The sequence below is a fragment of the Streptomyces yokosukanensis genome (genome assembly GCF_001514035.1).
In the GTDB taxonomy this organism is placed as follows: Bacteria; Actinomycetota; Actinomycetes; order Streptomycetales; family Streptomycetaceae; genus Streptomyces; species Streptomyces yokosukanensis.
The window spans coordinates 301,850-358,471 of record NZ_KQ948212.1; the positions used below are offsets into that span (position 1 = coordinate 301,850).

51 protein-coding genes are annotated in these 56,622 nt (G+C 72.0%); 25 read left to right on the top strand and 26 right to left on the bottom strand.

The genetic code is table 11. From position 1 onward, the window contains the following. Positions 1 to 473: 473 nt before the first annotated feature. The 3 genes from AQI95_RS19155 to AQI95_RS19165 form a co-directional block, all read right to left on the bottom strand. Positions 474 to 1,322 (bottom strand): patatin-like phospholipase family protein, encoded by an 849-nt coding sequence (locus tag AQI95_RS19155; protein ID WP_067124584.1) that lies wholly within the window; start codon positions 1,320 to 1,322, stop codon positions 474 to 476. Positions 1,323 to 1,368: 46 nt separating this feature from the next. Further along, a complete protein-coding gene (locus AQI95_RS19160) occupies positions 1,369 to 2,517 on the bottom strand; it encodes a magnesium and cobalt transport protein CorA (RefSeq protein WP_067124587.1) in 1,149 nt (382 codons plus the stop codon). Positions 2,518 to 2,644: 127 nt separating this feature from the next. Then, positions 2,645 to 2,929: a glutaredoxin domain-containing protein gene (locus AQI95_RS19165; protein ID WP_341849469.1), complete on the bottom strand. Its 285-nt coding sequence runs from the start codon at positions 2,927 to 2,929 to the stop codon at positions 2,645 to 2,647. A 67-nt stretch (positions 2,930 to 2,996) separates the two neighbouring features. Between AQI95_RS19165 and AQI95_RS19170 the strand changes: the two genes are divergently transcribed. Then, on the top strand, positions 2,997 to 3,863 hold the full coding sequence (locus AQI95_RS19170) for a LysR family transcriptional regulator (protein ID WP_067124590.1): 867 nt from the start codon (positions 2,997 to 2,999) through the stop codon (positions 3,861 to 3,863). A 92-nt stretch (positions 3,864 to 3,955) separates the two neighbouring features. Continuing rightward, positions 3,956 to 4,138: a 4-oxalocrotonate tautomerase DmpI gene (gene dmpI, locus AQI95_RS19175; protein ID WP_023545801.1), complete on the top strand. Its 183-nt coding sequence runs from the start codon at positions 3,956 to 3,958 to the stop codon at positions 4,136 to 4,138. 109 nt (positions 4,139 to 4,247) lie between these two features. Here dmpI and AQI95_RS19180 read toward each other — a convergent pair whose 3' ends face one another. The 3 genes from AQI95_RS19180 to AQI95_RS19190 form a co-directional block, all read right to left on the bottom strand. After that, on the bottom strand, positions 4,248 to 5,039 hold the full coding sequence (locus tag AQI95_RS19180; protein ID WP_067124593.1) for a S1 family peptidase: 792 nt from the start codon (positions 5,037 to 5,039) through the stop codon (positions 4,248 to 4,250). 206 nt (positions 5,040 to 5,245) lie between these two features. Beyond that, entirely contained in the window at positions 5,246 to 8,077 is a 2,832-nt protein-coding gene (locus AQI95_RS19185) for an ATP-binding protein (protein ID WP_067124596.1), read from the bottom strand. A gap of 151 nt (positions 8,078 to 8,228) precedes the next feature. Continuing rightward, on the bottom strand, positions 8,229 to 9,059 hold the full coding sequence (locus tag AQI95_RS19190; RefSeq protein WP_067124599.1) for a helix-turn-helix transcriptional regulator: 831 nt from the start codon (positions 9,057 to 9,059) through the stop codon (positions 8,229 to 8,231). Between the two features lie 114 nt (positions 9,060 to 9,173). Between AQI95_RS19190 and AQI95_RS19195 the strand changes: the two genes are divergently transcribed. Further along, positions 9,174 to 10,847 carry an AMP-binding protein gene (locus AQI95_RS19195; RefSeq protein WP_067124602.1) on the top strand — a complete coding sequence of 558 codons (1,674 nt, stop codon included), beginning with the start codon at positions 9,174 to 9,176 and terminating at the stop codon, positions 10,845 to 10,847. Further along, complete coding sequence (locus AQI95_RS19200; RefSeq protein ID WP_067124606.1) at positions 10,844 to 12,472, top strand: AMP-binding protein; 1,629 nt, start codon at positions 10,844 to 10,846, stop codon at positions 12,470 to 12,472. The genes AQI95_RS19195 and AQI95_RS19200 overlap by 4 nt, the downstream gene beginning before the upstream one ends. 89 nt (positions 12,473 to 12,561) lie before the next feature. Here AQI95_RS19200 and AQI95_RS19205 read toward each other — a convergent pair whose 3' ends face one another. Then, positions 12,562 to 13,461, bottom strand: a complete 900-nt coding sequence (locus tag AQI95_RS19205; protein WP_425264886.1) for a hypothetical protein — start codon at positions 13,459 to 13,461, stop codon at positions 12,562 to 12,564. A gap of 196 nt (positions 13,462 to 13,657) precedes the next feature. Between AQI95_RS19205 and gcl the strand changes: the two genes are divergently transcribed. Continuing rightward, positions 13,658 to 15,445, top strand: coding sequence for a glyoxylate carboligase (gene gcl, locus AQI95_RS19210; protein ID WP_107121688.1), 1,788 nt, complete (start codon positions 13,658 to 13,660; stop codon positions 15,443 to 15,445). Between the two features lie 114 nt (positions 15,446 to 15,559). On the opposite strand, the gene AQI95_RS19215 is transcribed toward gcl, so the two are convergent. The 4 genes from AQI95_RS19215 to AQI95_RS19230 all read right to left on the bottom strand — a co-directional run bounded on the left by AQI95_RS19215 (position 15,560) and on the right by AQI95_RS19230 (position 19,636). Then, entirely contained in the window at positions 15,560 to 15,793 is a 234-nt protein-coding gene (locus AQI95_RS19215) for a hypothetical protein (protein WP_023545789.1), read from the bottom strand. Between the two features lie 407 nt (positions 15,794 to 16,200). Further along, entirely contained in the window at positions 16,201 to 17,664 is a 1,464-nt protein-coding gene (locus AQI95_RS19220; RefSeq protein ID WP_067124611.1) for a catalase, read from the bottom strand. A gap of 199 nt (positions 17,665 to 17,863) precedes the next feature. Beyond that, positions 17,864 to 18,754 carry a 2-hydroxy-3-oxopropionate reductase gene (locus AQI95_RS19225; protein ID WP_067124614.1) on the bottom strand — a complete coding sequence of 297 codons (891 nt, stop codon included), beginning with the start codon at positions 18,752 to 18,754 and terminating at the stop codon, positions 17,864 to 17,866. A gap of 42 nt (positions 18,755 to 18,796) precedes the next feature. Beyond that, a complete protein-coding gene (locus AQI95_RS19230; protein WP_067124617.1) occupies positions 18,797 to 19,636 on the bottom strand; it encodes a TIM barrel protein in 840 nt (279 codons plus the stop codon). 148 nt (positions 19,637 to 19,784) lie between these two features. Here AQI95_RS19230 and AQI95_RS19235 point away from each other — a divergent pair, with 148 nt between their 5' ends. The 8 genes from AQI95_RS19235 (at position 19,785) to AQI95_RS19270 (ending at position 27,188) form a co-directional block, all read left to right on the top strand. Further along, positions 19,785 to 20,048, top strand: coding sequence for a YkoF family thiamine-binding protein (locus tag AQI95_RS19235; protein ID WP_079071329.1), 264 nt, complete (start codon positions 19,785 to 19,787; stop codon positions 20,046 to 20,048). Next, a complete protein-coding gene (locus AQI95_RS19240; RefSeq protein WP_067124623.1) occupies positions 20,045 to 20,407 on the top strand; it encodes a helix-turn-helix domain-containing protein in 363 nt (120 codons plus the stop codon). The genes AQI95_RS19235 and AQI95_RS19240 overlap by 4 nt, the downstream gene beginning before the upstream one ends. 152 nt (positions 20,408 to 20,559) lie before the next feature. Beyond that, a complete protein-coding gene (gene uraD / locus AQI95_RS19245) occupies positions 20,560 to 21,072 on the top strand; it encodes a 2-oxo-4-hydroxy-4-carboxy-5-ureidoimidazoline decarboxylase (RefSeq protein ID WP_067124626.1) in 513 nt (170 codons plus the stop codon). Between the two features lie 4 nt (positions 21,073 to 21,076). Beyond that, positions 21,077 to 21,469: a hydroxyisourate hydrolase gene (gene uraH / locus AQI95_RS19250; protein WP_067124629.1), complete on the top strand. Its 393-nt coding sequence runs from the start codon at positions 21,077 to 21,079 to the stop codon at positions 21,467 to 21,469. Positions 21,470 to 21,475: 6 nt separating this feature from the next. After that, positions 21,476 to 22,399 carry a factor-independent urate hydroxylase gene (gene pucL / locus AQI95_RS19255; RefSeq protein WP_067124631.1) on the top strand — a complete coding sequence of 308 codons (924 nt, stop codon included), beginning with the start codon at positions 21,476 to 21,478 and terminating at the stop codon, positions 22,397 to 22,399. 64 nt (positions 22,400 to 22,463) lie between these two features. Continuing rightward, positions 22,464 to 23,876 carry a nucleobase:cation symporter-2 family protein gene (locus AQI95_RS19260; protein ID WP_067124634.1) on the top strand — a complete coding sequence of 471 codons (1,413 nt, stop codon included), beginning with the start codon at positions 22,464 to 22,466 and terminating at the stop codon, positions 23,874 to 23,876. 70 nt (positions 23,877 to 23,946) lie between these two features. Next, positions 23,947 to 25,332, top strand: a complete 1,386-nt coding sequence (locus AQI95_RS19265; protein ID WP_067124636.1) for an 8-oxoguanine deaminase — start codon at positions 23,947 to 23,949, stop codon at positions 25,330 to 25,332. A gap of 488 nt (positions 25,333 to 25,820) precedes the next feature. Further along, positions 25,821 to 27,188 carry a nucleobase:cation symporter-2 family protein gene (locus AQI95_RS19270; protein ID WP_067124638.1) on the top strand — a complete coding sequence of 456 codons (1,368 nt, stop codon included), beginning with the start codon at positions 25,821 to 25,823 and terminating at the stop codon, positions 27,186 to 27,188. An 81-nt stretch (positions 27,189 to 27,269) separates the two neighbouring features. On the opposite strand, the gene AQI95_RS19275 is transcribed toward AQI95_RS19270, so the two are convergent. Then, positions 27,270 to 28,073: a helix-turn-helix domain-containing protein gene (locus AQI95_RS19275; RefSeq protein WP_067124641.1), complete on the bottom strand. Its 804-nt coding sequence runs from the start codon at positions 28,071 to 28,073 to the stop codon at positions 27,270 to 27,272. A 95-nt stretch (positions 28,074 to 28,168) separates the two neighbouring features. Here AQI95_RS19275 and AQI95_RS19280 point away from each other — a divergent pair, with 95 nt between their 5' ends. Beyond that, a complete protein-coding gene (locus AQI95_RS19280) occupies positions 28,169 to 29,023 on the top strand; it encodes an NAD(P)H-binding protein (protein WP_067125058.1) in 855 nt (284 codons plus the stop codon). An 11-nt stretch (positions 29,024 to 29,034) separates the two neighbouring features. Here AQI95_RS19280 and AQI95_RS19285 read toward each other — a convergent pair whose 3' ends face one another. The 6 genes from AQI95_RS19285 to AQI95_RS19310 form a co-directional block, all read right to left on the bottom strand. Next, positions 29,035 to 29,457, bottom strand: coding sequence for an acyl-CoA thioesterase (locus tag AQI95_RS19285; protein ID WP_067124643.1), 423 nt, complete (start codon positions 29,455 to 29,457; stop codon positions 29,035 to 29,037). Between the two features lie 52 nt (positions 29,458 to 29,509). Further along, positions 29,510 to 30,133 (bottom strand): hypothetical protein, encoded by a 624-nt coding sequence (locus AQI95_RS19290; RefSeq protein WP_067124646.1) that lies wholly within the window; start codon positions 30,131 to 30,133, stop codon positions 29,510 to 29,512. A 107-nt stretch (positions 30,134 to 30,240) separates the two neighbouring features. Beyond that, positions 30,241 to 30,840: a histidine phosphatase family protein gene (locus AQI95_RS19295; protein ID WP_067124649.1), complete on the bottom strand. Its 600-nt coding sequence runs from the start codon at positions 30,838 to 30,840 to the stop codon at positions 30,241 to 30,243. Positions 30,841 to 30,874: 34 nt separating this feature from the next. Next, a complete protein-coding gene (locus tag AQI95_RS19300) occupies positions 30,875 to 32,035 on the bottom strand; it encodes a serine hydrolase domain-containing protein (protein WP_067124651.1) in 1,161 nt (386 codons plus the stop codon). Positions 32,036 to 32,143: 108 nt separating this feature from the next. Next, positions 32,144 to 33,955: a trypsin-like serine protease gene (locus AQI95_RS19305; RefSeq protein ID WP_244188786.1), complete on the bottom strand. Its 1,812-nt coding sequence runs from the start codon at positions 33,953 to 33,955 to the stop codon at positions 32,144 to 32,146. A 168-nt stretch (positions 33,956 to 34,123) separates the two neighbouring features. Then, complete coding sequence (locus AQI95_RS19310) at positions 34,124 to 35,332, bottom strand: pyridoxal phosphate-dependent aminotransferase (RefSeq protein ID WP_067124654.1); 1,209 nt, start codon at positions 35,330 to 35,332, stop codon at positions 34,124 to 34,126. Positions 35,333 to 35,413: 81 nt separating this feature from the next. Here AQI95_RS19310 and AQI95_RS19315 point away from each other — a divergent pair, with 81 nt between their 5' ends. Next, positions 35,414 to 36,040: a winged helix-turn-helix transcriptional regulator gene (locus tag AQI95_RS19315; protein WP_067124657.1), complete on the top strand. Its 627-nt coding sequence runs from the start codon at positions 35,414 to 35,416 to the stop codon at positions 36,038 to 36,040. A gap of 58 nt (positions 36,041 to 36,098) precedes the next feature. Here AQI95_RS19315 and AQI95_RS19320 read toward each other — a convergent pair whose 3' ends face one another. Genes AQI95_RS19320 through AQI95_RS19330 form a run of 3 tightly spaced genes read right to left on the bottom strand, consistent with a single transcriptional unit; the run spans position 36,099 to position 39,712 of the window. Then, complete coding sequence (locus AQI95_RS19320; RefSeq protein ID WP_067125063.1) at positions 36,099 to 36,899, bottom strand: hypothetical protein; 801 nt, start codon at positions 36,897 to 36,899, stop codon at positions 36,099 to 36,101. Further along, complete coding sequence (locus tag AQI95_RS19325) at positions 36,899 to 38,161, bottom strand: VWA domain-containing protein (protein WP_067124659.1); 1,263 nt, start codon at positions 38,159 to 38,161, stop codon at positions 36,899 to 36,901. Before AQI95_RS19325 ends, AQI95_RS19320 begins: the two co-directional genes overlap by 1 nt. Before the next feature lie 9 nt (positions 38,162 to 38,170). After that, positions 38,171 to 39,712, bottom strand: a complete 1,542-nt coding sequence (locus AQI95_RS19330; protein WP_067124662.1) for an IucA/IucC family protein — start codon at positions 39,710 to 39,712, stop codon at positions 38,171 to 38,173. 93 nt (positions 39,713 to 39,805) lie between these two features. Between AQI95_RS19330 and AQI95_RS19335 the strand changes: the two genes are divergently transcribed. Then, complete coding sequence (locus tag AQI95_RS19335; RefSeq protein ID WP_067124665.1) at positions 39,806 to 41,296, top strand: IucA/IucC family protein; 1,491 nt, start codon at positions 39,806 to 39,808, stop codon at positions 41,294 to 41,296. 40 nt (positions 41,297 to 41,336) lie between these two features. Here the strand turns inward: AQI95_RS19335 and AQI95_RS19340 are convergent, their stop codons facing one another. Continuing rightward, positions 41,337 to 42,095, bottom strand: coding sequence for a CAP domain-containing protein (locus tag AQI95_RS19340; RefSeq protein WP_067124668.1), 759 nt, complete (start codon positions 42,093 to 42,095; stop codon positions 41,337 to 41,339). A gap of 682 nt (positions 42,096 to 42,777) precedes the next feature. Between AQI95_RS19340 and AQI95_RS19345 the strand changes: the two genes are divergently transcribed. Genes AQI95_RS19345 through AQI95_RS19355 form a run of 3 tightly spaced genes read left to right on the top strand, consistent with a single transcriptional unit; the run spans position 42,778 to position 46,470 of the window. Next, positions 42,778 to 43,854 carry an extracellular solute-binding protein gene (locus tag AQI95_RS19345; protein ID WP_159056541.1) on the top strand — a complete coding sequence of 359 codons (1,077 nt, stop codon included), beginning with the start codon at positions 42,778 to 42,780 and terminating at the stop codon, positions 43,852 to 43,854. Beyond that, entirely contained in the window at positions 43,851 to 45,392 is a 1,542-nt protein-coding gene (locus tag AQI95_RS19350) for an ABC transporter permease (protein WP_067124673.1), read from the top strand. The genes AQI95_RS19345 and AQI95_RS19350 overlap by 4 nt, the downstream gene beginning before the upstream one ends. Position 45,393: 1 nt before the next feature. Beyond that, positions 45,394 to 46,470, top strand: coding sequence for an ABC transporter ATP-binding protein (locus tag AQI95_RS19355; RefSeq protein ID WP_067124676.1), 1,077 nt, complete (start codon positions 45,394 to 45,396; stop codon positions 46,468 to 46,470). Positions 46,471 to 46,536: 66 nt separating this feature from the next. Here the strand turns inward: AQI95_RS19355 and AQI95_RS19360 are convergent, their stop codons facing one another. Then, positions 46,537 to 47,091, bottom strand: coding sequence for a DoxX family protein (locus tag AQI95_RS19360; protein ID WP_079071332.1), 555 nt, complete (start codon positions 47,089 to 47,091; stop codon positions 46,537 to 46,539). Positions 47,092 to 47,381: 290 nt separating this feature from the next. Here AQI95_RS19360 and AQI95_RS19365 point away from each other — a divergent pair, with 290 nt between their 5' ends. After that, positions 47,382 to 48,296, top strand: coding sequence for a HipA family kinase (locus tag AQI95_RS19365; RefSeq protein ID WP_067124679.1), 915 nt, complete (start codon positions 47,382 to 47,384; stop codon positions 48,294 to 48,296). A 98-nt stretch (positions 48,297 to 48,394) separates the two neighbouring features. Here the strand turns inward: AQI95_RS19365 and aceB are convergent, their stop codons facing one another. After that, a complete protein-coding gene (aceB, locus tag AQI95_RS19370) occupies positions 48,395 to 50,020 on the bottom strand; it encodes a malate synthase A (protein ID WP_067124682.1) in 1,626 nt (541 codons plus the stop codon). A 184-nt stretch (positions 50,021 to 50,204) separates the two neighbouring features. Next, a complete protein-coding gene (locus AQI95_RS19375; RefSeq protein WP_067124685.1) occupies positions 50,205 to 50,807 on the bottom strand; it encodes a nucleotidyltransferase family protein in 603 nt (200 codons plus the stop codon). A 130-nt stretch (positions 50,808 to 50,937) separates the two neighbouring features. Between AQI95_RS19375 and AQI95_RS19380 the strand changes: the two genes are divergently transcribed. Beyond that, a complete protein-coding gene (locus tag AQI95_RS19380; protein WP_079071333.1) occupies positions 50,938 to 51,252 on the top strand; it encodes a DUF5955 family protein in 315 nt (104 codons plus the stop codon). An 89-nt stretch (positions 51,253 to 51,341) separates the two neighbouring features. Here the strand turns inward: AQI95_RS19380 and AQI95_RS19385 are convergent, their stop codons facing one another. Then, positions 51,342 to 52,136: an IclR family transcriptional regulator gene (locus AQI95_RS19385; RefSeq protein ID WP_067124691.1), complete on the bottom strand. Its 795-nt coding sequence runs from the start codon at positions 52,134 to 52,136 to the stop codon at positions 51,342 to 51,344. Between the two features lie 273 nt (positions 52,137 to 52,409). Between AQI95_RS19385 and allB the strand changes: the two genes are divergently transcribed. The 4 genes from allB to AQI95_RS19405 all read left to right on the top strand — a co-directional run bounded on the left by allB (position 52,410) and on the right by AQI95_RS19405 (position 56,557). After that, a complete protein-coding gene (gene allB, locus AQI95_RS19390) occupies positions 52,410 to 53,747 on the top strand; it encodes an allantoinase AllB (protein WP_067124694.1) in 1,338 nt (445 codons plus the stop codon). 53 nt (positions 53,748 to 53,800) lie between these two features. Further along, positions 53,801 to 54,916, top strand: a complete 1,116-nt coding sequence (gene alc / locus AQI95_RS19395) for an allantoicase (RefSeq protein ID WP_067124697.1) — start codon at positions 53,801 to 53,803, stop codon at positions 54,914 to 54,916. Between the two features lie 124 nt (positions 54,917 to 55,040). Then, a complete protein-coding gene (locus AQI95_RS19400) occupies positions 55,041 to 55,856 on the top strand; it encodes an AIM24 family protein (RefSeq protein ID WP_079071334.1) in 816 nt (271 codons plus the stop codon). 74 nt (positions 55,857 to 55,930) lie between these two features. Further along, a complete protein-coding gene (locus tag AQI95_RS19405) occupies positions 55,931 to 56,557 on the top strand; it encodes a dihydrofolate reductase family protein (RefSeq protein ID WP_067124699.1) in 627 nt (208 codons plus the stop codon). The last annotated feature ends 65 nt before the right edge of the window (positions 56,558 to 56,622 follow it).

Consider the following 56,622-nt stretch of genomic DNA (forward strand, 5'->3'; position numbering starts at 1 on the left):
CGGATCTTGCCGGAGACGCGGGGCTTGGCACGCCCATCTGCGGCGTTGTCGTCACTCACCGACGCTCCCCCACGCTCGACCGCGCTCGCGCGGGGGACCCCCACCGTCGACTCCCTCCTCCGCCTTGCAGCTGCGCGCACCAAGCCCCTCTCACGTGAGCCGACGAGGCACCGCTGCTTTCCTCCGGCCTGATCCGCCGGACAGGCCCTTGGGCCTGTCCGATGGGTCCTGCCGGGCACGCGGGGTCTGGCACGCACTCCTCCAGAGGGGGTGCCCCCAGCCGTGTTGGCGTCGGTCGCCGACGCTCCCCCACGCTCGACCGCGCTCGCGCGGGGGGGACCCCCACCGTCGACTCCCTCCTCCGCCTTGCGCTCGCACGCACCAGACCCCGCTCAGCCGCGCCGAGAAGGCACCGCCCCGACACCCGGCCGGACCCGTCGGACAGCCCCTCGGGCCGGTCGCGGCGGAGTCGGTCAGGGTGTGCGGCGGGTCCACGGGAGGGCCAGCGTCCGGGCCTGGGCGCGGCCCGCCTCGGCGGACGGGGCGCGGGTGGCCGGGTTCAGGGGGTTGTCGCCGATGGCCGTCGCCGAGGCCTCGTCCGGGGCGATGAGGACGACTTCCGCGCCCTGGGCGCGCAGCTCCTCCACGGCTCGCTCCAGCGGCTGCTCGCTGGCGAAGGGCTCGGTGATGCCCAGCGGCACGATCACCAGCACCCGGTCCGCACCGGCGGCGAGGTCGACGTTGGCGATGGAGCGCACCCCGCCGTCGACGTAGCGGCGGTCGCCGATCGTCACCGGCGGCCATACGCCCGGCACGGCGCAGCTCGCCGCGACGGCGTCCACCAGGGGGACGCCCGAGGCGCGTTCGAAGACGACCGGTTCGCCGCTCCCGGCGTCCACCGCGACGACCTTCAGCGCGCGCTCCGGCCAGCCGTGCGCCGGCAGCCGCGACTCGATCACCGCGCGCCGGGCCTCCTCGGACACGGTCCGCGACCCGAGCGCGACCCGGCCGACCTCGCGGCGCAGCTGCGGCACGGAGGCGGCGGAGCCCAGGGCGGCGCCGATCTCCGCCGCGAACTTCTCCAGATCCATCTCGGCCATGATCTCGGCGGACTGCAGCGCGGGATCCACCTGCCGGGCGTACAGCTCCTCCAGGCCCAGCCCGCTGCCCAGTTGGGCCGCCACGGTGGCCCCGGCCGAGGTCCCCACGAGCAGATCGGCCCCGCTGACGTCCTGCCCGGCGTCCGCGAGCCCCGCCAGCAGCCCGGTCATCCACGCGATCCCGCCCACACCGCCGCCGCCCAGTACCAACGCCTCGGTCATCTCTGCTCCTTGAGGTTCCTCGAACGCACCGGTCGTCACCGGTGCCCTACAGCCAGTCCCGCTTCTTGAACACGAGGTACAGCGTCAGACAGACCACGCCCATCAGCCCGATCGCGAACGGGTAGCCGAACAACCAGTGCAGTTCCGGCATGTTGTCGAAGTTCATGCCGTAGATCGTGCCGACCAGGGTGGGCGCGAAGAGGATGGCCGCCCATGAAGAGATCTTCTTGACCTCCTCGTTCTGCTCGAAGCCCGCCTCCGCCAGCGCCCGCATCTCCGCGTTCTGCTGCTGGGTGACCAGGGTCGCGTTGACCGTGAGGATCTCCGTGAGGGCCTGACGGAAGACGTCCACGCGTTCGCTGATGTGGGTGACGTGGTCGGCGACGTCCCGCAGATAGCGCTGGAGTTCCTCGTCGGTCTCGTACTTGGCGAAGCCGGCCATCAGCGCGTGCAGCATGCCGACGAGCGGGCGGGTGGCGCGCTGGAACTCCACCATCTCCCGGGAGAGTTCGTAGATCCGGCGGGACACCTCGGGGTCGCCGCGGAACACCTCGGTCTCGATCTCGTCGACGTCGATCTGCACACCCGAGACCACCGGGGCGTAGCCGTCGACGACCGCGTCGAGGATCGCGTACAGCACCGCCTCGGGACCGAGTCCGAGCAGTTCGGGGGAGTCCTCCATGCGATGGCGGACCGCCGACAGGTCCGGTGCCGCGCCGTGGCGGACCGTGATGACGAAGTCCGGGCCGACGAACACATGCAGCTCGCCGAAGTCGACCTCCTCCGAGGCGTCCAGATAGCGGGCGGCGCGCAGCACCACGAACAGGGTGGCGCCGTAGCGCTCCAGTTTCGGCCGCTGGTGCGCCTCCATCGCGTCCTCCACCGCGAGCGGGTGCAGATCGAATTCGGCGGCCAGCGAGTGCAGATCGGCCCCGGTGGGCCGGGCGAGGCCGATCCAGGCCATGCCCGAGGGCTGCTTGCGCAGCTCGCGGAAGGTCTCGGCCAGCGTGGCTGGGGAGGAGACGCGGACGCCGTCGCGGTACAGCGCCGCCTGGACGATGCTCGCCGGCTCGGCACCGTCCGCCGCGGCGGAGGTGGGCGCGGGGCTCTCGGCGAGGGGTGGCTGGGGCGGGGTGGGGGCGCGGCGCCAGACGGACCTGCGTCCGCCGTTCCTGCCGCTCTCTCGCTCGGACATCGGCCGCCTCTCCGTCGAGCCTTGCGTCTGCGTGATCACTCAGCGGGGATAGGAGGAAAGGATATCCGCGTACCCGCCGCGGCCGGGCTCCACCGCAGTGCAGGATCGGGTGGGAGTCGCGGCCCCGTCAGGTCCGCGACAGCAGGTGGGGGGCGTGCGCCTCGATCGTCTCCCTCAGCTGCCGCAGCGACGGATCGACCAGCGCCCGGCCGGCCACCGTCACGGTCGGCACGGTCTCCTTCCCGTCCGCGACGGAACGGACGAACGCGGCCGCCTCCGGGTCCCGCCAGATGTCGACCCGGGTGTGGCGCAGGCGGGTGAACGCCAGCTTCACGCGCAGCTTCATGCAGTACGGGCACATGGGCCGCCAGTGGACCACCACGCCCTCGTGATCCTCGCTCAGCGCGCTCACCCTCCCGGTACGCCGTCCGATCCGCTCAGCGTAGAGGGGCGGGTCGTCGCACCTCTACAGTCGGCCCATGGAACTCCGCCAGCTCAGCTATTTCGTCGCCGTCGCCGAGGAGTTGCACTTCGGGCGGGCGGCCGAGCGGCTGCACATCGTGCAGTCGGCGGTCAGCCAGCAGATACAGCGGCTGGAGCGGGAGCTGGGCGCCGAGCTGTTCGACCGCTCGCCGCGCAGGGTGCGGCTGACCGGGGCGGGGGAGCGGCTGCTGCCCGAGGCGCGGGCGGTGCTCACGGCGGCGGAGCGGGCGCGGGCCGCGGTGGCGGCGCCCGCCGGGCTGCGCCTCGGCACCAGCACCGGGCTCGGCGAGCATCTGGACCGGGTGCTGGCCGCGTTCGCCGCGCGGTCGCCCGAGGTGCCGGTGGAGCTGGTCTCGCTGCCGGCCGGTGAACGGCTCGCCCGGGTTGCGGCGGGCCTGCTGGACGCCGCGTTCGTCCGCTCGGCCGAACCCCCGGCCGGGGTGCGCGTGGTGCCCTTGTGGCCCGATCCGCTCGTCGCCGCCCTGCCGGCCGCGCACCCGCTCGCGCGACGGGACGAGATCGACCTCGCCGATCTCGCCGGGCTGCCCCTCGCCCTCACCCCGCGCCGCGCCAACCCCGCCCTGGTGGACCTGGTCGTCGGCGCCTGCCGCACGGCCGGGTTCGAGCCGGTGCCCGCACCGGCCGGCGGCACCCTGCACGACACCCTCGCCACCATCGGCGCCCGGCCGCTGTGGACGGTCGTCTACGCCTCGCACGCGCGCGTGCTGGCCACGCCCCGGGTGGCGTACGTCCCCTTCCGCGCGCCCGGACTGGCCCTGGCCACCGGTCTCGCGGTGCCCGCCGCCGACCCCTCCCCGCATCTGCAGAAACTGCTCCTGGCCTGCGGCGATCACGAAGACTGATCGCCGCGGTCGCGGACTGCTCCTTGGTCCGGGGCGCGGCTCGCGATGGACTGGGCCCACCGAACCGGAACACCGCTCAAGGGAGTTCAGCCATGCCGATCGTCACCATCCAGCAGGGCCCGCGCGATGCCGAGCTGAAGCGGGAGCTGGTCAAGCGGGTCACCGACGCCTTCGTCGACGCGTACCGGATCCCGGCGGAGACCGTGCAGGTGTGGATCCACGAGGTCCCCGCGGACAGCTGGGGTGCGGCCGGGAAGCTCACGGCCGACAAGTAGCCCCGCGTCCCACGGGGGCACGTGGATAGGGAGGCGCTGCGGGCCGCTCGTGGTGGCTCGCAGCGCCCCCCTGGCATCTACCCGAGGGATGCTCGGGAGGTCTTCCGGGTCACGAGTTGACCTGCGCGGTCACGAGGTCCGAGAAGGTGGTCAGCCGGGTGTACACACCCGGGTAACCGGCCTCCGCGCAACCCTCGCCCCAGGAAGTGATCCCTGCCAGGACGCCCCCGATGAGCAGGGGACCGCCGCTGTCGCCCTGGCAGGTGTCTACGCCGCCGGTGGTGAGTCCGGCGCACACCATGTCGGACTGGACGAAGTCCGAACCGTAAGAAGTCTTGCAGCTGGTGTCGGCCACGACCGGGACGGTCGCGGTCCGCAGCTGGTTGGAGGAGCTGCCGTTCTCCGAGGTGGTCCCCCAGCCGAGGATCCGCGCCGTGGTGCCGGCCGTGTACACGCCCGTCTGGGACGAGGAGACGTACGACGCCGGGGTGTACGGCATCGCCGTCGAGAGGGTCAGCACGGCCACGTCGTTGCCGTTGGTGGCGTCCGTGTAGTCCGGGTTGACCCAGATCTTGCTGACCTTGCTGACCGTGCCGTCGGAGCCGTTCAGAAAGGTCCGGCCGCCGACCACGCGGACGTTGCCGCTGGACTCGCCGGCCATGCAGTGCGCGGCCGTCACGACCTTCTTCGCGGCCACCAGGGTGCCACCGCAGAACTGGTTGCCGGACGCGTCGGTGATCTGCACGACGAACGGGTACTCCGCCGTGGTGGTGGTCGTACCGCCGACGATGGGCTGCGGGGCGGCGCTCGCCGTGGGGGAGGCGAGCAGCGCGGTCGCCGCGGCGGCGGCGGTCGCCACCACCGTCGCGGCGGTCTTTCTGGCACATCTGAGCCCGAACATGAGTCTCCTCAGTGGGGGTTGCACCGGTGGGGGGTCGCCGGGTGTGGGGGTTGTGCACGGGGGTCGCGGGACCGACCCCCGTATGCCCGGGCGAGCGGCACGCCCTTTACGCTAGGACCCGGAACCCTCGGCTCCCAATGAGGGAACCCCCTAGGGGGTTGGGTGAGGGAAAACCCTCGGTCCGGTTCAGTTAACCGGCCGCGTTCTCACTTCGCGCGGCGAGCCGCCGCCAATCGGACGATATCCACGCGCGATCGGATCCCCAGCTTCCGGTAGACCCGGGTCAGCGTCGCCTCCACCGTCTTCACGCTGATGAACAGCCGGGCGGCGATCTCCCGGTTGGTGGCGCCTTCCATGACCAGCGCGGCGACCTGACGTTCCATGGCGGCCAGCGCCTGAAGACCGTCCAGCCCCTCCAGGGCGTCGGAGGCGGCCGGCGCCGGTTCCGGCTCGGGGGTGGTGAGGGATTCGTCCACTTGGCGGAGCCAGGGCAGCGCACGGCAGCGCCGGAACATCCGGGTGGCCTCGTCGAACGCAGCGGTGGAACCGGGGCGTCGGCCGCGCAGCCGGGCGAGCGCGAACGCCGCCCGCGCCTCCTCCAGCCCGTAGCCGAGTTTGCCGAGCCGGTCCTGAGCGGACGTCAGCTGGCCCACGGCGGCCTCCAGCTCGCCCTGGGCGGCCCTGACCAGGGCCTCGGCGCGGTCGAGGACGGCGAGGACGCTCTCTCGGCCGAGTCTGAGGGCGTGCTCGCGGCTCGTGTCGATGACGTCCTGCGCCTCGGCCGGTTCACCGATTCGGACCAGTGCCTCGGCGAGGTCCCCCTGCCAGCGGCCGCGCGCCGGGTCGGTGATGCCCAGCCCCAGCTCCAGCCGGCGCACCCGGCGCAGCGAACGGACCGTGCCCGCCGGATCCCCGGCCACCAACTGGGCGTACCCGAGCGCGCCCAGGGCCCGGGAGAGGTACATCTGGTCGCCGTCCTCCTCGGCGTGCTCCACCGCCTCCCGCGCGAGGGAGAGGGCCCGGTCCACATCGCCGCCGGAAGCCTCCGCGAGCGAGGTGAGCATCGCCGAGGCGGTCTCGCCGATCCCGGAGTCACGGGCGAGGCGCAGGCTGTCGCGGGCCAGCTCCAGGGCGCGCCCGCAGTGCCCGGCGCGCAGTTCGGTCTCGGCGAGCCCGCGCAGGAAGTGCACCTCGCTCTCCACCGAGCCGCGCCGGCGCACCTCGCGCAGCAGTGCGGTCACCGTCGCGCGGGCCTCGGTCAGCTGGTCGCCCATGACCAGCCAGCGGAACCGGGCGCTGCCCGCCCCGTTGTGGTGCCACGCCACCCTGGGGTCCTGAGGTTCCTTCAGGGCGCGTTTGATGGTCCTCGGCGCCTCCGGATGACCCATCAGGGTCTCGGTCTGCGCCTGGAAGGCGAGGGAGAGCAGCTCGGTGCGCCGGTCCTTGCCGCGGGCGGCCAGCTCGGCGGCGTGCGCGGCGGCCTCGCGGGCCTCGGTGAAGTCGCCCTCCACGATCAGCGCGCGCCAGGCCAGCTGGTAGTGGACCAGGGCCAGCAGCCGGGGGTCGTCGCCGGCGTCGGCGAGGGCCTGCGGGAAGACCGCGTCGACCTCGGCCATGGTGTGGCCGGCGCTGTCGATGACGATGATCCAGGCGCGCACCCGGTCGGCGGGCACACTCGCCCGCGACAGCACCTCGCGGGCGATGTCCCGGGCCAGGTCCAGCTCGCCCGCCGTGATCGCGTCCTCGGCGGCCTGCAGCCGGCGCTCCTGCGGGCTCGGCGTGCCGTCGGCGGGGGTGCGCCGGGCGGCCAGCAGCCCCAGATGGGCGGCGACCGAGGGGGCGCCGCGGTCCCGGGCGAGGGCCGCGGCCCCGGCGAGCCGGGCGGCGACCTCCGGATCGGTGCCGCTGCTGGCCAGGGCCAGGTGCCGGGCCCGTTCGATCGGGTCGGAGGCGGCCGTGGACAGGGCCGCGTGCGCGGCGCGCCGCTCGTGCGCGGGTGCCTCCGCGTACAGCGCGGCGGAGATCAGCGGGTGCGCGAACCGTACGGCCGGCGCGTCGGGCTCGGTGGCCAGCAGGCCGAGTTCGGCGGCCTGGGCGCATTCGGCCTCGGCGTTCTCCCGCCCGGCCGCGTGCAGCAGCGCCGGGGTGGGGCGGGCGCCGGCGCTGGCCACGAGCAGGGTGCGGCGGGCCTCGACGGAGAGCATGTCCAGGCGGCTGAGGACCAGGGCGCGCAGCGAGGTCGGCACCGGCAGGGGTTCGCCGGGCCGGGGCGGGGTGGGGCTCTCGGCGAGGGCACGGCCGAGTTCCAGGGCGAACAGCGGGTTGCCGCCGGAGGTGCGGTGGATCTCGCGCACGGTGGAGCGGGGCAGCGAGCCGTGGCCGCGGTGGTCCAGCAACTGGGCGACCTGGGCGCGGGAGAGCGGCCCCAGCCGCACCGCGAGGGTGCCGGGCGGGCAGGAGCGCAGATGCCGGTCGTACTCCTGGCTCTCCTGCCCCTCGGTGCGGACCGCGCACAGCAGCTGTACCGGGGTGCCCTCCAGACGGCGGGCGGCGAAGCCGAGCAGTTCGGCGCTGGCCGGGTCCAGCCACTGCAGGTCGTCGGCGACGACGAGGACACCGCCCTGCGCGGCCAGCGCGCGCAGCGCGGAGAGCACCGCGAGGCGCAGGGCGAGGCCGTCCCGCTGGAGGCTGGACTCGCCGCGGCCGGTCAGCGCCGACTCCAGGGCGGTGCGCTGGGCCGGGGGCAACTGGGGGGAGACGTCGTCGAGGACCAGTCCGAGGAGGTCGGCGAGGGCGAGAAACGGAAGGTGGGATTCGGACTCGGTGGCCGAGCACCGCAACACGGTGTGCGCGGTGGCGCCGTATTCCTCGGTCAATGCCCGCAGGACGGTGGATTTCCCTATTCCGGCGGGACCGTGGAGCAGCACGCTGCCGCCCGAGGCGAGTTGGTCACGGGCGCCGGCGAACAGGTCCTCGCGGCCGATGACCAGGTCGGGGCGGCACCTGGCAGGCTCCTGGAAGTCCCGTCGCACGGTCACCGCTCCCCTCGTGTGTCGTGTCCGGGCCAAATTCTAGGCAACGATCCTTGAAATTCGGACGGAAGCCGTGGTGAGGGAAATAACAAACGGTCAAGCGCGGGGAAATTCGGGGTGCTCCGCTTGAATGGGCAGGTTTGCTCACCGCCCGGCGTCACGGCAGCAGCCCCGCCCTGCGGGCCGCGGTCACCGCCTCCCCTCGGGTGTGCGCGCCCAGCTTCCGCATCGCCGAGCGCAGATAGCCCTTGACCGTCTCCGGGCGCAGCCCCAGCCGCTCGGCCACCGCCACGTTGGTCGCCCCCGCCGCCACCCAGGACAGCACGTCCAGCTCGCGCGGCGCCAGGGTCACGCCACCGGCTCGTCGCGGCGCGGTCAACAAGCCGCAGGCCGCGAGCAGTTCGGCGCGCAGGCCAGGATCGGCGATGCGCGGGGCCAGCGCCCGCAGGGCCGCATGCGCCTCGCGCACCTGCTCCCAGGCGGCACCCCGCTCGGGGCCGCCGGGGTCCGGCCGGGCCGCCGCCAGCAGCCCCCGCGCCTCGTCGCGCACCACCAGCGCCTGCTCCACGTCGCGGGCGACGGCCATGGCCGCGCCCAGCGTGCGGTCGCCGAGCGGCTCGGCCGAGCGCAGCGCGCCGTAGAGCACCCCGCGCACCCGACGGCGCACCACCACCGGAACGGCGAGGACCGAGCGGATGCCCTCCGCGGCCACCGGCACGTCGTACTCGTGGCTGATCTGCCGCGAGCTGGAGTAGTCCGTCACCGCGCACGGCCGGGCCAGCGCCACCGACTTGCCGCCGAGCCCGCTGCCGGAGGTCACCGCGAGCGAGCGCAGGGCGGTCGTGGTCGTACCGCTCAGCTCGCTGATCCGGATCTGCGGCCGGCCGGACTCGACCAGGCCGCCGAAGGCGACGGGAAGCCCGGTCGCCCGCCGCAGCCGGGCCAGCGCGCCGCCGATCTCCACCGTCCCCGCCGCGTCTGCCGTCACGAGTTCGCCCCTTCTGCCGTCCCCACCCCCGTTCGGGGGTAGTGAGACCTGCATCACGGATTAGACGATGCCAGAGAGCCGCCCGGCAATGGTCGGGTAACGAGGAGGAACCAGATGACGACGGCGACGGAGACGTTCCGCAGGGCCCGGGACTTCCTGCTGGAGCACCGTGCGGACTACGCCACCGCCTACGAGGGTTTCACCTGGCCGCGGCCCACGCACTTCAACTGGGCGCTGGACTGGTTCGACGCGATCGCCGCCGGCAACGACCGGACCGCGCTGCACATCGTCGAGGAGGGCGGCGCCGAGACCCGGCTGTCCTTCGCCGAGCTGGCCGAACGGTCGAACCGGGTCGCCAACCGGCTGCGCGCACGGGGGGTCGCCGCCGAGGACCGCGTCCTCGTGATGCTCGGCAACCAGGCCGAGCTGTGGGAGACCGCGCTGGCCGCCATGAAGCTGCGCGCGGTGGTCATCCCGGCCACACCGCTGCTGGGACCCGCCGATCTGCGCGACCGGGTGGCGCGGGGCCGGGTCAGGCATGTGATCGCGCGGGCCGAGGACACCGCGAAGTTCGCCGACGTGCCCGGCGCCTACACCCGGATCGCGGTCGGCGCGGCACCCGCGCCGGGCTGGGAGCCGTACGAGGACGCCTACACCGCCCCCGCCGCGTTCCTCCCCGACGGCCCCACCCTGGCCGACGACCCGCTGATGCTCTACTTCACCTCCGGGACGACGGCCCGGCCCAAGCTGGTCGAGCAGACCCACACCTCGTACCCGATCGGGCATCTGGCGACGATGTACTGGATCGGCCTCAAGCCCGCGGACGTGCATCTGAACATCTCCTCGCCGGGTTGGGCCAAGCACGCCTGGTCCAATCTGTTCGCGCCGTGGAACGCCGAGGCGACCGTCTTCCTCTTCAACTACACCCGCTTCGACGCGGCCCGGCTGATGGCCGAGATGGACCGGGCCCGGGTGAGCACCTTCTGCGCCCCGCCGACCGTGTGGCGCATGCTCATCCAGGCCGACCTCGGCCTGCTCGCCACCCCGCCGCGTGAGGCGGTGGCCGCCGGCGAGCCGCTCAACCCCGAGGTCATCGAGCAGGTCCGGCGGGCCTGGGGCGTCACCGTCCGGGACGGCTTCGGGCAGACCGAGACCGCCGTGCAGGTCTCCAACAGCCCCGGTCAGCCGCTCAAGACCGGCTCCATGGGCCGCCCGAGCCCCGGCTACCGGGTGGAACTGCTCGACCCGGTCTCCGGCGCGCCCGGCGCCGCCGAGGGCGAGATCGCCCTCGACCTGTCCGAGCGGCCGGTCGGCGTGATGACCGGCTACCACGGCGACCCGGACCGTACGGCCGAGGCCATGGCGGGCGGCTTCTACCGCACCGGCGACATCGCCTCCCGCGACGAGGAGGGCTATCTGACCTACGTCGGCCGCGCGGACGACGTCTTCAAGGCCTCCGACTACAAGATCAGCCCCTTCGAGCTGGAGAGCGCGCTGCTGGAGCACGAGGCGGTGGCCGAGGCCGCCGTCGTGCCCGCGCCGGACGAGCTGCGCCTCGCGGTGCCGAAGGCGTACGTCGTCCTCGCCGAGGGCTTCGAGCCCGGCCCGGACACCGCGAAGGCCGTCTTCGAGCACTCCCGTGAGGTACTCGCCCCCTACAAGCGCATCCGCCGGCTGGAGTTCGGCGCGCTGCCCAAGACCGTCTCCGGCAAGATCCGCCGGATCGAGCTGCGCGAGGCGACGGCCCAGGGCTCGGCGAACGAGTACCGCGAGGAGGACTTCCGATGACCGCGTCGCCGTCGTACACGCACGGAACCGGCGCCACCGCCCTGCTCGGCGACACCATCGGCGCCGACCTCGACCGGACCGTGGCCACCTGGCCGGACCGTGAGGCCCTGGTCGACGTGGCCGCCGGGCGGCGCTGGACGTACGCCGCGTTCGCCGCCGACGTCGAGCGGTTGGCGCACGCCCTGCTGGCGAGCGGGGTAGCCAAGGGCGACCGGGTCGGGATCTGGGCGGTGAACTGCGCCGAGTGGGCGCTGGTGCAGTACGCCACCGCCCGCGTCGGCGCCGTCATGGTCAACATCAACCCGGCGTACCGCTCCCACGAGGTGGAGTTCGTCCTCGGCCAGGCCGGCATCTCCCTGCTGTTCGCCTCGCTCAGCCACAGGACGAGCGACTACCGGGGGATGGTCGAGGAAGTGCGCGGCCGTTGCCCGCGGTTGCGGGAGACCGTGTACTTCGGTGATCCGAGCTGGGAGGCGTTCACCGCGCGCGGTGCGGCCGGCCGGCCCGAGGAACTGCGGGCGCGCGAAGCCTCGTTGTCCTGTGACGACCCCATCAACATCCAGTACACCTCGGGAACCACGGGCTTCCCGAAGGGTGCCACCCTGTCCCACCACAACATCCTCAACAACGCGTACTCCGTGGCGGAGTTGCTCGCCTACAGCGAGCAGGACAGGATCTGCGTCCCGGTGCCGTTCTACCACTGCTTCGGCATGGTGATGGGCAACCTCGCGGCCACCTCGCACGGTGCCTGCGTGGTCGTCCCGGCCCCGTCCTTCGAGCCCGGGGCCACCCTGCGGGCGGTGGAGCAGGAGCGCTGCACCTCCCTGTACGGAGTGCCGACCATGTTCATCGCCGAGCTGAACCTGCCCGATTTCGCCGCGTACGACCTCTCGTCCCTGCGCACCGGCATCATGGCGGGTTCGTCGTGCCCGGTGGAGGTGATGAAGCGGGTCGTCGCCGAGATGAACATGGCCGAGGTCTCCATCTGCTACGGCATGACCGAGACGTCCCCCGTGTCACTGCAGACCCGCCGGGACGACGACCTGGAGCACCGCACCGGCACCGTCGGCCGGGTCCTGCCGCACCTGGAGGTCAAGGTCGTCGACCCGGCCACCGGGGTCACCCGGCCGCGCGGCACGGCGGGCGAGTTGTGCACCCGCGGCTACAGCGTGATGCTCGGCTACTGGAACGAGCCCGAGAAGACCGCCGAGGCCGTCGACGCGGGCCGCTGGATGCACACCGGGGACCTGGCGGTGATGCGCGAGGACGGCTATGTCGAGATCGTCGGCCGGATCAAGGACATGATCATCCGAGGCGGCGAGAACATCTACCCGCGCGAGATCGAGGAGTTCCTCCACGCCCATCCGAAGATCAGGGACGTGCAGGTCGTCGGGGTGCCGCACGAGAAGTACGGCGAGGAGGTCCTCGCCTGCGTCATCCCGTACGACGCGGCCGACCCGCTCACCCTCCAGGAGCTGCGCGCCTTCTGCGAGGACCGGATCGCGCACTACAAGATCCCCAGCAGGCTCCGCATTCTGGACGCCTTCCCCATGACGGTGAGCGGAAAGGTGCGCAAGGTCGAACTGCGCGAGAAGTACGCGACTTCGGACACGACGGCCGGATGACGTGGGGTGCGGCGCCGAGATCGATGCTGCGCGCGGTGTCGGTGAGGTGAGCGGCACGGCCGTACCTGCGCGACGGGGGCCTCGCCGCGTCAGACCCCGTCGGCGCTCAGCTCGTCGGCCGGTGTGTTGACCGGGCGGGGCAGGCCCGTGAGGTCGAGGACGAACAGCGGGACGCGCAGGGTGTCGGCCTGGCTGCGGGCGTCGTCCGTGTAGCCGGCCAGGGAGAAGTACACGCAGTCCGCGGACTCCGTCATCGCCGTCAGCCACAGGCACTCCACGTCCCGGGGCGCCGCCGGGCGGACCGTGGGGTCCACCTGGGCGAGGAGGCCGTGGGCGGCGAGCCCGATGCCGTTGGGCGGGCGCTGGTCGGCCCGCCGGATGCCTTGATAGCCGAGCCAGCGCAGATAGACCGCGGCGGTGGTGACGGCGTCGCGGGCGGTGCGGATGGTGCGCGGCTGGAAGGCGGGGCGGGCGGCACGGGCACCGGGTCGGGTGGCGGACGCGGGCGCGGGGTGCGCGGGGGAGGCCGGCCGCGCGGGTGACGCGCCCGACTCCGACGGCGGCACCGCATCCGCACCGGGTGCCGGGTCCGCGCCTGGCCCCGGACGTGCCGTCGGCCCCTTCCCCGGCGTCGGCTTCGATCCCGGTGTCGAGTCCGTTCCGGATGCCGGGGTGTGCGACGAGGGCGTGGGGCCGGTCACCGGGATGCGCAGGACCGTGCCGCAGGGGCAGCCCAGCTCCGGGTGCGGCCAATGGTTGCGGCGGTGGCAGACGGTGCAGGGCAGCGCGATCCACTCGTCGTCCCAGGCCCGGTGCTCCGACACGACCGGCTCCGCCGCCCGATCGAGCCGCGGGGCGGTGGGCGCGCCGCACGCACACGGATACACCGGCGCGGCATAGATGTGCTCGCGTCGGCAGGCCGGACAGTGCACCGGCACGCTCTCGGGCATGGCCCACTCCCAGGCGTCGCGTCGGGACGGCGGTCTCATCGTCCTCCTCTTCCACCCTGCTTGTCCGGCGCTTGCCAGGTCTCCGGCCTCTCTTGACGACTTTGGCGCACGCTTCTACATTGATTCCAGATAGTAGAAGTTAAGTTCCACAATGCGGAAATTTGACACCTTGGAGATGTGCTCACCGCGGGGCGCGACGGGAGTACGCATCCGACAGCCGAAGCAGGAGTACTCGATGGCTCGTATGACCGCTGCCCGCGCGGCAGTTGAGATCCTCAAGCGCGAGGGCGTCACCGACGCCTTCGGTGTGCCGGGCGCGGCGATCAACCCCTTCTACAAGGCCCTCAAGGAGGGCGGCGGGATCAGCCACACCCTCGCCCGCCATGTCGAGGGCGCCTCGCACATGGCCGAGGGGTACACCCGCACCAAGCCGGGCAACATCGGCGTCTGCATCGGCACCTCCGGCCCGGCCGGCACCGACATGATCACCGGCCTGTACTCGGCCATCGGCGACTCCATCCCGATCCTGTGCATCACGGGCCAGGCGCCCACCAGCGTGATCCACAAGGAGGACTTCCAAGCCGTCGACATCGCCTCGATCGCCAAGCCGGTCACGAAGATGGCGGTCACCGTCCTGGAGGCCGCGCAGGTCCCCGGCGTCTTCCAGCAGGCCTTCCATCTGATGCGCTCCGGCCGTCCCGGCCCGGTCCTGATCGACCTGCCGATCGACGTCCAGCTCACCGAGATCGAGTTCGACCCGGAGACGTACGAGCCGCTGCCCGTCTACAAGCCGGCCGCGACCCGCGCCCAGATCGAGAAGGCGATCTCCTTCCTGCTCGCCTCCGAGCGCCCGGTGATCGTCGCCGGCGGCGGCATCATCGGCGCCGACGCCGCCGACCTGCTGGTCGAGTTCGCCGAGCTGACCCGGACCCCGGTGATCCCGACCCTGATGGGCTGGGGCACGCTGGCCGACGACCACGAGCTGAACGCCGGCATGGTCGGCGTGCAGACCTCGCACCGCTACGGCAACGCCAACTTCCTGGAGTCGGACTTCGTCCTCGGCATCGGCAACCGCTGGGCCAACCGCCACACCGGCTACAAGCTCGACGTCTACCGGGGCGAGCGCAAGTTCGTCCACGTCGACATCGAGCCCACCCAGATCGGCAAGATCTTCCCGCCGGACTACGGTGTCGTCTCCGACGCCAAGGCGGCGCTGGAGCTGTTCGTCGAGGTCGCCAAGGAGCTGAAGGCCGCGGGCAAGCTGCCCGACCGCGCCGACTGGGTCGCCTCGACCCAGGAGCGCAAGGCCACGCTGCTGCGCCGTACCCACTTCGACAACGTGCCGATGAAGCCGCAGCGCGTGTACGAGGAGATGAACAAGGCCTTCGGGCCGGACACCCGGTACGTCACCACCATCGGCCTCTCCCAGATCGCCGGCGCGCAGATGCTGCACGTCTACAAGCCGCGGCACTGGATCAACTGCGGCCAGGCCGGCCCGCTCGGCTGGACCATCCCGGCCGCGATCGGCGTCGCCAAGGCCGACCCGGACTCCCCGGTCGTCGCCCTGTCCGGTGACTACGACTTCCAGTTCCTGATCGAGGAGCTGGCGGTCGCCGCCCAGCACAGGATCCCGTACGTCCACGTCCTGGTGAACAACGCCTACCTGGGCCTGATCCGGCAGGCGCAGATCGGCCTAGACATCAACTTCCAGGTCAACCTGGAGTTCGAGAACATCAACGCGCCGGAGCTGGGCGTCTACGGCGTCGACCACGTCAAGGTCGCCGAGGGCCTCGGCTGCAAGGCGATCCGGGTCACCGAGCCGGACCAGCTGGGCGCGGCCTTCGAGCAGGCGAAGAAGCTGGCCGCCGAGTACCAGGTGCCGGTCGTCGTCGAGGCGATCCTGGAGCGGATCACCAACATCTCGATGAGCCGCACCATGGACATCAGCGACATCTCCGAGTTCGAGGAGCTGGCCACCGAGCCGGGCCACGCGCCGACCTCGATCAAGCCGCTGAAGGTCTGACGCCGCCGCACACGCCAAGGGCGGCCCGTCCACTCGGACGGGCCGCCCTTCGGCGTCCCCGCTCGATGCGGGGACGGCGTGGCCCGGTTGCGGCCGCTGCCGTGCCCCCGGCCGCTACAGCTCGTGCTCCGAGAGCCCCGGCCAGTCGTCGGGCCCGCCGCCCTGCCACTCGATGAGATCGCTCTCCTCCACCTCGATGCGGTCCAGGTCGGCCAGCCGCAGGATCTCCACGACGTCGTCCAGATGCGAGGCGATCCCCAGGGTCACGTCCCCCTCGGTGACCCGCCGGGAGCCGTCCAGGGCGGGGGAGTGGACCACGATGTGCGGGTAGTGCGTCGGATTGCCCATGGCTTCAGCGTCCTGCGGATACGGCGGACGCGCACGCCGAGCCCGAACAGCACGAAGCGCTCCCCCTCGGTGGGGGAGCGCTTCGTGTCCTGATGATGGCCGTCCGACGGCGCGAGGCTGGGCGCGACAGGTCGTTCGCGCCGCCGGACGGGGCGGGTGGCCCCCGTTCAGGGGGCTGGGTGGGACCGCGGCGGATGCGACGGAACCGGGTGCCCCTTCCCTCTGGTCGAGAAGGGGACTCGGTCCTTCACCACCGCACTGGCTCGCACGCCGCCACGGTCCTCGCCCTGCCCGCGCCCACCGCCGTACGACCACCCCTCATCCGGGCCGTCCGGCGTGCCGCGCGGGCCGCGTGCGAAATCCTGACCTCCCGTCGGATTCCGTACGCTGCTTGCGGGTTGCTGGCCTCAGTCCTCGCGCAGGGCGCGGACCGCCTCCTCCACGCGCTTGCCGTACTCCGGGTCGGCGGCGTGGAAGTGGGCCAGGTTCTTCTCGATCACGTCGTCGCGGGAGACCTGCGACAGGCCGCCGGCGATGTTCGCGACGAGACGGGACTTCTCCTCCTCGGACATCAGGCGGTACAGCTCGCCCGCCTGGAAGAAGTCGTCGTCCTTGGTGTGGAGCGGGGCGGTGTGGTTGCCGGTGTAGCCGGACACCGCCAGGGGGGCCGAGAGCGGGCGGCCGGTCTCCGCCGGGCCGTCGTAGGAGTTCGGCTCGTAGTTCTTGGCGCCGCGGCCCTGGCCGTTGGCCGCCATGAAGCCGTCGCGGCCGTAGTTCTGGGCGCCGCCCGGGACCGCCTTCGGGGCGTTCACGGCGAGCTGGGTGTGGTTGACGCCCAGGCGGTAGCGGTGCGCGTCCGCGTAGGCGAACAGGCGGCCCTGGAGCATCTTGTCGGGGGAGGGGCCGATGCCCGGAACGAAGTTGTTCGGGGAGAAGGCGGCCTGCTCGACCTCGGCGAAGACGTTGTCCGGGTTGCGGTCGAGGACCAGGCGGCCCACGCGCTGCAGCGGGTAGTCCTTGTGCGGCCAGATCTTGGTCAGGTCGAACGGGTTGAAGCGGTAGTCCGCCGCCTCGGCCGCCGGCATGATCTGGACGTAGAGGGTCCACGACGGGTGCACGCCGCGCTCGATCGCCTGGAGCAGGTCCGTCTGGTGGGAGTTGGCGTCCTTGCCCACCAGCTCCGCGGCCTGCTCGCCGCTCAGGGAGCGGATGCCCTGGTTCGTCTTGAAGTGGTACTTGACGAAGAAGGCCTCGCCCGAGGCGTTCGTCCACTGGTAGGTGTGCGAGCCGTAGCCGTTCATGTGGCGGTACGACGCCGGGATGCCGCGGTCGCCCATCAGCCAGGTCACCTGGTGCGTGGCCTCGGGGGCGTGCGCCCAGAAGTCCCAGACGTTGTCCGGCTCCTGCTTGCCGGTGAACGGGTCCCGCTTCTGCGAGTGGATGAAGTCGGGGAACTTGATCGGGTCCTTGATGAAGAACACCGGGGTGTTGTTGCCGACGAGGTCGTAGTTGCCCTCCTCGGTGTAGAACTTCAGCGCGAAGCCGCGCGGGTCGCGGACGGCGTCGGCGCCGCCGAGGGAGTCGGCGACCGTGGAGAAGCGCAGGAAGACCTCGGTGCGCTTGCCGATCTCGCTCAGGAAGTCGGCGTGGGTGAAGCCGGTGACGTCGTCGGTCACCTCGAAGTGGCCGTACGCGCCGGAGCCACGGGCGTGCACCACGCGCTCCGGGATGCGCTCGCGGTTGAAGCGCGCGAGCTTCTCCAGGAGCTGCTGGTCCTGGAGCAGGAGCGGGCCGCCGACGCCGGCGGAGGCGGAGTTCTGGTTGTCGGCGACCGGTGCGCCGGACTCTGTCGTGAGCACGCGCTTCGACATCGTGGACCTTCCGTGCGGATGGCAGCGGAAATCTTCTTCCGCTTTGTGGAGCCTAGAAGTCTTGTGGAGCCTAGAAGTGGGGCAATCCGAACGTCAACAGTTTGTTGAATTCGATCTCAAGGTGATTCCGGGCGGCGCCGACGCCTGGGCGCGACAGGACAGGTGTCAGCGGCGACGCCGCCCGGAAGCTCTGGGTGGGTCAGACCTGGGCGCCGGAGAGGCGCTCCACGGCCCGCAGCAGGGCCGAGTGGTCCAGACCGCCGTCGCCCTGGGTGCGCAGCGAGGCGACCAGCTGGGCGACCACGGCGCCGACCGGCAGCGCGGCACCGACGTTGCGGGCGGCGTCGGTCACGATGCCCATGTCCTTGTGGTGCAGGTCGATGCGGAAGCCCGGCTTGAAGTCGCGGTTCAGGAAGTTGTCCTTCTTGCGCGTCAGCACGGTCGAGCCCGCGAGGCCGCCGTTGAGGACGTCCAGCGCGGCCGCGAGGTCCACGCCCGACTTCTCCAGGAAGACCACGGCCTCGGCGCAGGCCTGGATGTTCACGGCGACGATCAGCTGGTTGGCCGCCTTCACGGTCTGGCCGGAGCCGTGCGGGCCGCACAGCACGATGGTCCTGCCGAGGGCGTCGAAGATCGGCTTGGCGATGTCGAAGTCGGCCTGCTCGCCGCCGACCATGATCGACAGCACGGCCTCGATGGCGCCGGCCTCGCCGCCGGACACCGGGGCGTCGAGCACCCGGATGCCCTTGTCCTTGGCCGCGGCGGCCAGGTCGACGGAGGTCTGCGGGGTGATCGAGGACATGTCGATCAGCAGGGCGCCCTTGCGGGCGTTCTCCAGGATGCCCTCGGGGCCGTAGGAGATGGCCTCGACGTGCGGGGACGCGGGCACCATCGTGATGACCACGTCGGCGTCGCGCACGGCCTCGGCGATCGAGGGGGCGGCCGTGCCGCCGGCGGCGGCCAGGCGGTCCAGCTTGTCCTGCTCCAGGGTGAAGCCGGTGACGTCGTAACCCGCCTTGATCAGGTTCTCGGACATGGGGGAGCCCATGATGCCGAGGCCGATCCACGCGATCTTGGGGAGGTTGCTCATGATGGGGGTGCCTCTCTCAACTGCTCTGCAAAGTCGGGGGGTTCAGCGCGCGGCGCGCGCTTCGCGCGGGAGCCACTCGAAGGACTCGGCGCTCGGGCGGTCGCCCGGCTTGTACTCGAGGCCCACCCAGCCGTCGTAACCGGCTTTCGTCAGCTGGTCCAGCAGCTCCTCCAGCGGGAGCGAACCCGTCCCGGGGGCGCCGCGGCCGGGGTTGTCGGCGATCTGGACGTGGCCGGTCTTCGCGGCGTACCGCTCGATCACCGACGGCAGGTCCTCGCCGTTCATGGACAGGTGGTACAGGTCCATGAGGAACTTCGCGTTCCCGAGGCCCGTCGCCGCGTTGAGCTTGTCCACGATCTCGATCGCCTTGGGCGCGCTCACGATCGGGCACTTCGGCGACTCGGGCTGGTTGAGGGCCTCGATCAGGACGGTGCCCTCGACGCGACCGACGGCGCGGGCCGCGAGGACGAGGTTCTCCAGGGCGAGCGCGTCCTGCTCGGCCGGGTCCACCCCGTCGACGCGGTTGCCGTACAGGGCGTTGAACGTCGTGCAGCCGAGGGAGGCCGCGAAGTCGACGGCCACGTCGATGTTGGCGCGGAACCTGTCCGACTCCTCACCGGGGATCGACAGGGCGCCGCGGTCGGGGCCCGGCAGCTGTCCGGCGTAGAAGTTCAGGCCCGTGAGCTGGACGCCCGCGTCCTCGATCGCCTTCTTCAGGGCGCCCCGCTCGGACCGCTCGGGGGTGGGGGAGTCGACCCAGGGCCACCACAGCTCGACCGCCGTGAAGCCCGCCGCGGCGGCGGCCGCGGGGCGCTCCAGGAGCGGGAGTTCCGTGAAGAGGATCGACAGGTTGACGTTGAAGCGCTGGTCTGCGAATCCCATTCGGGCCGCGCTCCCTTCCGTAGTCGAGATTCCGTAATGCGGAAGTTCGTTTCTGCTTAATGGAAGATTGCCGTCGTGTGTCGGTGCTTGTCAAGGGGGGTCGGTCACCGGTCGCCCGAAACCTGCCACCGGGCGCTAGGTTGAGCGCGTGCGATTGAGAGTGGAGTTCACGACCGAACCCTTCGACCTGGACGAGGCGCCCGCGCACGCCCTGGTGGCGCGGGAGGTCATCGAGACGGCCGAACTGGACGCCGTGGACGTCGGGCCGTTCGGCAACACGGCCGAGGGGGGCGCGAGCCGCGTGCTCACCGCCGTGGACGCGCTGCTGCGCAAGAGCCTGGAGGCCGGTGCCACCCGGATCTCGCTCCAGGTCAACGTGATCGACGACGGGATCGGGGAGGGGGATAGATGACCGGGGACGAGCCCTTCATCGTGGCCGTGAAGCCGCTGGTCGACGCCATGGGTGCGGAGATGCTCCCGCCGGACGAGGCCGGTCCCGAGGACGTCGTGCTCGCCTGGGAGGGCGTCGATGTCGTCGCCGTGCGCCTGCCCCAGCTCGCCGACTCCCTGGATCACATCCTGGCCGCCATGGAGCGCCGGCAGGGCCGTCCGCTGGCCGACCTGGACCGCAAGGCCAAGCAGGAGATCGTGCGTACGCTGGAGGCGCGGGGCGCCTTCGCCGTGCGGCACGGTGTGGAGACCGTGGCGGGCGCGCTCGGCGTCAGCCGCTTCACGGTCTACAACTACCTCAACCGCGAGAAGGGTGCCTGATCGGCCAACCGTCCGCGGCGCCCGCGCCGCCCAGGACCGGCTCGTCTTGTTACGCGGATTTTTCAACAAAGTGTTGACGTGGCGTTTCCGGGAGCGTTAGCTATCGGCAGCCCGCTTCAGCACGAAGGCCGAATCCGGCCACGGAGGCTCCCGTGACTTCGACTTCCACGCCCCCGGGCCTGGCCCGGTTCAACGACCTGGGGGAGCCCGCGGCCCGCGCCGCCCTCCATGAGGCGTGCGCCTCCACCGAGTGGGCCCGGCGACTGCTCGCCGCCCGCCCCTACGCCACCCCCGGCCAGCTCTACGCCGCCAGTGACGCCGCCATGGCCGAGCTGACCACGGCGGACCTGGAGGAGGCCATGGCGGGGCACCCGCCGATCGGCCGCCCGAAGCCCGGTGACCCCACGTCCGCGCGGGAGCAGGCCGGTATGGCCGGCGCCGCCGAGGGGCTCAAGGCCGAGATGCTCGAACTGAACCTGGCGTACCAGGAGAAGTTCGGCCATGTGTTCCTGATCTGCGCCACCGGTCGCACCGGTGAGCAGATGCGGGACGCGGTCAAGGAGAGGATCGGCAACGCGCCGGAGCAGGAGCGGGAGATCGTCCGCACCGAGCTGGGCAAGATCAACCGCATCCGACTGGCCCGACTCGTCGAACAGGACGCCTGACACCATGAGCACCAGCACCACCGCCTCCGTGTCCACCCACATCCTGGACACCTCGATCGGCCGCCCCGCCGAAGGCGTCGCCGTCCAGCTGTCCGCCCGCGCGGGGCGTGACGCGCAGTGGCAGACGCTCGGCGGCTCCGCGACCGACGCGGACGGGCGGTGCAAGGACCTGCCGGCCCTGCCGGAGGGAATCACACACGTACGACTCGACTTCGCCGTCGAGGCGTATTTCGAGAAGAAGCAAGCCGATGCGCAGCAGGACGCCCCCGCGAATCGGGACAGCGGTGCCGTGTTCTTCCCCGAGGTGGCGATCACTTTCGCCGTGAAGCCCGGGGAGCATTACCACGTACCGCTGCTGCTCAACCCGTTCGGCTACTCCGTTTACCGAGGGAGCTAGCAGAAGATGCCCACGATCCTGGGACAGAACCAGTACGGCAAGGCTGAGAACCGAGTCGTAAAGATCACGCGGGACGGCGCCACCCACCACATCAAGGACCTCAACGTCTCCGTCGCCCTGAGCGGCGACATGGAGGAGGTCCACTACTCCGGCTCCAACGCCAACGTCCTGCCGACCGACACCACCAAGAACACGGTGTTCGCGTTCGCCAAGGAGCACGGCATCGAGTCCGCCGAGCAGTTCGGCATCCACCTCGCCCGCCACTTCGTCACCTCGCAGGAACCGATCAAGACCGCGCGGATCCGCATCGAGGAGTACGCCTGGGAGCGGATCGGGACCTCCGACGCCAACTCCAAGTTCATCGGCGCCGACGAGGTCAAGCACTCCTTCGTCCGCAAGGGCCAGGAGACCCGCGTCACCCAGATCACCTTCGACGGTGAGAAGTGGGAGGTCGTCTCCGGCCTGAAGGACCTGGTCGTGATGAACTCGACCAACTCCGAGTTCTGGGGCTACGTCAAGGACAAGTACACGACCCTCCAGGAGGCGTACGACCGCATCCTGGCCACCCAGGTCTCCAGCCGCTGGCGGTTCAACTGGACCGACGACGAGCAGAAGATGCCCAACTGGGAGAAGTCCTACGAGCAGGTCAAGAAGCACATGCTCCAGGCCTTCGCCGAGACGTACTCCCTCTCGCTGCAGCAGACGCTGTACCAGATGGGCGCGCGCATCATCAACAACCGCAGCGAGATCGACGAGGTCCGCTTCTCGCTGCCGAACAAGCACCACTTCCTGGTCGACCTGGAGCCCTTCGGGCTCAAGAACGACAACGAGGTCTACTACGCCGCCGACCGGCCCTACGGCCTGATCGAGGCGACCATCCTCCGGGACGGCTGCGAGCCGAAGATCCCGGTCGACATGACCAACCTCTGACGCGGGACGCGTGCCCCCGGTCCCCCCACCTGGGCCGGGGACACGCCACACCGGAGGGAACCCCATGGCACAGCCTGCACAGGGGCCGGCCGAAGCCCCCTGTTCCACCCCGCCGGTGCACACCGAGGACGCCGTCACGTCCGTGCACCCGGTGGACGAGAAGCTTCCTGTCTCGCGGCTCGTCCCCGCCGCGCTCCAGCACATCGCCGCCATGTACGCGGGCGTCGTCACTCCTCCGCTCATCATCGGCCAGGCCTGCGGACTCGACCTCGCGGCCCGCACCCGGCTCATCGCCGCGAGCCTGCTCATCGCGGGCGTCGCGACCATCCTGCAGACCCTCGGCGTCAAGGGCCTCGTCGGCAACCGGCTGCCCTTCGTCAACGCCGCCTCCTCCGCGGGCATCGCCCCGATCCTCGCGATCGCCGAGACCAACGGCAGGGGGCACCAACTCCCCGCGATCTACGGCGCGGTGATGGTCGCCGGCGTGTTCTGCCTCGCGGTCGGCCCGTTCTTCGGGCGGCTGCTGCGCTTCTTCCCGCCCCTGGTCACCGGCGTCGTCATCACCCTGATCGGTGTCACGCTGATGCCGGTCCCGGTGAGCTGGGCGCAGGGCGGCGACAAGAACGCCCCGGACTTCGGCGCCATGCACCACCTCGCGCTCGCCGGGTTCACGCTCGCCGTCATCCTGCTGATCCAGCGTTTCGGCCGCGGCTTCGTCAAGCAGGTCGCCCTGCTGTTCGGGCTGCTCATCGGCACCCTGGCCGCCATCCCGTTCGGCATGGCCGACTTCGGCGCCCTGAAGTCCGCGCCGCTCGCCGCGCTGCCCGCGCCGTTCGCCTTCGGTGCCCCCCAGTTCCAGCCCGCGGCCATCCTGTCGCTGTGCATCGTGATGCTGGTCCTGATGACCGAGTCCAGCGCCGGCATGCTGGCCCTCGGCGAGATCTGCGAGCGCCGCACGGACGCCCGGACCATCACCCGGGGCCTGCGCACCGACGGCATCGCCACCCTGCTCGGTCCGGTCTTCGGCGGCTTCCCCACCTCCGCCTTCGCCCAGAACGTCGGCGTCGTCTCCCTCACCCGGGTGCGCAGCCGCTATGTCGTCGCCGTCGCGGGCGGCGCGCTGCTCGTCCTCGGCGCCTTCCCGGTGCTCGGCGCGGTCGTCTCGCTGGTCCCCATGCCGGTCCTGGGCGGCGCGGGCATCGTGCTCTTCGGCTCCATCGCGGTCAGCGGCATCCGTACGCTGTCCGAGGCGGGCCTGGACGACAGCTCCAACATCATCCTGGTCGCCGTGGCGCTCGGCGCCGGCATCATCCCGCTGGCCGCACCGACCTTCTACGCCGGCTTCCCGGCCTGGGCGCAGACCGTGCTCGGCTCCGGCATCAGCGCGGGCGCGCTCGTCGCCGTCCTGCTCAATCTGTTCTTCCACCATCTCGGCACCCGGAGCGGCAACCCCGCCCCGGCACTCAAATCCTCCTAGGGTCCTGCCGTGCCCTCCCCGTGGACACCCCTTCGGTCCACGGACCGCCACTGAAAGACAAGGACGCACCATGGCACCATCGGCAGCCCAGCGCATCGTCATCGAGAACTGTGCGATCGCGACCGTGGACGCGGGCGACACCGAGTACGCCTCGGGGTACCTCGTCCTCGCCGGCAACCGTATCGAGTCGGTCGGCGCGGGCCAGGCCCCCGCCGGCCTGGAGAACGTGGTCCGCCGGATCGACGCGAGCGGCCATCTGGCCACGCCCGGTCTCGTCAACACCCACCACCACTTCTACCAGTGGATCACCCGGGGCCTGGCCACCGACCACAACCTGTTCAACTGGCTGGTGGCGCTCTACCCCACCTGGGCGCGCATCGACGAGCAGATGACGTACGCGGCCGCGCAAGGCTCCCTCGCCATGATGGCCCGCGGCGGTGTCACCACCGCCATGGACCACCACTACGTCTTCCCGCACGGCTCCGGCGACCTGTCCGGTTCCATCATCCGGGCCGCCTCCGAGATGGGCGTCCGCTTCACGCTGGCCCGTGGCTCGATGGACCGCAGCGAGAAGGACGGCGGCCTGCCGCCGGACTTCGCCGTCGAGACGCTCCAGGGCGCGCTCGAGGCGACCGAGGAGACCGTCAAGCAGCACCACGACGCCTCCTTCGACGCCATGACCCAGGTGGCCGTCGCCCCCTGCTCCCCGTTCTCCGTCTCCACCGAACTCCTCAAGCAGGGTGCCGAGTTGGCCCGCCGCCTCGGCGTACGGCTGCACACCCACGGCTCGGAGACCGTGGAGGAGGAGAAGTTCTGCCACGAGCTGTTCGGCATGGGCCCGACGGACTACTTCGAGTCCACCGGCTGGCTCGGTGAGGACGTGTGGATGGCGCACTGCGTCCACATGAACGACTCCGACATCGCCGCCTTCGCCCGTACGAAGACCGGTGTCGCCCACTGCCCCTCGTCCAACGCCCGCCTCGCCGCCGGCATCGCCCGCGTCCCCGACATGCTCCGGGCGGGCGTCCCGGTCGGCCTCGGCGTCGACGGTACGGCGTCGAACGAGTCCGGCGAGCTGCACACCGAACTGCGCAACGCCCTGCTGATCAACCGTCTCGGCACTCACCGCGAGGCCGCGCTCAACGCCCGCCAGGCGCTCAGGCTCGGCACCCACGGCGGCGCCGAGGTCCTCGGCCGGGGCGACCAGATCGGCTCCCTGGAGCCCGGCAAGCTGGCCGACGTCGTGCTGTGGAAGATGGACACCCTCGCCCACGCCTCCATCGCCGACCCGGTGACCGCGCTGGTCTTCGGCGCGGCGGCCCCGGTGACCGCGTCCTTCGTCAACGGCGAGCAGATCGTGGAGAACGGCCGTCTGGCCACGGTGGACGAGGACGCCATCGCCCGCTCCACCCGCGAGCAGGCCCAGCGCCTCGCCCGGATCGCCGCCCAGGCCTGACCCCCACCGACTCCGGGGGCCGGCCCCTCCCACGGCCGGCCCGCCGGACACCTTCGGCGAAGCCGTCCGCAGCGGCTCCACCGAAGGACCCGACGAGCGCCCCGCACGGGTCGCCCGTCGACAAACCAGGCGGTCGCCCCGTACGGGCGGTCCGTCGAAGGACCCGGCAGGCCGGAACATGCGGCCGGCCTGCCGGTGACAAGGCGGCCCGCCCCGTGAGGGCGGCTCGCCCCAGGACACGGCGGTCGCCCGAAGGGGGCGGCACGCCGGGAACGCTCCGGTCGGGAGGGACGGCTTTCGACCGGGGTCCGTGGACCCGAGCGGGGTCCATGGCAGCTGTTCCGGGGCGCGTGCGAACGCACGCGCCCCGGAACGGTCACCGCTCGACCCGCTCAGCTCCGCCTCCGTCCCGGTCCCGCACGACCGCTCGCACCACCTCCATGAAACCCGCGTTGACGACGACGTGTTACCCGACCGGAGGAGCCGCCGTGGCCGTCCACCCCGTAGACGAGAAACTTCCCGCACTCAAGATGGCGACCAGCGGCCTGCAGCATGTGGCCGCCATGTACGCGGGAGTCGTCGCCCCGCCCCTGATCGTCGGCGCGGCCGTAGGCCTGTCCGCCACCGATCTCACCTTCCTCACCGGAGCCTGTCTGTTCACCGCCGGGCTCGCCACCTTCCTGCAGACCCTCGGCTTCTGGAAGATCGGCGCCCGCCTGCCCTTCGTCAACGGCGTCACCTTCGCCGGTGTCGCCCCCATGACGGCGATCGTCGCCTCCGCCAAGGACAAGTCGGACGCCCTGCCGATGATCTTCGGCGCGGTCATCGTCGCCGGTCTGCTCGGCTTTCTCGGCGCCCCGTTCTTCAGCAAGGCCGTGCGCTTCTTCCCGCCCGTCGTCACCGGCTCGGTCATCACCCTGATCGGTGTGTCCCTGCTGCCCGTCGCCTTCGGCTGGGCCCAGGGACCCGACGCCAGGGCGAGCGACTACGGCTCGACGACCAATCTCTCGCTGGCCGGCGTCACCCTGCTGATCGTCCTGCTGATGCGCCGCTTCACCCGCGGGTTCGTCAAACAGATCGCGGTCCTGCTCGGTCTGATCCTCGGCACGCTCATCGCGATACCCTTCGGCGCCACGGACTTCGGCCCCGTCGCCCACGCCGACGTCATCGGCTTCCCGACGCCGTTCCACTTCGGCGCCCCGACGTTCCACATCGCGGCGATCCTGTCGATGTGCGTGGTGATGGTCGTCTCCATGACCGAGTCCACGGCGGACATGCTGGCACTCGGCGAGATCGTCGAACGCCCCGCGGACGAGAAGACCATCGCGGCGGGCCTGCGCGCCGACACCCTCGGCTCCGCCCTCAGCCCGCTGTTCAACGGCTTCATGTGCAGCGCCTTCGCCCAGAACATCGGCCTGGTCGCGATGACGCGGATCCGCAGCCGCTTCGTCGTCGCCGTCGGCGGCGGCTTCCTGGTCCTGATGGGCCTGTGTCCGATGGCGGCCTCGCTCATCGCGGTCGTCCCCCGCCCCGTCCTCGGCGGCGCCGGTGTCGTCCTGTTCGGCTCGGTCGCCGCGAGCGGCATCCAGACCCTGGTCCGCGCCGGACTGGAGAAGGACAACAACGTCCTGATCGTCGCCGTCTCGCTCGCGGTCGGCCTCATCCCGATCACCGCGCCGGACTTCTACCACGCCTTCCCCGACACCGCGAAGATCGTCCTGGACTCCGGCATCTCCACCGGCTGCGTCAGCGCCGTCCTGCTCAACCTCGTCTTCAACCACCTCGGCAAGGGCAAGGAGGCCGAGGACGTCACCCACCCGATGGAGGCGGGTCAGGAACTGTCGCCGGCCCACTGAACGCCCGCCCGGGGCACGGTGGATGCCGTGCCCCGCGCCGTACCCCGCACCGCGACCGGGCCCCGTCCCGCGCCCGCCCGTTCACGGGCGCGGCACCGACCGGCAGGGCGTCAGGGCGGGCAGCCGGCCGGTGACGTACGAGCGCGGCGGGACCCCCATCAGGGCGCGGAAGTCGCTCGTCATGTGCGACTGGTCGAAGTAGCCCGTGGCGGCGGCGAGTTGCGACCAGGGGGCGTGCCCGGCCCGGGTGACGACCGTGCGGACGCGGTCGATCCGGGCGTAGTGCTTGGGGGAGACCCCGACCCCGTCGCTGAACAGATTGCGCAACTGCCGCTCGCTGACCGACAGTTCCCGGGCGACCTCCCGCACCTGTGCGGGCGCCCGGTCCGGGCGGACCGACAGGGCGTCGACGCCCGCCCGCAGCAGTGTCGTACGGGCCGGGTCCACGGCGGCCGACAGCAGCTCGGGGAGCGTCTCGGCGAGACGGGGCACCGCCTCCCGCGGATCCAGTCGGCGCAGCCCGGCCGCGAGCCGACGGGGCAGCGCACCCGGCAGGTCCTCCAACGGCACGACCCGCCCGACCAGTTCGGCGGCCGGCACCCCGAGCAGAGGGCGGATCGTGCCGGGCGCGAGGCCCAGCTCTACACAGTGGAGATGGGCCTTTCCCTCGTGGTACGACGCCCGCACCCGCGGCCCGGAGACGAACACGTCGCGCCGCCCGTCCGCCCCCACCCGCAGCACCACCTTGGTGACCGCGGCGGGCAGCCGCACGAAGGGCCGGTCGGCCTGCTCGGCGGCGGACACGGACAGCGTGCGCACCCCGGCGATCCAGGGGCGCAGGGCCTCGGGCGTGGTCAGGGCCTGCTCGGCGATGGCGTTCGGCATCACTCCACGGTAGGGCGCCGCGGCCGCTTCCGGGCGGGCGAACCGTGCCGGAATTTCCAAGAGACGCCCGCCGCCCGGCGCCCATCGTGGACCACATGATTCTGGTGACGGGTGCCACGGGCACCACCGGCAGTGAAGTCGTACGACAGCTCGCGGCGCGCGGCGCGAAGGTCCGCGCCCTGACCCGCGACCCGGCACGGGCCCAGGTGCCCGCCGGGGTGGAGACGGTACGCGCGGACTACGCCGACCCGGACTCCCTGGCGGCCGCGATGGCGGGGGTGGGCGCCGCGTACCTGGTGTGTCCGCCAGGTCCCGGCGCCGCCCACGACACGGCGCTGGTCGCGGCGGCCCGCGCGGCGGGCGTACGGCGGCTGGTGAAGCTCTCCGCCATCGGCACCGACGACCCCGGCACGGGTCCGACCGTCGCCTGGCACGGGGTGGGGGAGCGGGTGGTCAGGGACAGCGGGGCCGAGTGGACGGTCCTGCGGCCGTCGTCGTTCGCCTCGAACACGCTGGCCTGGGCGGCGGCCGTGGGCCGGGGCGAGCCGGTGCCGAACATGACCGCCGACGGGGCGTCGGGCGTGATCGACCCGCACGACATCGCCGCGGTGGCGGTGCGCGCCCTGCTCGACGCCGGGCACGCGGGGCGGACGTACACGCTCACCGGCCCGGCGGCGATCAGCGTCCCGGACCAGGTCGCCGTCCTCGCCGAGGTGCTCGGCCGCCCGCTCACCGTCCGCGGTCTGACGCCGGACGAGACCCGCGACTTCCTCCGCACCGCCTACGGCATCGCCGAGAGCGGGGTGGAGGACGTCCTGACCGGGATCGCCTACCTCCGCGACGGCCGCAACGCGACGGTCACCGAGGACGTGCGGGAGGTGCTGGGCCGGCCGGCCAGGACGTTCGAGCAGTGGGCCGAGGACCACAAGGAGGCGTTCGGCACCGGCTGAACGGGCCCGCGTCACAGACCGAACAGGGTGAGGTCCGCCGCCAGCTCCTCGAACACCTCCCGCGGGTCGGCGAGCAGTTTGCGCTCCTTGAGATCCAGCAGGCCCACGACCGCGCTGATCCCGGCCGCCACCGTGCCGTCGGTCCTGCGTATCTCCTGCAGCATCCGGAAGGTCTTGCCCTCGCCCCACTCGAACGCGCAGGTCACATCGACCTCGTCGCCGGCGAGGAGTTCGCGCTGGTAGCGGATCGTCGTCTCCAGTGTCACCGGACCCACACCCCGGGCCACGAGCCGCGCCTGGCTCACGCCCGCCGACTGGAGCAGCGACCAGCGGGCGTGCTCCGCGTAGTTGAGGTACACGGCCTGGTTGAGGTGTCCCTGGGTGTCGGTCTCGTAGCCACGGACACTCACTCGGACGGAAAACGGTTCGGCCACGGTCTGCCCTTCTCGTGTTCGAAACTCTGGTCGATCGATCCTGGCACGCCGCTCAGACCCGGCGCGGCGAGGCCAGCACGTAGCGCACTCTCGTCCGCGGTTCGGTGTATGCGCCGGCCTGCCAGCCCGCGCGCTCCAGCGTGGCCGTGCAGGCCGCCAGGCCCTCCGGGTCCGGCATGTACACCGCGACCGCGTCCGGCTGGGGGGTCGCCCGCACCCGGTAGCCGTCCGTCTCCCCGTCCGCCGGACGGTGCCCGGCGGCCTCCAGGGCGAGTGCGGCGGCGCGGACCAGATGCGCGCGCTCCCAGCCGCACGGCCGGTCCACGGCGCCGTCGGGGTTGGTCATCCGGCGCAGCTCCAGCAGCCCCTGCCAGGCGCTGTGCGCCTCGCGCAGCCGGGCCGCGGCGTCCACGGGCGGTTCCTCCGCGCCGCCGACCCGCGCCGCGAACACCCCCGCGTCCGGCACGGGCCGCCGCGCCGGCTCCGCCGGCTCGGCCTGCCGCATCCGATGGCCGGCCGGGGTCAGGAAGTGCTCGTGCGGCGGACGCGGATGACGGAACGCCAGCCCCCGCTTCACCAGCGCCGCCAACTGCGCCTGCGTACCGCGCAGCCGCCCCGTCACCGGGTCGGCGCCCTCGATCACACGCCGCTGCGCGGCGCTCGGCGGTCGCGTCACGGCGCGCTCCTTCCGCTCCCGTCCCCTGCCCCGGGCCGCCGACGGGACGGCCCATCCGCAGAGTACGGCCCGGGTCTGACAACGCCCGGCGCCACGGCCCCCGCCCGCTACTCCCGGGGCCGGATGTTCCACCCCGCCACCACCGGCCGGTTGTGCTCCGTGCCCAGCCGGCACAGTGCCCCCGTGGCCAGCTGGAACAGCGCCCCGTGCTGGGGCGGCAGGCCCAGGCGGCGGGCGGTGAGGACGCGCAGCAAGTGGCCGTGGGCGATCAGGACGACGACTCCCTCGGTGTTGCAGAGGGCGGCGTCGGCCTTGGCCAGCATGCGGTCGGCGCGCTCGCCGACCTGCTCCGGGGTCTCACCCGGATGCTCCGGCGGCCCCGGCGCGACCCCGTCCGTGAACAGGAACCAGTCGGGCCGGGTGCGCTGGATCTCCACGGTGGTCACGCCCTCGTACCCGCCGTAGTCCCATTCGCGCAGGTCGGTGTCGACCCGGGCGTCTTGGATCCCGATCAGCTCGGCCGTCTCCCGGGCCCGCTGCAGGGGGCTGACGAACGCGGCCCCGATCCGGTGCGAGCGGATCAGCGGCACCAGTCGGCGCGCCTCCTCCCGCCCGTGCTCGGTGAGGGGTACGTCGGTCCAGCCGGTGTGCCGTCCGGACCGTGACCACTCGGTCTCACCGTGCCGGACGAGAAAGAGGTCACCCACGTCAGCCCCTTGCCGCTCGCCTGTCAGCACGGTGTCACAGGGCGGCGGCGGCCCGCAGGACGGACTGCGCCAGACGGCCGTTCTCCAGCCCGGCGCCCACCCCGGAGGGGAAGCCGAACCGGCGCCGGGTGTACGCGTAGGCGATGCCGTTCGCCGGGTCGGCGAAGCTCAGCGAGCCGGTCGCACCGCTGTGCCCGAAGGTGCCGGGGTCGAGGAACGGGAAGATCGCGGGGGTGTGCTCGAAGCCGCGCGCGAAGTGGTCGTCGCTGCCGGTGACCAGGTCCGGGCCGCCCGGGGTGCGCAGCTCCGCGAACCGGGCCGCGGTCTCGGGCGTGAGCAGCGGCGGCCTGCCGTCCACGGTGCTGATGGCGGCCGCGTACATCCCGGCGACGCCGCGCGCGTTGCCCACCCCGCCCGAGGACGCCGGGCCGAGCGCCTTGACCCGGGGGTGATTGCCGAAGGCCACCAGGTCGAGCGGCTCCGGCGCGTGCGCGTTGAAGGCGATGCCCCGGATGCTGTCCGGCGCCGCCGCCCGCTCCTTCAGCAGCGCCGCCTCCTGCGGGGTCGGCACCAGCGGCTGCACCTCCACCCAGCGTGCCTCGGCCGCCGCGGGCAGGCCAAGGTAGTAGTCGAGGCCGTACGGCGCCCGGATCCGCTCCTCGTACACCTCGTGGAGCGACTGCCCGGTCACCCGGCGCACCACCTCGCCGGTGAGGGCGGCGATGACGAAGCCGTGGTAGCCCCAGGCGCTGCCCGGCTCCCACAGCGGCCGGCGCTGGGCCAGCCGGGCCGCGATGATCCGGTCGTCGGCCAACTCCTCGACCGTGAAGGGCTGTTCGGCGTCCCCGACGAGTCCGGCCCGGTGCTCCAGCAGCTCGCCCAGCGTCAGCCGGTCCTTGCCGTGGACGCCGAACTCGGGCCAGTACGAGGCCACTTCACGGTCGAGATCCAGCACGCCGTCCTGCACCAGAAGCGCGACGACGAGGTGCGCGGCGCCCTTGGCGACGGAGTACAGCGTCGTCAGCGAGTCCCCGTCGATGTCGTCGCCGCCCCACAGGTCCACCACGCGCCGCCCGTGCCGGTGGACCGTGAGCTGCGCGCCCGGATCGTCCCGCTCCTCGGCGAGCACCGCCGCGAACTCCTCGCGTACGCCCTCGAATCCCTCCGCGACCGTTCCGTGCACATCGAACGCCATGTCTGATTCCCCCTGTCCGGTGATGGCCGACGGAGATCGTCAACGGGCGGCCACCGCCGGGCATTCCCCGGTCCGGTGCCTTCTTCCGCGGACACGTCCCCGGTCGGGTCAGGTGCCGGGGGTGACCAGTGTGGTCTCGGTGCCGAGGGACGTGGCCGCCGTGTCGGCGTACAGCGAGGTCTCGCCGTCGGACCAGCGCACGACCAGGTCGTTGCCGGTGTGGTCGGAGGTGAGGTCGCCGGAGGTCATGACCTGGGCGTGCGTCCACAGGCCGTTCGGGCCCTGCACCCGCTTCCTGGTGCCGAGCCCGGCGGCCGAGGTGCCGGTGAAGGTGTCGAGGCTGCCGTCCGCCCAGCGCACCGCCAGACCCGCCGCGGTGCCGAAGGTCCCGCCGGTCAGCAGGGCGGCCTTGGTCCAGGTGCCGTTCGCCGCCAGGAGCTGCCGTCCGGAGCCGAGGCCGCCCGCGCCGACCCCCGTGTACAGGGTCAGCCGTCCGTCCGACCAGCGGACCAGCAGATCGGTGGCGCCCTTGCCGCCGTCGAACTGCCCGGACGCGAGCTGTACGGCGTTCTTCCAGGCGGAGCCGGGCGAGGCCATGCGTATCTCCCGGCCCATGCCGGAGGCGCCGACCTGCGGATACAGGGTGACCTCGCCGTCGGACCAGCGCACCAGCAGTCCCGAGCCGGAGGAGCGGGTGAAGTCGCCGCCGGTGAGCGCGCGGGCGTGCGTCCAGGTCGAGTTGGCCTTCAGCAGCCGCTTCTCCGGCTTGAACCCGCCCTTGCCGTCCCCGGGGCTGAGGGTGACCCCGCCGTCGGACCAGACGACGAGCAGATCGCCGACCTTGTCGCCGGTGTAGTCGGCGCCGGCCAGCAGGGCGGCCTTGCGCCACCGGGCGGCACCTCCCGGCAGCGGGTCCTGGAACCCCTCGTACGGCGGCAGGTCGCCGGGCGGGTCCTGGTTGGCCACCGCGTCGGCGAGGAGGTTCGCCGCGTCGTCGCCGAACGCGGGCGCGTAGCTGATGTAGTCCACGTTGGCGTCGTTGCCGCCGCCGTTGTATCCGCCGAGGTTGCCTATGACATGGCCGCCGCGCGCGTCGTCCTTGTAGTCGGTGATCCACGGGCTGCCGGACACCCCGCCGTAGTAGCCGCCGCAGGTCATCGACATCTGCCGGTAGCCGGGCAACTGCTGGGTCGGGACCGTGCACTTGACGGCGCTGCCCGCACTGTTGTGCTGGTACGAGGGGTAGCCGACCACGGAAACGTTTCTGTTCGTGTAGCCGGAGGCGCGGGTGAACGTCAGCCCGCCGCCGACCGCGTCCTGGAGGCTCTGGCCGCGCTGGTTGGCCGAGACCCTGGCGAACGTGGTGTCCAGGTCCGACACGGGCTTCTTCGAGGTGGACGACCCGTTGTCGGGCACATAGCGGGGGTCGGTGAACAGCCGCTGGACGTGGAAGATGCCGTACGGCTGCCGGTCCGGACTCGCGCCCTTCACGAACTTGGGGACGAAGACGTAGTCGCCCTTCATGTTCCGGGCGCAGTGGGCGGCGGTGAGAACGATGTTCCGCGCCTTGGTGTCGATCACACTGCCGGTGCAGTGCCAGGTGGTGCCGCCGGGTCCGTCGGATCCGAAGAACGTCCCCACGAGCCGGGTCCCCTGGAACAGGGTGCCCTGAGGCCGGCCCGCGGCGGCGAGCGGCTTCCTCGAACCGTCCGGCGCGGTGCGCACGGCGTCCAGCGGCCGTGCGCCGGCCATGCGCTGCGCGGTCCAGAACCGGGCCGCCTTCCGGGCCTCCTGCCCGGTGGACGAGTCCGGCGGGACGGGCGACCCCGCCGGCGCGGCGGGCGCCGGCGCCGCGAGTCCGACCGCCGCGCCACATGCGGCGGCCACGGTCACGGCCGCCCAACGGATTCGGTACGCCAACACACTTGCTCCCCGTGGTCAGATCATGAGGGGCGATCTTCGCACGGACCCGGTCGAACGGCCCAATACGCCGTGCTCGGCGTGCGGACGACGCACGGGGACCCGTACGCCGAGACCGTCCGGTGCGGGTTCGCCCCCGGGTGAGGGCCCGTGCGGTCCGTCGCCCCGTCACTGCCGGTACCCGCCCAGGAACCGGCCGATCCGGCCGATCGCCGCCTCCAGGTCCTGCGCGCGAGGCAGGGTGAGGATGCGGAAGTGGTCGGGGGAGGGCCAGTTGAAGCCGGTGCCCTGGACCACCTGGATCTTCTCGCGCAGGAGGAGGTCCAGGACGAACTTCTCGTCGTCGTGGATCCGGTGCACCTTCGGGTCGATGCGCGGGAACGCGTACAGCGCACCCTTGGGCTTCACGCAGGAGACGCCGGGGATCTCGTTGAGCTTCTCCCAGGCCGTGTTGCGCTGCTCGTACAGCCGGCCGCCGGGCAGCGTGAGTTCGCGGATGGACTGGCGGCCGCCGAGCGCGGCCTGGATGGCGTACTGGGCGGGGGCGTTGGCGCACAGCCGCATGGAGGCCAGCATGGTCAGGCCCTCCAGATAGTCCTTCGCGTGCTGCTTGGGGCCGGTCACGACCAGCCAGCCGGAGCGGAAGCCCGCCACCCGGTACGTCTTGGACAGGCCGCAGAAGGTGAGGACGACCAGGTCGGGGGCGAGCCCGGCGGCCGAGTGGTGGACCGCGTCGTCGTACAGGATCTGGTCGTAGATCTCGTCGGCGAACACCATCAGGCCGTGTCGGCGGGCCAGGTCGAGGATGCCCTCGACGACCTCCTTCGGGTACACCGCGCCCGTGGGGTTGTTGGGGTTGATGATGACCACGGCCTTCGTGCGGTCCGTGATCTTCGCCGCCATGTCGGCCAGGTCCGGGTTCCAGTCGGCCTGCTCGTCGCACAGGTAGTGCACCGCCTTGCCGCCGGCCAGCGTCGTCGCGGCCGTCCAGAGCGGGAAGTCCGGGGCGGGGATCAGGATCTCGTCGCCGTCCTCGACCAGTGCGGTCACGGCCATGGAGACCAGCTCCGAGACGCCGTTGCCGAGGAAGACGTCGTCCACGCCGACGTCGATGCCGAGGCTCTGGTAGCGGTGGGCGACCGCCCGGCGGGCGGAGAGGACGCCGCGCGAGTCCGTGTAGCCGTGCGCCCGCGGCAGCATCCGGATCATGTCCTGGAGGATCTCCTCCGGCGCCTCGAAGCCGAACGCCGCGGGGTTGCCGGTGTTCAGGCGCAGCACGCTGTGCCCCGCCTCCTCCAGTGCGTCGGCGCGCTCGATCACCGGGCCGCGGATCTCGTAACAGACCTCGCTGAGCTTGTTCGACTGCCGGAACTCCATTGTGCCCTCCGGGAACTCGTGTTGCTTGGTTTTACCAAGTGAGAGCTTGGAAAGTCCAACAACGCGTCTAGACTGCGTCGCATGCCACCACGCCGCAGCTACGACCAGTACTGCTCCGCAGCACGTGCCCTCGACCTCGTGGGCGACCGCTGGACCCTGCTGATCGTCCGGGAACTGATGGCCGGTCCCCGCCGGTACACGGATCTGCACGCGGACCTGCCCGGCGTGAGCACGGACGTCCTCGCCTCCCGGCTCAAGGACATGGAGCAGGGCGGCCTCACCACCCGGCGCCGGCTGCCCCCGCCGGGCGCGGCCTATGTCTACGAACTGACCCAGCGCGGCCGGGCGTTGCTGCCCGTACTGCAGGCGCTGGGCAGCTGGGGCGAGGCCGAACTGGGCGAGCGGCGGCCCACCGACGCGGTCCGCGCGCACTGGTTCGCCCTGCCGCTGCTGCGCGGCCTGCCGGGCCGGGGACTGGTCGAGGTCCGGCTGGAGGAGGGTGACTTCCATCTGTGGGTCGGTGCCGAGGACGGCCCGGTGTACGGCGACGGACCCGCGCCCGGCGAGGCCGACGCCCGCCTGACGATGGACGCGGCGACCTGCGAGGCCGTGGCCCGGGGCGAGTCGGACCTGGCGGAAGCGGTGCGGGACGGGCGGGTGACGGTGACGGGCGAGGGCGCGCCGGCCAAGGCGCTGCGGGAGGCGTGAGAAGAGCGAAGGCCCGCCGGATCGGCGGGCCTTCAGGGGTGGTGAGGGGTCGTACGGCTCACACGCCGGGCGGTACCCGGGACGGCCGCCCCGCCCCCCGCGTCAGCGCGTACCCGCCGATCCCGGCGAGAGCCGCGAGCACACCCCCGATCGCGGTCCACACCCATCGGTCGGACCACCATCCGGAGGACCAGCCGTCGTCGGAACCGAAGCTGGACAGCACGGCCTTCTTCGATCCGTCCCCGCTCTCCTCGGACTTGAGGGCGATACCGGGAACCAGCGGCTTGGCCAGCGAGCCGTCCACCGCCGCCGCGCCGCCGATGTCCTTGGAGTCGACGCGGACGTCGGCGTCCACCGGCTTGCCGAGGTCGGCCGAGCCGAGGTCCACGACCGTCAGCCGGACGTAGTACGTGCCCGGCAGCGGGTCGTTCGCCCACTGCTCCGACCAGCCGCGCACGGTGCGCAGCACACAGGCCAGGTCGACGGAGGACGCGCCCTGCTCGGCGGTGCGGGTCGCCGCCCCGTACTGGCAGGCCTGCCGGCGCCGCAGCCCGTCGTACACGTCGAGCTGCCAGGTCTGCGCCCCGTGCGTGGCCGGGAGCTTCACCGTCGCCTTGACGGTGGGGCGCTGCCCGGTGTCCGCCGGGAACGACCAGTACAGGTAGTCGCCCGCCGAGGCGGACGCGGTGGCCTGCTGCCCCTGCTGGAGCTCCGTCGCCGTACGGAAGGAGGTGCCCGCCCGGGTGGGCGCCTGGCCGTCGGCGGAGGCGCTCGGCGAGGGGGAGGAGTCGGCGGCGGCCGGTGCGGCCGCGAGCCCGAGCGCCAGCAGCGCGACGCTCAACACACGGGTGATACGCATCAGTTCGTCCTCCAGACCGCGACCCGCCAGCGCGACAGCCAGCCCCACAGCAGACCCGCCACGAAGCCGGTCAGCACCAGCGCGCCCAGCAGCCACCAGCCGCGGCCGAGCCCGAAGGCCGCCACGTCGTGGTGGCCGGACGGCCCGTCCACGACGTCGACGGTCAGCTCCAGCGGCAGACCGGGCGTGATCTTGACCCCGGAGGCTGCCGCGAAGGAGTTGGTGACCTGCAGACACACGGTCTCCGCGGGCGCGTTGTCGTCGTCGCTCGCGGCCTTCGGATAGCGCAGACCCGTCGAGATCACGTCCGTACGACCCGTGCCGGCCGCCTCGCCGCGCACGATCTCCCGGCCGTGCACGGTCACCGCCCGCAGCAGCACTCCGTAGTTCGGGCCCACGGCGCGGTCGTCGGCCACGCTCACCGAGGCGCGCAGCTCCTTGCCGGGAGCGACGTCGACCTTGTACCAGCGCTGCTGCCCGAACTCCGCACGGTCGGTGAACAGACCGGACTTCAGCGTCGGCGCCTTCTCGCACTGCGCGGCGCCCTCGGCGGCCACCGGCGTCACCACCGGATCGGCGGCCCGATCGACCAACTGCCCGACGCGGCTGCTCAGTTCTTCCTTGTGCCGCACGTCGGTGTAGGTGCCGCCGGTGGCGTCCGCGATGCAGCTGAGCTGGTCACGGGTCTTGGCGTCGGGCACCAGGCCGAGGGTGTCGATGGTCAGGCCGATGCCCTTGGCCGCTATCTCGCGGGCCACCTCGCACGGGTCGAGCGGCTGACAGGTGTCCTCGCCGTCACTGATCAGGACGATACGGCGTGTTCCCTCGCCGCCGTTCAGGTCGTCCGCCGCCTTCAGCAGCGCGGGCCCGATCGGCGTCCAGCCGGTGGGCTGCAGCGTGGCCACGGCCGTCTTCGCGTCGGTCCGGTTCAGCGGGCCGACCGGGTAGAGCTGCGCGGTGTCCTTGCAGCCCTCCTTGCGGTCGTTTCCGCGGTAGTTGGCACCCAGCGTGCGGATGCCCAGCCGGACCTCCTGCGGGGTCGCGTCCAGCACCTCGTTGAACGCCTGCTTCGCCGCGGCCATCCGGGAGTCGCCGTCGATGTCCCGGGCCCGCATCGAACCGCTGACGTCCAGCACGAGTTCGACCTTCGGGGCGGCCTGCTGTGTCTCGTCGGCGACGGCTCCGCCGGGGCACGCGATCCCGGCCGCGAGGGCGGCGAGCAGAGCGCACACTCCTGCCGCCAGCCGTTGTCTTGTGATCATCGCCGGATCCTATTGATCGGACGGGCCGGGCTCCAAAACGAGCGGGTTGGGCAGGGACATCCACTGGTCGCCCGGTGTGTGCGGCGACAGCCGCATCAGGGTCAACGCCTTCGCGGGCAGCGGGCCTTCGCGCAGCGCGCACAGGTCCGCGGTGTCCGGCAGGTCCGCCACGACGGCCGACAGGGCCGCCCCCAGCGCCGGGCCCGAACCCGCCGTACCGGCCAGGGCGCCCGCCACCAGGGAGCCGAACAGCTTGCGCCGCAGGGCCGTTTCGTCGTCGGTGACCAGCCGGCCGGTGAGCCGCGGCAGGGCGATGCCGTGCCGCGCCAGCCGGGCCGGGCTGACCCGGATATCGGCCAGATCGCGGTAGACCAGCCGCACCGGGGTGCCGTCGGCCGCCAGGATCACCAGCAGGTTCTGGCCGTGCGCCTCCAGCGCCACACCGAGGTCGAGCAGCCGCAGGCCCACGGTCAGCGCGAGCCGGGCGAACGCGGCCGGCCAGCCGGGCGTCTTCGGCAGATCCGTCGCGGCGAGCGCGGCCACCGGAACGACCCGTTCGCCCGGACCCGCGTACACCTCGGGCGACTCCCGCAGCAGCGCGGCCAGATCGGGGGAGCCGGCCGAGACCGCGCCCAGTGTGCGGGTGATGTGCAGCAGGCCGTCCGTGCGCGCCGCCACCTCCTCGGCGAGAGCGGTCAGCGGCTCGGCAGCCTGGACCGAGTACGCGGAGATGTCCCGCACGGAGGACGTCAGCCGGGCACTCAGCGCGGTCTTCACGTGCCGGCCGTCCGGCAGCGCGAGGGTGCGCAGGGACAGCAGGGGACGGGCCGGACGCCAGGGGTCGCAGGCACGCTTGAGGACGTGCGCGGCCTGCCAGGGGTGGACGGGCACCAGCAGCCGCTCGCCGTCCCGCAGCTCCGCCGGCCAGTCGCCGCTCACCAGGCACTCCCGGGCCGGCACCGGAACCGTCCCCAGCTCCACCACCGGCCGGTGCTCGGGGCCGAACGCCAGCTGCTCCGCCACCGAGAAACCGGGCCGGGAACGGCAGTTGGGGTGGAAGGGATGGCCGTCGGTCACCCGCTGCTCCCACTCCCAGTCCCTCCACCGGACTTCGGTCGGCGGGACCCCCGCCGGCCACTCCTTCGAGTGATCCGCGTCGGCCCGGGACAACGCCAACGAGGCCACGCTGTCCGCCAGTTCCGCGGCGAAGGCCTCGGCGTGCGGCACCGCCAGCGCGGCCACCAGCTCGGCCGGGTCCACCTGCCGCTCCCGGTCCAGGCGGACCCCGGTGACATACGCGCTCGTGGCGTACGGGTCCGCGGGCGGCCCGTACAGCGTCCGCCCGTCGGCGAGGCGCAGCGCGAGGCTGTGCGCGCCGTGCACCCGCCCGGTCACCCACGGCAGCGGCTCATGGGCCAACGCCCGCCACAGCCGGGTCAGCACGGCGGCACGGGCGCCCGGCAGCTCCGCGGTGTACCGGGGCAGCAGCGCGGGCCGGACGGCGGCCAGCTCCTCGGCGACCTCGGCAGCGGCGGCGGGGGGACGGTGCACGGTGGCTCCTCGGGGACGCGGGCGGCGCAGGACGATTGTCCGGGTCGAGAGACATACTGAGCGCGACGACCCTCGACGAAACGAACGGATCGCGTGGACCTCACACCCTCCACCGAAGCCGTCGGCCCCCGTGCCGACGCCTACGCGGCCGCGCCCCTGCTGAACTGTCTGCTGCGCGAGGTGGCCGAGCCGCTTCAGGCCCTCGGTGACCTGCGGGTATACCGGCTGCCGAGCGGGCGGCGCCTGCGGGTGCGCGGCGGGCGGCGCCCCGCCGACCCCGAGGTGTGCGTGGCCGGGACCTGGCACCGGGTCGGCCACACCGAGCTGGTCAAGCTGGTGGCCGAGGAACTGCGCCGGCACACCGGGCTGCCGGGCGGCGACCTGCCCGCCGAGATGGTCGACAGCCGGGACGCGGTCGCCGCGCTGCTCACCGCACGCGCCCGCGCGACCGCGCCCACGGACCCCTATCTGCGCTCCGAGCAGTCCCTGATCACCGGCCACCCCTACCACCCCGCGCCCAAGGCGCGCGGCGGCGGCCCGGTCAAGTCCTGGCTGCCGTACGCCCCCGAGGCGCACGCCCGCTTCCCGCTGGTGCTGCTCGGTGTCCGCGAGGACCAGGTGGCCGAGGAGGGCGACACCAGCGCCCTGGACGCGCTCGGTACGGCACCGCCCGGCTACCGGCTGCTGCCGGCCCACCCCTGGCAACTGGACCTGGTCGGCCGGGAGCTGGCGGAGGCCTTCGCGGACGGCCGGCTGCGCCGCCTCGGCACGACCGCGTTCGACACCTGGCCGACGGCGGCGATCCGCACGGTGTACGAGCCGGGGCGCGATCTGTTCCTGAAGTTCAGCCTGGACGTCCGTATCACCAACGACATCCGCCGGCTGTGGTCCCACGACCTGCGCCGGCTGCGCCGCACCGACACGGCCGCCGGGCAGGCCTTCGCGGGGACGGGCGCGCCCGCGGCCTGGCTGAGCGACCGCGGCTACCGCACGGCCGCCTTCGCCTTCGAGGAGCTGGCCGTCCTGGTCCGCGACGGGTTGCGCGGCCATCTGCTGCCGGGCGCCACCCCGCTGCTCGCCGCCGGCCTCGCCGAGGGCTTCGACGGCAGCCCGCCGGCCGCAACCGCCGACCCGGAGGCCTGGTGGCAGGCGTATCTGCGGCAGGTCGTCCCGCCCGCCCTGAGCGCGTTCGACGAGCACGGGGTCGTCCTGGAGGCCCATCTGCAGAACACCCTCGTCGCCGTGGACGCGTCCGGCACGCCGGTCCAGGCGCTGTTCCGGGACGCCGAGGGCGCCAAGCTGCTGCCCGACGTGACCCGGGCCGAGGGCTGGGAGCGGCTGGTGTACTGCCTGGTCGTCAACCATCTCACCGAGATCGCCGCCGCCCTGGCCGAGCGCCGCCCCGGCTTCGATCCCTGGCCCGCCGCCCGCCGTGAGCTGGCCCGGCACGACCTGCCCGAGATCCCGGCCCTGCTCACCGCGCCGACCCTGCCGGGCAAGACCAACCTGCTGCTGCGCTGGACCGGGGCGGACGGCGCGGCCGCCCGCTACCTGCCCGTGCCGAACCCCCTGGCGGGCCCCTGAGCGGTCAGGGGTCCGCCAGGTCCGGGCAAGACTCTGGGCCCTACCGCTGCGTGCCGAAGTCCTGGGTCCAGTAGCTGCCCGGCTGCGCGAGACCGACGCCGATCTCCTTGAACGAGCAGTTGAGGATGTTGGCCCGGTGCCCGGGGCTGTTCATCCAGCCCGTCATGACCTGGTCCGCGGTGGCGTAGCCGTAGGCGACGTTCTCGCCGTAGGCGCTCCACTGGTACCCGGCAGCGGTGATGCGCTCGCCCGGGGACGAGCCGTCGGATCCGGTGTGCGACATGTTCCGGTGGGACGCCATGTCCGCGCTGTGGGCCTGCGCGGCCTTGGTCAGCTCGGAGTTCAGGGTCAGGGGGCGGCACCCCACCTTGGCGCGCTCGGCGTTGACGAGCTGCAGGATGCGCGCGGTGACCCCGGACGCCGTGGCGGTGGGCTTCGGGGTGCTCGGCGCGGCGGGGGCCTTCGAGGCGGGGGCGGCGGGCTGGGGAGCGGCCGTCCGCTTGCGCTTGTGGGCCGAGGTCTTCTTCTCGGCGCTCGGGTGGGCCGTGGCCCCGGGCTTCGCCGACTCGGTGGCCCGCGGGGCCTGGTGGTCGTGATTGCGATGGTGATGCCGGTGAGCCTGGTGCTCCTGCTGCCGGGGCGTGGTCGTCGCGGCGACGTCGGCCGGGGCCGACCGGTTCGCCCCGTCGTGCGGCCAGCCGGAACAGGCGAGGGCGACGGAGGGTACGCCCACGGCGCCGATGACGGCGGCGGTGACGACTATTCGCCGGAAACGCTGCGTTTTGCGGTGCTTGGCCATGCGTGAACCTCACTCGGTGATCGCCGAGTGCTCATTCTCGGAACGGCCTCACACGCAGCGCAAAGGGGCCCACTACTATACGGCCTCGTAGATCCGAACGGCTCTTGTCAGACGGGGAGCGAGATGCCGCCTTCGCGCCCGCGATGTTTGCGAAGGTTCGACGCCATGTCAGAAGGCTGTTCCGGGCGACGAATACGGGAGGACGTCGACCGGGTCGCTCACCCTTGCTCGCTGAGCGCCACCTGCACGCGGCAAGCCGGACAAATCCCATATGTCATCGGAGTCGTATCTACTATTGCGCACGCCTAGTTGCCGAGCGGGCTGTGACGGATGTCACGTCGAGGGTCGCAACCGATCCGGCCCTCCCGGTGCCGTGCGCAGGCTGATCGATGTGTTTGCGAAGCACTCGCCGTCACGCTTCGGTAACCGTTGGTGCGGCCAGTGGTGATGGGGCTTTCATCGGGAGCCTATGAACGGGCTATGAGGTGGTCAAAAGGGCACCGTCAAAGCTGAACGAATCGCCACTTTCGGTACCTCAGGGTGGCCGAATCATTACTTGCCGATCCTCCATGGATGTGTTTTCAGGCAAGGCTTACCTAAGTAAGGTGAGCCTGCTTTGTTGATGGCGGGCGTGTGCCGTGGGGGTGGCGTCGGCGGCCGTGTGTCTCACTTCGGAGGTCTCATGTCTCGAATCGTCCTGCGGTCCGTGCGCCGGTCTGCCGTGCTGGCGACGGCGGTGTCGCTGTCGGCTCTGGCGCTGGCGGGGTGCAGCGGTTCGAACGACTCCGGGGGCGCGTCGTCGGACAAGGCGTCGGGGGGTTCGCTGAAGGGGCAGACGATCACCGTCTACAGCGGTCAGCACGAGCAGACGGTCAGCGCGCTGGTGAAGGACTTCCAGGCGCGGACCGGCATCAAGGCAAGCGTCCGCTCCGGTGACGAGGCCGAGTTGGCCAACCAGATCCTGACCGAGGGGCCGGCCTCCCCGGCGGATGTGTTCTTCGCGGAGAACCCGCCCGCGCTCACCACCCTGGAGAACAGGGGCCTGCTGGCAAAGGCCGACGCCCCCGCTCTGGCGGCGGTTCCGTCGGCGGACAGCTCGGCCAAGGGCGACTGGGTGGGCGTCTCCGCCCGCGAGGCCGCGTTCGTCTACGACACCGGCAAGCTCAGGGCGTCCCAAGTGCCGTCCGGCGTCAAGGACCTGGCCGGTCCGGCGTGGAAGGGGAAGCTGGGCATCGCGCCGAGCGAGACGGACTTCACCCCGATCGTCTCCAGGATGATCAAGGCGGAGGGCCAGGCCGGCGCGAAGAGCTGGCTGGCGGGGCTGAAGGCCAACAGCAAGGTCTACGGCAGCAACGAGGACCTGGTCGCCGCCGTGAACCGGGGCGAGGTCGACGGCGGTGTCATCGACCACTACTACTGGTACCGGCTGCGTGACGAGCAGGGCGCCGCCCACATCCACAGCGCACTGGGCTACTTCAAGCAGGGCGACCCGGGCGCGCTGGTGGACGTCTCCGGCGCGGGCGTCCTCTCCCACGGCAAGCACCAGGCGGCCGCCCAGGCGTTCCTCGCCTACCTGGCCAGCAGGCCCGCCCAGCAGATCATCGCCACCTCCGAGAGTTACGAGTACCCGCTCGCCGCCGGGGTGAAGAACACCAAGGTGAGCCGGGCGTTGACGGCCTCCGGACCGGTCACCCGGGCCGGCGACCTCGGTGACGGCAAGGACGCGCTGCAACTCCTCCAGTCCGTCGGCCTGCTGTGAGGACTCTCCGCACGGCGCCGGGCCCGCTGCCGCTGGTGGCGGGCCTGGTCGCGCTGCTCGTCGCCTCGCCGCTGGCGTTCGTCGGGCTGCAGGCCGCGCAGGCGGGCGGGGACACCGTGCACCGACTGCTGGCCCGGCCCGTGGTCGCCACTCTGCTGTGGCACACCGTCGCCCTCACCACGGTCGTCACCGCCGGCACGCTCGTGCTCGGCTTCGGCGCCGCCTACCTGGTGGAACGCACCGACCTGCCCGGTCGGCGGGCGTGGACCGTGGCGCTGGCGATGCCGCTCGCGGTACCGGAGTTCGTCCACGGCTACTCCTGGGTCTCGCTGTTCCCTCAGGTGCAGGGGTACTGGGGTGCGGTACTGGTGATGACGTCCTCGCTCTATCCGCTGGTGTTCCTGCCGGTGGCCGCCACGCTGCGGCACGCCGACGCCTCGGCCGAGGAGGTCTCACGCAGCCTGGGCCGAGGCCGGTTCGCGACCCTGTGGCGTGTCACGCTGCCGCTCACCCGCCCCGCCCTGGCGGGCGGCGCGCTGCTCGTCTCGCTCTATCTCCTGGGCGAGTACGGGGCGTTCTCGATGCTGCGCTACACCACGTTCGCCACCGCGATCTACAACGAGTACCAGACCAGCTTCGACATGGCCTCCGCCAGCCTGCTCACCCTCGCCCTGGTCGGCCTCGCCCTCCTCCTCGTCGTTCTCGACGCGCGCGCCGCTCGGCGCGGCCGGGTGGTGCGCGAGGGCACCACCGGGCGCGGCTGCACCCCGGTGGCCCTGGGCCGCTGGAAGCCGGCCGCCGCAGCCGCGTCGGCGGCGGTGGTGGCGGTGACGCTCGGGGTGCCGGTCTTCGCACTTCTCCACTGGCTGGTGCGCGGCAGCTCCACCACCCTGCCGTCCGCCTCCATCGTCACCGAGACGGCGACGACCCTGGGGTACTCCCTGACATCGGCGGCCCTCGCCACCGCCGCCGCCGTCCCGGTGGCGCTCTACTCCTGGCGCCGGCCCACCCGCCTGGCCCGCACCGTGGAACGCGCCGCCTACCTGACCAGGGCGCTGCCCGGCATCGCCGTCGCCCTGTCGGTGGTGTACTTCGCCATCCGCTACGCCCAACCCCTCTACCAGCAGCCGTCGTTGCTGGTGGCCGGGTATGTGGTGCTGTTCTTCCCGCTCGCCCTGACCTCCGTGCGGGCCTCCCTCGCGCACGTGCCGCACGGCGTCGAAGACGTCGCGCGCTCGCTGGGCGTCCGCAGGACGGTGGTCCTCGGCCGAGTCGTCCTGCCGCTGATCCTGCCCGGACTCGGCTCCGCCTTCGCGATGGTCACCCTCACCGCGAGCACCGAACTCACCGCCACGCTCCTGCTGCGCCCGACCGGCACCGAGACCCTCGCGACCCAGTTCTGGGTCTACACCACCGGCCTCTCCTACGGAGCGGCGGCGCCGTACGCCGCCGTGATGGTCGCCCTGTCCGTGCCCGCCGTCCTGATCCTCACCCGCCGCACCTTCGGCGCTCAGCCGACCGCACCCAAGGAGAACTGAGATGGCCGGCCAGCCGGGCCTGTTGATCAACCGATTGGAGGCGGCGCACGGCCGCAGCCCCGTGCTCACCGGACTCGACCTCACCGTCGAGGACGGGGCGCTCGCCTGCGTCCTGGGACCCTCCGGCTGCGGCAAAAGCACCCTGCTCCGCATCGTCGCGGGCTTCCACCCCGCGACCGGGGGCAGGGTCACCCTGCACGGCCGCACCTTGGACGACGGCCGCACCAGGGTCGCCGCCGAGCGTCGGCACATCGGGTACGTACCGCAGGACGGGGCGCTCTTCCCGCACCTGACGGTCGCCGCCAACATCGGCTTCGGCCTCCCTCGCGCCGACCGCCGCGAGCGGGTGGGGGAGATGCTCGACCTCGTCGGGCTCGACGGCCTCGCCGACCGCCACCCGCACCAGCTCTCCGGCGGCCAGCAGCAACGCGTGGCCCTCGCCCGCGCCCTCGCCCCGAGGCCCCAACTCCTTCTGCTGGACGAACCGTTCGCCGCTCTGGACGCCGCGCTGCGCACCGAACTGCGCACGGAGATCGCCGCCACCTTGCGCAGCGCGGGCGCCACGGCGATCCTGGTCACCCACGATGTGGACGAGGCATTCGCCTTCGCCGACACGATCGCCGTGATGCGGGCAGGCCGTATCGTGCAGGCCGACACCCCCGATGCTCTCTATCACCGGCCGGCCGACGAGGGCATCGCCAGAGCCCTGGGCGAGGCCAACCTGCTGCTCGCCAAAGCCACCGAGGGGTACGCCACGACCGCGTTCGGACCCCTGCCCCTCACCACCGACACCCGGTGGGACGGCGTCGTCATGCTCCGCCCCCACCAACTCCGGATGACGCCCGAACCCGGCCCGCACACCGTCCAGGCCCGGGTCACCGCACACCTGTTCCGGGGCCACGACCACCGCGTCGAGCTCGCCCCGGACCCGGGCCGGGATCTGCCCGAGCACCTGGTCGTCTACACGGACGCCGCACCGCCGGCCATCGGCACCCAGGTCCACCTCCAGGCCCAGGGCCCCGCCCACCCCCTCCGTACCGAGGACCACCCGGCGCAGACACTGACCGTTGCTCCGTAGCTTCAGCCAGTGGTAACGGCCTACGTCCGGCGCAGCGCGGCGATGCGGACGTCCAGAGCCGCGCTCTCACAGGCTCAGCGTGATCGCGGCGGCGACACCTCCGAGACCCAGGGCGAAGCCGGCTTCGAGCCAGCCGCCGGCACCCCAGCGGAAGAAGCGGTCGATGGCCAGCCGGCCCGGCCCGATCGCGGCGACGGCCAGGGCAACGACGGCGATGCAGACGCTGTACTCCACACCGCCGTCCGTGTCCCAGAATCCGTGGGCCCCGGTGACGGTCGCCATGGCGTTGATCATCACACCGATCAGGGCGGCGGCCGCGAGGGGCGTGAACAGCCCGACGGCCAGACCGAGACCGCCGAGGAACTCCGAGAGGCCGCCGATCAGCGCGAAGAACTTCCCCGGGTGGTAGCCCAGGGCGTCGAAACCCTTGCCGGTGGCCGTCAGCCCCGGCCCCCCGAACAGCCCGAAGAGCTTCTGCGAGCCGTGCCCGGCCATGAACAGGCCGAAGGCCAGCCTGATGAGCAGAAGCCCCCAGTCGCCGGCGTGCAACCCCGGCGCAGAGGCCCGTAGTGCCGCCGATGGCGTGGAGGTCGGAGGCCACCTCGCGTTGCGCTTCGTCATCTGAGTGCTCCGGTGGGTGCGAATCGCCCCTACCGATACTTCCGCAACAGTGGTGACCTCGCACATCGGACGCTCGCCTGAGCACCCTCCGCCGCGGCCAGGCTCGCCGGGCGCTTCGCCACCCGCCGGGGGTCCGCAGGGCGGCTCGTGCGCCGACATGTCCCACTTGCTCCGGGCAGCCTCAGGCCCGACGGCAGGCGCACGCTTCATCGAGCACGTTCGCCTCCGCACTCCGGCGCATGTGGCCCGGGCACTCCTCTCCGGCTGTCACGCCTGCTCACTATGCTCAGATGATGAGAGAGGTCGTTGCAACCCGCTACATCACTCCCCTGAGATCCGGTGGCTCCGTCCCCGGAGTCGTCGAGGCCGACGACCTCGGCACGTACGTCGTCAAGTTCACCGGCGCCGCACAGGGCCACAAGGCGCTGGTCGCCGAGGTGATCGTGGGGGAACTCGCCCGCGCTCTCGGCCTGCGCTTTCCCGAGCTGGTCCTCGTCCACTTCGACCCCGCGATCGCCGCCGCCGAACCGCACCAGGAGGTGCGGGCGCTGCACGGCGCGAGTGCGGGCGTGAACCTCGGCATGGACTGGCTGCCGGGCGCCCGCGACCTCACCCCGCAACTCGCGAAGACCTTCCGCGTGGACCCGTTGGAGGCCGGCCGGATCGTCTGGCTGGACGCGCTGACCGTCAACGTGGACCGTACGGTCCACAGCTCGAACCTCATGGTCTGGCCCACGCTCGGCACCGTGCCGCCGCGCCTGTGGCTCATCGACCACGGCGCCGCCCTCGTCTTCCACCACCGCTGGGACACCACGACCCCGGGCAAGAAGTACGACTTCAGGCAGCACGCCCTCGGGCACTACGGCCCCGACGTCCGTGCCGCCGACGCCGAGCTGGCGCCGCGGGTGACCGAGGAGTTGCTGCGCGGGATCGTCGCCGAGGTCCCGGACGCCTGGCTCGCCGAGGACGCCGGCTTCGCGACCCCGGACGACGTACGCGCCGCCTATGTCGACTACCTGCTGGCCCGTGCACGGCTGTCGCGCGAGTGGCTGCCCACCGACTTCCCGAGCCGTGAGCAGCTCGCGGCCGAGGACGCCCTTCGCGCGCAGCAGACCGAGGCGGGCCGCCCGGCCTGGCTCCGGCGCGTCCCCGACCTGCACGGCGAGCCGGCCGCGGAGCAGGACTGGTCGGCCCACCTGGGCTGAGAAGCGGCCGAGCGGCCCCGGGGCGATCCCGGGGCCGCTCGTTTCGTTCGTGCCGCTCGTGGTGCTCGGGGCGCCTGTGCTGCTCGTGGCCCCGAGGCTCAGCCCCTGAGCTGCTCGTACGCCGGCAGGGTGAGGAAGTCGGCGTAGTTCTCGTCCAGGGAGACCTGCAGCAGCAGGTCGTGGGCCTCCTGCCAGTGGCCGGCGGCGAAGGCCTGCTCACCGATCTCCTGGCGGATGTCGGACAGCTCCTCGGCGGCGACCTTGCGGGCCAGCTCGGGAGTGGCGGTGTCGCCGTTCTCGAACTCGACGCCCGCGTTGATCCACTGCCAGATCTGCGAGCGGGAGATCTCGGCGGTGGCCGCGTCCTCCATCAGGTTGAAGATGGCGACCGCGCCGAGCCCGCGCAGCCAGGCCTCGATGTAACGGATGCCGACCTGGACGGCGTTGACGAGACCGTTGTACGTCGGCTTGGCGGCCAGCGAGTCGATCGCGATCAGGTCGGCCGCCTCGACGTGCACGTCCTCGCGCAGCCGGTCCTTCTGGTTGGGCTTGTCGCCGAGGACCTTGTCGAAGGACTCCATGGCGATCGGCACCAGGTCGGGGTGGGCGACCCAGGAGCCGTCGAAGCCGTCGTTCGCCTCGCGGTCCTTGTCGGCGCGGACCTTCTCGAAGGCCACCTTGTTGACCTCGGCGTCCTTGCGGGACGGGATGAAGGCCGCCATGCCGCCGATCGCGTGCGCGCCCCGCTTGTGGCAGGTGCGGACGAGGAGTTCGGTGTACGCCCGCATGAACGGGGCCGTCATCGTCACCGCGTTGCGGTCCGGCAGGACGAACCTGGGGCCGCCGTCACGGAAGTTCTTGACGATGGAGAACAGGTAGTCCCAGCGCCCGGCGTTCAACCCGGCCGCGTGGTCCCGGAGTTCGTAGAGGATCTCCTCCATCTCGTACGCGGCCGTGATCGTCTCGATCAGGACGGTGGCGCGGACGGTGCCCTGCGGGATGCCGACGTAGTCCTGCGCGAACACGAACACGTCGTTCCACAGCCGGGCCTCCAGGTGCGACTCGGTCTTCGGCAGGTAGAAGTACGGGCCCTTGCCGAGGTCCAGCAGTCGCTGGGCGTTGTGGAAGAAGTACAGGCCGAAGTCGACGAAGGCGCCGGGGACCGCCTGGCCGTCGGCGTCGACGAGGTGCCGCTCGTTCAGGTGCCAGCCGCGCGGGCGCATGACGACCGTCGCCAGCTCCTCGTCGGGCCGAAGGGCGTACGACTTCCCGGACCCCGGGTCGGTGAAGTCGATGCTGCGGGTGTAGGCGTCGGCCAGGTTGATCTGGCCGAGGACCACGTTCTCCCAGGTGGGCGCGGAGGCGTCCTCGAAGTCGGCGAGCCAGACCTTCGCGCCCGAGTTGAGGGCGTTGATGGTCATCTTGCGGTCGGTGGGGCCGGTGATCTCGACGCGCCGGTCGTTCAGCGCGGCCGGGGCCGGGGCGACCTTCCAGGAGTCGTCCGCGCGGATCGCGGCGGTCTCGGGAAGGAAGTCGAGCGTGGAGGTGCGGGCGATCTCGGCGCGGCGCTCGGCCCGGCGGGCGAGGAGTTCGTCACGGCGCGGGGTGAACCGCCGGTGCAGCTCCGCCACGAAGGCGAGCGCGGCGTCCGTGAGGACCTCTTCCTGCCGGGGCAGGGGCTCGGCGTCGACGATGGCCAGCGGGGACGGCGCTGGTGCGGACATGAGCTGTCACTTCCTTCAGCGGTGGCACCGGGTGCCCAGTGGCACGAATAGGGCAAACAGCGCCAGCTGTGCGGGCAGGCGCTTCTGAACAGTGGATAGTAGTTTCCTCATCGTGGAACTTCAATGGTTTGTTGATGTCGAGATTCTCTGAGTCGAGGAAAGGTGGCGCCCAGTGCCACCCTCCTCACTCAAGGTGGCGCAGGTCGGCCTCGGTGTCGATGTCGTAGGGCTCGGCCACGTCCGCGCACTCCACGATCCGGATCCGCGCCGCGTGCTCCTTCAGATAGGCACGGGCCCCGCGATCCCCGGTGGCCGTCGCCGCGATGTCCGCCCAGTGGGCCGCGCCGAACAGCACGGGATGCCCGCGTGTGCCGTCGTAGGCGGCCGAGACCAGTGACTTCTCGTCCTCGAAGGCGCCGAGCACCCGCGCCACGGCCGCCGCCCCGATGCCGGGCTGGTCGACGAGGCTCACCAGGGCCGCGCGGGCCCCCGTGCCGTCGAGCGAGGTCAGTCCGGCCCGCAGCGAGGAGCCCATGCCCTCGGCCCAGTCGGGGTTGTCCACGAGCACGCAGCCGCTCAGGTCGGTACGCTTTCGGACGTCGTCCGCGCGCGCTCCGAGTACGACGTGGATCCGGGTGCACCCGGCCGCGCGCAGCACCCCGACCGCATGCTCGACCAGAGGGCGCCCCCGGTGCTCCAGCAGCGCCTTGGGCCGCCCGCCGAGCCGTCTGCCCCCGCCCGCGGCGAGCAGCAGCCCGGCGACCTCCTCGTGATGGTTGTCCGTCATACGTCCTGCATACCTGACGGGGGAGGATGCCGCCGGTTTCCCTTGGGCTGAATTTCGGTCCGCGTTGTGGCGCTCCCGGACGCGGTGGCGTTTACTGGCCCGCGCACGACGGAGTGTGAGGGGGAGGGCTGTGTTGCGGAGCTTGGGGCAGAGAGCGGTGACCGGCAGCGACGAGGACCCCAGGGTGGCGGAACTGCGGACCGCCGTGTCCCGGCTGCGCCGCGAACTCGCCGCGCTCCCCTCGGAGTTCCCCGACCGCGTCATCGCCGAGGACGAACTGGCGGCCCTCGCGGCGATGGCGTCCGGCGGTTCCCCGGAGGTCCCGCGCCTGCGCAGCTCCCTGCTGCTGATCGCCGGCGCGATCGGCTCGGTGAGCGCCTTGGCGAGGGGGCTGAGCGGGGTCCGGGACGCGGTGGACCTGTTCGGGGAGTCGCCGCGAGCCTGACGGCGGGGGATCAGTCACGCGGGCGCGGGGAACCGCACGAGGGGCCGCGACGCACCGGTCGTCGCCGACGAGAGCCGCGCCCCGGGTTCTCAGGCGCCGGAACTGGCCAGTGCCTGGGACAGTTCAAGGGCGATCTGCTGCAACACCGGCACGATCTTCTCCGTCGCCGCCTCCGTCACCCGCCCCGCCGGCCCGGAGATGGAGATCGCGGCGGCCGTGGGGGAGTCCGGTACGGACACCGCGAGGCACCGCACCCCGATCTCCTGCTCGTTGTCGTCGACGGCGTATCCCGTGCGTCGTACGTCGTCCAGTGCCGCGAGGAAGCCCTCGGGAGTGATGATCGTCTTCTCGGTCGCGGCCGGCATGCCCGTCCGGGACAGCAGCGCCCGCACCTCCTCGTCGGCCACCCCGGCGAGCAGGGCCTTGCCCACTCCGGTCGAGTGCGGCAGCACCCGTCGGCCCACCTCCGTGAACATCCGCATCGAGTGCTTCGACGGCACCTGTGCCACGTACACGATCTCGTCGCCGTCGAGCAGTGCCATGTTCGCGGTCTCGCCGGTCTCCTCGACGAGCCGGGCGAGATACGGCCGCGCCCACGTGCCGAGCAGCCGGGACGCGGACTCGCCGAGCCGGATGAGCCGGGGGCCGAGCGCGTAGCGCCGGTTCGGCTGCTGGCGGACGTAGCCGCAGGCGACCAGTGTGCGCATCAGTCGGTGGATGGTCGGCAGGGGCAGCCCGCTGGTCGCGGACAGCTCGCTCAAGCCCACCTCGCCGCCCGCGTCCGCCATCCGCTCGAGCAGATCGAAGGCGCGCTCCAGGGACTGGACCCCGCCCCCGGCGGAGGGCTTGGCGGAGTCGGTGGTGCTGGCGCTGGACGTCGGCACGGCGCGTTCCTTTCGGGACTGGCAGGAGGGAAGCAGCCTACCCGGCAGTCGGTTGACTCCCTGCTTGTACGTAGCTACGTTCTGCTTGCTGGAATTCTAATTCCGCTTTGTGGAAACGTCCAGAGTGGGTGCAGCCTGCATGTTGTCCGGAAGTGTGCCCCTTGACGGCGGAGAAGCGGCGGTGAAGACTCCTTCAACAGAACGTTGAAATCCGTTACGTGGGTGTAAATCCCGTTTCTGGAGCGTAAAACGGCGGTACAGAGAGGGGTTCGGGTGTCCGACGCTGAACTGGTCCTGCGCTCGACGCGCGTCATCACGCCGGAAGGGACGCGGGCCGCCTCGGTCGCCGTCTCCGCCGGAAAGATCACGGCCGTCCTGCCGTACGACGCGGAGGTCCCGGCCGGCGCACGGCTGGAGGACTTCGGCGACCATGTCCTGCTGCCCGGCCTGGTCGACACCCACGTGCACGTCAACGATCCGGGCCGCACCGAGTGGGAGGGCTTCTGGACCGCCACCCGCGCGGCGGCGGCCGGCGGCATCACCACGCTGATCGACATGCCGCTCAACTCCCTCCCGCCGACCACCACGGTCGGCAACCTGCGCACCAAGCAGGACGTGGCCCGCGAGAAGGCGCACATCGACGTCGGCTTCTGGGGCGGCGCCCTGCCCGACAACGTCAAGGACCTGCGCCCGCTGCAGGACGCCGGCGTCTTCGGCTTCAAGGCGTTCCTGTCCCCGTCCGGCGTGGACGAGTTCCCGCACCTCGACCAGGACCAGCTCGCCCAGTCCATGGCGGAGATCGCCGGCTTCGACGGCCTGCTGATCGTGCACGCCGAGGACCCGCACCACCTGGCCGCCGCCCCGCAGCACGGCGGCCCCAGGTACGTCGACTTCCTCGCCTCCCGGCCGCGCGACGCCGAGGACACGGCCATCGCGAATCTCATCGCGCAGGCCAAGCGGCTCCGCGCCCGCGTGCACGTGCTGCATCTGTCCTCCAGCGACGCGCTGCCGCTGATCCGCGCCGCCCGCGCCGAGGGCGTCCGGATCAGCGTGGAGACCTGCCCGCACTACCTCACGCTCACCGCCGAGGAAGTCCCGGACGGCGCCAGCGAGTTCAAGTGCTGCCCGCCCATCCGCGAGGCCGCCAACCAGGACCTGCTGTGGGAGGCGCTGGCCGACGGCACCATCGACTGTGTCGTCACCGACCACTCGCCCTCCACCGCCGACCTGAAGACCTCCGACTTCGCCACCGCCTGGGGCGGCATCTCCGGCCTCCAGCTCAGCCTCTCCGCCGTATGGACCGAGGCACGCGCGCGTGGCCACCGGCTGGAGGACGTCGTGCGCTGGATGTCCACGCAGACCGCCGCGCTCGTGGGCCTGGGGCAGAAGGGCGCCATCGAGGCCGGCCGCGACGCCGACTTCGCCGTCCTCGCCCCCGACGAGACCTTCACCGTCGACCCGGCCGGCCTCCAGCACCGCAACCGGGTCACCGCGTACGCCGGCAAGACCCTGCACGGCGTCGTGAAGTCCACCTGGCTGCGCGGCGAACGCATCGCCGCCGGCGGCGAGTTCACCGAACCGAAGGGCGCCCTGCTCACCCGCCCCCAGTAAGACCCCCGAGCACCCGCAACCGGCCGACGCCCAGAAAGGAACCCCTGATCACCGTGACGGCGACACCAAGCTTCACCGGCGACGCGAACCCCTACGGAGGCGGCGACCCGTACGCGGACTACCGCGCCGCCGACTTCCCCTTCACCCAGTACGCCAACCTCGCCGACCGGCAGCTCGGCGCCGGTGTCATCGCCGCCAACGACGAGTTCTTCGCCCAGCGCGAGAACCTGCTGGTGCCCGAGCGGGCCGAGTTCGACCCCGAGCACTTCGGACACAAGGGCAAGATCATGGACGGCTGGGAGACCCGCCGCCGGCGCGGTGTCGGCGCCGAGCACCCGTGGCCGACCGCCGAGGACCACGACTGGGCGCTGGTCCGCCTCGGCGCGCCCGGTGTGATCCGCGGGGTCGTCGTCGACACCGCCCACTTCCGCGGCAACTACCCGCAGGCGGTCTCCGTCGAGGCCGCCTCCGTCCCCGGCTCCCCGTCCCCGGAGGAGCTGCGGGGCGACGACGTGAAGTGGACGACGATCGTCCCGCGCACCCCCGTCGGCGGCCACGCGGCCAACGGCTTCGAGGTCACCGTCGAGCAGCGCTTCACCCACCTGCGCGTCAACCAGCACCCCGACGGCGGCATCGCCCGCCTGCGCGTGTACGGCGAGGTCGTCCCGGACCCCGAGTGGCTCGCGGTCCTCGGCACCTTCGACGTGGTGGCGCTGGAGAACGGCGGCCAGGTGGAGGACGCCTCCAACCTCTTCTACTCCCCGGCCACCAACACCATCCAGCCGGGCCGCTCCCGCAAGATGGACGACGGCTGGGAGACCCGGCGCCGCCGCGACCAGGGCAACGACTGGATCCGCTACCAGCTGGTCGCCCAGTCGCAGATCCGCGCGATCGAGATCGACACCGCCTATCTGAAGGGCAACAGCGCCGGCTGGGCCTCGGTCTCCGTCAAGGACGGCGAGAGCGGCGCGTGGACGGAGGTCCTCCCGCGCACCCGCCTGCAGCCCGACACCAACCACCGCTTCGTGCTGCCGACCCCCGCCGTCGGTACGCACGCGCGCGTGGACATCTTCCCCGACGGCGGCATCTCCCGCCTCAGGCTGTTCGGTTCCCTGACCGAGGACGGCGCGGCCCGGCTCGCCGCCCGCCACCAGGAACTGGGCGGCTGACCCACCCCTGGACCCGCGCGGGGCGCCCCGGCCTGGACAGCACCGGGCGCCCCGCGTGTCACCCGTACGGACCCGGTTCCGGCCCCCTGGAACTTACGGGTCCGTCTTCTGCGTTCTTCCCCACGTGACCCTTCAGCAAGAGATCGTCGGCAACGCCATGCAGATGGCGGTCGTCAACCTGCAGCCCGGCCAGACCGTGTACTGCGAGGCCGGAAAGTTCCTGTTCAAGACCACGAACGTGACCATGGAGACGCGCCTGTCCGGCCCGTCCGCGGGCGGCGGGCAGCAGGGGCAGGGCGGCAGCGGCGGCATGGGCGGCCTGCTGCGCCAGGCCATGGGCACGGCCATGCAGGTCGGCCAGCGCGTGCTCGCGGGCGAGTCGCTGGCGTTCCAGTACTTCACCTCGCAGGGCGGTGAGGGCACGGTCGGCTTCGCCGGTGTGCTCCCCGGCGAGATGCGTGCCCTGGAGCTCGACGGCACGCGCGCGTGGTTCGCCGAGAAGGACGCCTTCGTGGCCGCCGAGTCCACCGTCGAGTTCGGCATCGCCTTCGCCGGCGGCCGCACCGGCATGAGCGGCGGCGAGGGATTCGTCCTGGAGAAGTTCACCGGGCACGGCACGGTGATCATCGCCGGCGCGGGCAACTTCATCGACCTCAACCCGGCGGACTTCGGCGGCCGCATCGAGGTGGACACCGGCTGTGTCGTCGCCTTCGAGGAGGGCATCCAGTACGGCGTCCAGCGCGTCGGCGGCCTCAACCGCCAGGGGATCATGAACGCCGTGTTCGGCGGCGAGGGCCTGTCCCTGGCCACCCTGGAGGGCAACGGCCGGGTGATCCTGCAGTCCCTCACCATCGAGAGCCTCGCCAACGCCCTGAAGAAGGCCCAGGGCGGCGACAAGCAGGGCCCGACCGGCGGACTGTTCTCCACCCACGCCGGCTGAACCGATGAGTTGCGGGTGCCGGCGGGGTCTCAGCTGATGGCAGCGGACCCCGCACCCGGAAGAAGGCACTCGCCATGAGCAAGCTCGTCTCCACCGTGTTCGTCACCCTCGACGGCGTCCACCAGGCACCGGGCGGCCCCCAGGAGGACACCAGCGGCGGCTTCACCCAGGGCGGCTGGAGCTTCCCGCACGGCGACGAGGACTTCGGCGGCTTCGTCACCGACGTCTTCGGCCGCGCCGGCGCCTTCCTGCTCGGCCGTCGTACGTACGACATCTTCGCCTCGTACTGGCCGAAGGTGACCGACCCGACCGACCCGATCGCCGCCGGCCTCAACGCACTGCCGAAGTACGTCGTCTCCGCCACCCTCGAGGCCCCCGAGTGGTCCGGCACCACCGTGGTCCGAGGCGACCTCGCCAAGGAGGTGCGGTCCCTGAAGGAGCACACGGACAAGGAACTCCAGGTCCACGGCAGCGGCGCGCTGGTCCGCTCCCTGATCGACCTCCGCCTCCTCGACACCCTGCACCTGCTGACCTTCCCCGTCGTGCTCGGCGCCGGCCGCCGCCTGTTCCCCGAGGGCATGGTCCCCACCGGCTTCCGGCACACCGGCGGCCAGGTCACGGGCTCGGGCGTGTCGATCCAGACGTACGACCTGGCGGGCAGCCCCGAGTACGGCTCGTACGAACTCCCCGACGACGCCTAGACCGCACCCCGGACCCGGTCGAGGAGCGCCCCCGCCGGTGCTTGTGAGGACCGCGTGGGGGTGCG

Excerpts from the sequence above, each read along its gene's own strand:
- AQI95_RS19155 (WP_067124584.1), bottom strand. The coding sequence starts at position 1,322 with ATGACCGAGGCGTTGGTACTGGGCGGCGGCGGTGTGGGCGGGATCGCG.
- AQI95_RS19160 (WP_067124587.1), bottom strand. The coding sequence starts at position 2,517 with ATGTCCGAGCGAGAGAGCGGCAGGAACGGCGGACGCAGGTCCGTCTGG.
- AQI95_RS19170 (WP_067124590.1), top strand. The coding sequence starts at position 2,997 with ATGGAACTCCGCCAGCTCAGCTATTTCGTCGCCGTCGCCGAGGAGTTG.
- dmpI (WP_023545801.1), top strand. The coding sequence starts at position 3,956 with ATGCCGATCGTCACCATCCAGCAGGGCCCGCGCGATGCCGAGCTGAAG.
- AQI95_RS19180 (WP_067124593.1), bottom strand. The coding sequence starts at position 5,039 with ATGTTCGGGCTCAGATGTGCCAGAAAGACCGCCGCGACGGTGGTGGCG.
- AQI95_RS19195 (WP_067124602.1), top strand. The coding sequence starts at position 9,174 with ATGACGACGGCGACGGAGACGTTCCGCAGGGCCCGGGACTTCCTGCTG.
- AQI95_RS19200 (WP_067124606.1), top strand. The coding sequence starts at position 10,844 with ATGACCGCGTCGCCGTCGTACACGCACGGAACCGGCGCCACCGCCCTG.
- AQI95_RS19205 (WP_425264886.1), bottom strand. The coding sequence starts at position 13,461 with ATGAGACCGCCGTCCCGACGCGACGCCTGGGAGTGGGCCATGCCCGAG.
- gcl (WP_107121688.1), top strand. The coding sequence starts at position 13,658 with ATGGCTCGTATGACCGCTGCCCGCGCGGCAGTTGAGATCCTCAAGCGC.
- AQI95_RS19215 (WP_023545789.1), bottom strand. The coding sequence starts at position 15,793 with ATGGGCAATCCGACGCACTACCCGCACATCGTGGTCCACTCCCCCGCC.
- AQI95_RS19220 (WP_067124611.1), bottom strand. The coding sequence starts at position 17,664 with ATGTCGAAGCGCGTGCTCACGACAGAGTCCGGCGCACCGGTCGCCGAC.
- AQI95_RS19225 (WP_067124614.1), bottom strand. The coding sequence starts at position 18,754 with ATGAGCAACCTCCCCAAGATCGCGTGGATCGGCCTCGGCATCATGGGC.
- AQI95_RS19230 (WP_067124617.1), bottom strand. The coding sequence starts at position 19,636 with ATGGGATTCGCAGACCAGCGCTTCAACGTCAACCTGTCGATCCTCTTC.
- AQI95_RS19240 (WP_067124623.1), top strand. The coding sequence starts at position 20,045 with ATGACCGGGGACGAGCCCTTCATCGTGGCCGTGAAGCCGCTGGTCGAC.
- uraH (WP_067124629.1), top strand. The coding sequence starts at position 21,077 with ATGAGCACCAGCACCACCGCCTCCGTGTCCACCCACATCCTGGACACC.
- pucL (WP_067124631.1), top strand. The coding sequence starts at position 21,476 with ATGCCCACGATCCTGGGACAGAACCAGTACGGCAAGGCTGAGAACCGA.
- AQI95_RS19260 (WP_067124634.1), top strand. The coding sequence starts at position 22,464 with ATGGCACAGCCTGCACAGGGGCCGGCCGAAGCCCCCTGTTCCACCCCG.
- AQI95_RS19265 (WP_067124636.1), top strand. The coding sequence starts at position 23,947 with ATGGCACCATCGGCAGCCCAGCGCATCGTCATCGAGAACTGTGCGATC.
- AQI95_RS19275 (WP_067124641.1), bottom strand. The coding sequence starts at position 28,073 with ATGCCGAACGCCATCGCCGAGCAGGCCCTGACCACGCCCGAGGCCCTG.
- AQI95_RS19280 (WP_067125058.1), top strand. The coding sequence starts at position 28,169 with ATGATTCTGGTGACGGGTGCCACGGGCACCACCGGCAGTGAAGTCGTA.
- AQI95_RS19300 (WP_067124651.1), bottom strand. The coding sequence starts at position 32,035 with ATGGCGTTCGATGTGCACGGAACGGTCGCGGAGGGATTCGAGGGCGTA.
- AQI95_RS19310 (WP_067124654.1), bottom strand. The coding sequence starts at position 35,332 with ATGGAGTTCCGGCAGTCGAACAAGCTCAGCGAGGTCTGTTACGAGATC.
- AQI95_RS19315 (WP_067124657.1), top strand. The coding sequence starts at position 35,414 with ATGCCACCACGCCGCAGCTACGACCAGTACTGCTCCGCAGCACGTGCC.
- AQI95_RS19320 (WP_067125063.1), bottom strand. The coding sequence starts at position 36,899 with ATGCGTATCACCCGTGTGTTGAGCGTCGCGCTGCTGGCGCTCGGGCTC.
- AQI95_RS19325 (WP_067124659.1), bottom strand. The coding sequence starts at position 38,161 with ATGATCACAAGACAACGGCTGGCGGCAGGAGTGTGCGCTCTGCTCGCC.
- AQI95_RS19340 (WP_067124668.1), bottom strand. The coding sequence starts at position 42,095 with ATGGCCAAGCACCGCAAAACGCAGCGTTTCCGGCGAATAGTCGTCACC.
- AQI95_RS19345 (WP_159056541.1), top strand. The coding sequence starts at position 42,778 with ATGTCTCGAATCGTCCTGCGGTCCGTGCGCCGGTCTGCCGTGCTGGCG.
- AQI95_RS19355 (WP_067124676.1), top strand. The coding sequence starts at position 45,394 with ATGGCCGGCCAGCCGGGCCTGTTGATCAACCGATTGGAGGCGGCGCAC.
- AQI95_RS19360 (WP_079071332.1), bottom strand. The coding sequence starts at position 47,091 with ATGACGAAGCGCAACGCGAGGTGGCCTCCGACCTCCACGCCATCGGCG.
- AQI95_RS19365 (WP_067124679.1), top strand. The coding sequence starts at position 47,382 with ATGATGAGAGAGGTCGTTGCAACCCGCTACATCACTCCCCTGAGATCC.
- aceB (WP_067124682.1), bottom strand. The coding sequence starts at position 50,020 with ATGTCCGCACCAGCGCCGTCCCCGCTGGCCATCGTCGACGCCGAGCCC.
- AQI95_RS19375 (WP_067124685.1), bottom strand. The coding sequence starts at position 50,807 with ATGACGGACAACCATCACGAGGAGGTCGCCGGGCTGCTGCTCGCCGCG.
- AQI95_RS19405 (WP_067124699.1), top strand. The coding sequence starts at position 55,931 with ATGAGCAAGCTCGTCTCCACCGTGTTCGTCACCCTCGACGGCGTCCAC.